Genomic DNA, 55,995 nt, shown 5'->3' with positions numbered 1-55,995 from the left:
CAGCCGGGCCAGCGTCGCGCCGTCCTGGCGCAGCGGCACGCCGTCGACCTCGCCGACCGGGACCACGCCGTGGGAGTTGCACAGGAACACCAGGTCGAAGCCCGGCAGGTCGGCGACCCGCAGCGGACGGCGCTCCTGGGGCACGTCGACACCCGCCAGCAGGCCCATGGCGGTTCCGCGCAGCATCGGCGCGTCCGGCCACAGCAGGCGCCCGCCGGACCAGCAGCCGACGTTCGTGATCGCGCCCTCGCTGATCAGGCCGTCGGCGGTGGTCAGCAGCGCCTCGTCGAAGCCCAGGGGCGCGACGGTCCGCCGCAGGTGCGCCTGGGCGAACCCGGCCGCCTTCTTGATGTGCGGCAGGTAACGCTGGAAGACGACCGCCGTGACGCGCTGCGGGCGGGTGGAGACCTCGGTGGGCGGGGCGGCGGTGGCCACGACGCGCGGGCGGCCGTCGTGCTCGACGACGTAGACCCGCACGCCCGCGTCGCGCAGGTCGTCGCCGAGCACGGCCCTGATCGAGCCGAGCACCGCCGCCGGATCGAGCCGGGCGCCGAACAGCTCCAGGTTGGCCGCCGCCAGCCGCTCCAGGTGCAGGGCCAGGCCGCGGGTGCGCCGGTCTCTGACCTGCATGGCGGTGAAGTGCCCGTAGCGGGCCTCCAGCGCGAAGCGCGCGTCGGCGTCCACCGGCCTGCCCTCGACCACCGCTCGTACGATCATGCGTCCAGCATGTCCCGTCCGCCCGCTCCCGCGCGCATGATCGTGAAGGGTGCCAGCTCGCCCAGCCCGCGCACCGACAGCCGGTCGACCGCGCGCAGCAGGAACGCCCGGTCGCCCTCCAGCTCCTCGGCCATCTCGGGGTCGGCCAGGATCGTTCCAGGCAGGGAGAGGGCGGTGAGCCGGCTGGCCAGGTTGACGGTGGTGCCGAACACGTCGCCCATGCGCCAGATCACCGGGCCGGCGGCCAGGCCCACCCGCAGCTCGGGCATGTCCCTGCCGCGGTGGGTCTCCACCAGGCGCAGCGCGATCTCGGCCGCCACGTGCGACTTGTCGGCCACGAACAGCACCGAGTCGCCGAGCGTCTTGACCACCCGCCCGCCCGAGGACGTCACGACGTCGGCCGACCGCCCCTCGAACCTGTCGACCAGCCGGGACAGCTCGGTCGCCGTGATCTGCCGGCTGAGCCGGGTGAAGGCCACCAGGTCGGCGAACCCCACCGCCATGCGCACGGCGCTCATGTCCTGGTCGGCCAGCCGGCCGGCGGCGGCGGCGAGCTGGCGCTGCCAGGCGTAGACCAGCAGCCGCGCCAGGTCGGGCACCACCCGCTCGGCCCGCCGCCGCCAGGCCCGCGGGCGTTCGGCCAGCGGCACGCCCGCCTGGTCGAGCGCCTCCGCGCCCAGCTCGGCCTGCGACTCGGCGAGCCGGGCCGTCGCCCGCCCGATCGAGCGGGCCATCAGCAGCATGTGCTCCTCGTCGTAGGCGCCGGAGCTGACCATCGCGAGCATGGTGCGCAGCGCCTCGACGTCGGCGTCGGTGAACTCGACCGCGTCGTCGGCCACGTTGGCGAACCCCAGCGCCCGCCACAACCGGCGCGCCCGGTAGACCGGGACCCCGGCCATGTGGGCCACCTGGTGGCTGGTGTAGCGGCGCGGCGTGCGCAGGAACGCCTCCGCCACCCCGTCCCCGTCCTCGCGTGACACGCGTGCAACATAACACCCCTGTGGCGGGCGTCACTCCAGGAGGGCGCGCAGGGCGGGCCGCTCGGCGTCGGGCAGGTGGACGGCGTAGTAGTCGTACATGGACCGGCGCAGCAGGCGTGCGGCCGCGGCCCCGTCGCCGGCGCGCACGGCGGCCAGCACCTCCTCGTGGTGCCGGATGCTGCGCCGCATCAGCGACCCGCGGTCGGGCGCGTCGGCGATCTTCCCGGCGATCAGCCCCAGCACGACCGAGCGGACCACGTCGGTGCAGACCTGGATCAGCGTGTTGCCGCTGGCCGCCACGACGACGTCGTGGAAGGCCACGTCGGCCGCGCTGAAGGCGTCGTGGCCGGAGGCGTCGTGGCCGGAGGCCGCGGCGTCGCGCATGGCGGCGCGCATGCCGGCGATGGCCGCCTCCATCTCGGCGAGCTGCTCCTCGGTGCGCAGCCGCGCGGCCAGCAGCACGGCCGAGGAGTCGAGCACCATCCTGAACTGCACCAGCTCGGCCAGCGACAGCTCGGCCACCCGCGCCAGCGTGGTCATCGACTTGTGTAAGGCGGCGGGGGAGAACGGCAGCACCTCCGCGCCGTTGGGATCGCCCGGCCGGGACCGCACCAGGCCGCGCGCCTGGAGCACGCGCAGCGCCTCCCGCACCGTGGAGCGCCCCACCGAGAACTGCACCATCAGCTCGCGCTCGCTGGGCAGCCGCGCCCCCGGGCCGAGGGCCCCGCTCTCGATGGCCTCCTCGACCTGTTCCACGACCCGCTCGTAGGCGCGTACGGCCCGCACCGGCTCGAACCGTGCACCCATGGGAAGCCCCCTTGACCCGAGCCGTCACGGACTGGCAATGTGCGTAGCCTACTGGTCAGACCAGTGCACTAGCCAGGAGGCTGTAAGACATGAGGCGAATCGGAATCTGGATCGCCGTGGGCGGTCTCCTGCTGGTCACAGCCGCCTGTGGCGGCGGTTCCGGCTCGGGCGGTTCCGGCACCGGAGGCACCCCCAAGGCCCAGTCCCTGTCCGTCGGGTTCGTGGCCGAGCCGGCCAACCTCGACTTCACCGCCACCGAGGGCGCGGCCATCCCGCAGGCGTTGCTGGTCAACGTCTACGAGGGCCTGGTCAAGCTCGACCAGGACGGCTCGATCAAGCCGCTGCTGGCCGAGAAGTGGTCGGTCTCCGACGACCGGAAGACCTACACCTTCACCCTGCGCAAGGGCGTCACGTTCAGCAGCGGGGCGCCGTTCACGGCCGACGACGTGGTGTTCTCGCTCGACCGGGTCAGGAGCGACTGGAAGCTCAAGATCAAGGCCCAGCTCGACGTCATCGACAAGGTGGCCAAGACCGACGACGCCACCGCGGTCGTCACCCTCAAGCGGCCGAGCAACGGCTTCCTCTACGCCCTGGCCACCCGGCTCGGCGCCATGTTCAGCCGCACCGGCGTGGCCGACCTGGCCAACAAGCCCGTCGGCACCGGGCCGTACACGCTGGGGGCGTGGAAGCGCGGTGAGTCGATCCAGCTCGCCGCCAACCCCTCCTACTGGGGCACCAGGCCGGCGCTGTCGGCGATCACCCTGAAGTACTTCAAGGACGCCACGGCGATGAACAACGCGCTGCTGACCGGCGGCATCGACGTCATCTCCGCCGTGCAGGCGCCCGAGTCGCTGCAGCAGTTCGCCGATCCGGGCCGGTTCCAGACGGTCGAGGGCACCACCAACGGCGAGGTCGTGTTGTCGATGAACAACGCCCGGCCGCCGTTCGACGACGTCAAGGCCCGCCAGGCCGTCCGGTACGCGATCGACCACAAGGCGCTGCTGGACACCGCGTGGGCCGGGCGCGGCCAGCTCATCGGCTCGATGGTGCCGCCCACCGACCCCTGGTACGAGGACCGCACCGGCGACTACCCCTACGACCCGGCCAAGGCCAAGGAACTGCTGGGCGGCAAGACGCTGACGGTCAAGATGCGCATACCCAACCTGCCGTACGCGGTGGCGAGCGCGCAGGTCGTGAAGTCGCAGCTGGCCCAGGTGGGCATCACGGCCGACATCGAGCCGCTGGAGTTCCCGGCCCGCTGGCTGGACGTGGTGTTCAAGCAGGGCGACTACGACCTGTCCATCATCAACCACGTCGAGCCGCGCGACATGGGGATTTTTGCCGATAAATCGTATTACTTCCACTATGACAACCCCGAGTTCGGCAAACTCCTCGCCTCCGCCGACGCCGGCACCGAGCAGCAGCAGACCGACGACCTGAAGAAGGCCGCCAAGCTGCTCTCGGACGACGCCGCCGCCGACTGGCTGTTCCTGTTCCCCAACCTGATCGTGGCGAAGAAGGGCGTCACCGGGCTGCCGAAGAACGCCATCGCGGAGTCCTTCGACTTCACCGGTCTCGCCAAGCAGTGACGCTCTACCTGCTCAAACGGCTGGCGGTGCTGATCATGAGCGCCGCCGTCGCCGCCGTCGCGGTGTTCGCGTTCATGGCGCTGCTGCCCGGCGACCCGGCCGAGATCGCGCTCGGCGTCAACGCCACCCCCGACGCGGTCGCCGCGCTGCGCCGCCAGTTCGGCACCGACCGCCCGCCGGTCGTGCAGTTCCTCGACTGGATCGGCGGGCTGGCCCACGGCGACTTCGGCGTCTCCTACGTCACCAGCTCGCCCATCGGCCCGCAGATCGGCGAGCGGCTCGGCGTGACGGCCGTGCTGGTGCTGGGCGGCATGGTGCTGGCGCTGGCCGTCGCGGTGCCGCTCGGCACGTTCGCCGCCGTGCACCACCGCAACCCGCTCGGCGCGGCGATCAGCGCGGCCAGCCAGCTCGGCATCGCCGTCCCCGCCTTCCTCGCCGGCATCCTGCTGGTGTTCGTGTTCGCGGTGAAGGCGCAGGCGCTGCCCTCCGGCGGGTACGTCCCGATCGCCGACAGCCCGCAGGAGTGGCTGCGCTCGCTGCTGCTGCCGTGGTTGTCGCTGGGGCTCGTCCAGGGCGCCGTGCTCACCCGTTACGTGCGCAGCGCCGTCCTCGACGTCATGCGCGAGGACTACCTGCGCACCGCGCGCGCCAAGGGCCGCGGCAGCACCGGCGCGCTGTGGCGGCACGGCCTGCGCAACGCCTCGATCCCCGTGATCACCGTGCTCGGCCTGCAACTGGCCACCCTGCTGGTCGGGGCGGTCGTGGTCGAGCGCGTCTTCGTCCTGCCCGGGCTCGGCGACCTGCTGCTCAACGGGGTCGCCGGGCGCGACCTGCTGCTGGTCCAGGGTGTGGTGATGGTGCTGGTGGCCGCGGTCCTTCTGATCAACTTCGTGGTGGACGTCGCCTACCGCCTGCTCGACCCGAGGCTGCGATGAGGGGCCGGGCGAACGCCGCGCTGCTGACCGGCGGCGCCCTGGTCGGGCTGGTGACGCTGGCCGCGCTGGTCTCCTTCGTCTGGACGCCGCACGACCCCACCCTCGTCGACGCCGCCCGCAAGCTGCGCGACCCCGGCGGCGGCTACCTGCTGGGGGCCGACAAGTTCGGCCGCGACACCCTCAGCCAGCTCATGGTCGGCGCGCGCACCACCCTCTACGTCGGCGTGGTGGCCGTCGGCATCGCCGCCGTCCTGGGCGTGCCGCTCGGCGTGGTCGCCGGGATGACGCCGCGCGGCTGGCTGTCGGAGCTGATCATGCGGGTCAACGACCTGGTGTTCGCCTTCCCCGCGCTGCTGCTGGCCGTCATGCTGGGCGCGGTCTACGGGGCCGGCACGCTCACCGCGATGATCGCGATCGGGGTGGCGGCCGTGCCCGCGTTCGCGCGGGTGGCCCGCGCCGCCACGCTCCAGGTCATGGTGACCGACTACATCCTGGCCGCGCGCGCCGCGGGCCGCCGCCGGGGCGCGATCGCCGTGCGGCACGTGCTGCCGAACATCGGGTCCGTGCTGATCGTGCAGGCGTCGGTGTCGTTCGCGATCGCGATCCTGGCCGAGGCGGCGCTTTCGTTCCTCGGGTTCGGCACCCGGCCGCCGACCCCGTCCTGGGGGCGGATGTTGCAGGAGTCGCAGGAGCTGCTGTTCTCCACCCCGCGTCTGGCGCTGTGGCCGGGCCTGGCGATCGCGCTCGCCGTTCTCGGGTTCAACCTGCTCGGCGACGGCCTGCGCGACCACCTCGATCCGAAGCTCAGGAGGGTCCGTGCTGACGGTTGAGGGGCTTTCCGTACGGGCCGGCGGGGTGGGGCTCGTGCACGACGTGTCGTTCGCGATCGGGCCCGGCGAGCGGGTCGGGCTGATCGGCGAGTCCGGGTCCGGCAAGTCGCTGACCGCGCTGTCGCTCATGGGCCTGCTGCCCGAGGGCGTCACCGCCGCCGGCACGGCCAGGCTCGGGGAGCGCGACCTGGTCGGCGTGCCCGAGAAGCGGCTGAAGGACCTGCGCGGGCGCGAGCTGGCGATGGTCTTCCAGGAGCCGATGACCGCGCTCAACCCGCTCATGCGCGTCGGCGCGCAGGTCGCCGAGGCCATGACCCTGCACGGCGTCCCCCGCGCCGAGGCCGGGCGGCGCGCGCTCGCCCTGCTGGACCGCGTCCGGCTCCCCGAACCAGGACAGATCGCCCGCGCCTACCCCCACCAGCTCTCCGGCGGCCAGCGGCAGCGCGTCATGCTCGCCATCGCCCTGGCCAACGAGCCGGGGCTGCTGGTCTGCGACGAGCCGACCACCGCGCTCGACGTCACCGTGCAGAAGCAGATGCTGGAGCTGATCGCCGAGGTCGCCCCCGCGCTGCTGTTCATCACCCACGACCTGGCGGTGGTGGCCTCCGTCTGCGAGCGGGTGATCGTCATGTACGGCGGCCGCGTCGTCGAGACCGGGCCCATCCGCGAGGTCTTCACCCGCCCCCGCCACCGTTACACCGAGGGCCTGCTGGCCGCCTCCCGGCTCACGCCGCGCGGCACCAGGCTCCCGACCATCAAGGGCAGCGTGCCGCCCGCGGGCGCCTTCCCCGAGGGCTGCGTGTTCCGCAACCGCTGCCCGCACGCCACCCCGCGGTGCGAGACCCCGCCGGCGCTGACAGGAGACGGCCATGCCTACGCATGCTGGCACCCCGCGGAATGAGCCCACGGGCGACGTGCTGATCGAGGCCCGTCGTCTCAGCCGCGTCTACCACCGCCCGCGCACCTCGCTCACCAGGCCGGGCGCGCCCGTCCACGCGCTGCGGGAGGTGTCGCTGACCGTCCGCCGCGGGGAGCGGTTCGGCATCGTCGGTGAGTCCGGCTCCGGCAAGTCCACGCTGCTGCGCCTGCTGTGCGGCCTCGACCGGCCCACCGGCGGGTCCGTCGTCTTCGACGGGCGGGAGATCACCGGCCTGCCGGAGCGGCGGCTGCGCTTCCTGCGGGAGAACCTGCAGATCGTCTTCCAGGACCCGATGAGCTCGCTCGACCCGCGCATGCGCGTGCGAGACCTGGTGGCCGAGCCGCTGGTCGCGCTCGGCCTGCCGGTCGGCGGGCGGGTGCCCGAGCTGCTGGAGGAGGTCGGCCTGCCGGCCTCGGCCGCCGACCGCTACCCCCACCAGTTCTCCGGCGGACAGCGGCAGCGCATCGCCATCGCCCGCGCGCTCGCGCCCCGGCCGAAGGTGCTGGTCGCCGACGAGCCCGTCAGCGCCCTCGACGTGTCCGTCCGCGGCCAGATCCTCAACCTGCTCGCCGACCTGGTGGACGAGCTGGGCCTCACGCTCGTGTTCGTCTCGCACGACCTGTCGGTGGTCCGGCACGTGTGCGAGACCGTGGCCGTCATGAGCGGCGGCGAGATCGTCGAGACCGGCCCGGTGGACGACGTCTGGGCCGCGCCGCGCCACCCCTACACGCGTGACCTGCTGCAGGCCGTACCGACCCTGGAGGGATTGTTGTGATCGAGGTCGACGAGCGGGGCGTCGTGGAGTTCACGCAGGCCCTGGTGCGCATCCCCAGCACCAACGACCCCGCGCGCGGGCGCACCGAGCGGCCGGCCGCCGAGCTGGTCGCGGCCAGGATGCGCGAGTGGGGCTGGGACCCGGTCGTGAGCGAGGCCGCCGCCGGGCGGCCCAACGTCGTCGCGGTGGTCGAGGGCGGCGGCGGCGACGGGCCGACGCTGATGTTCGAGGGCCACACCGACGTCGTGACCGAGGGCGACCTGTCCACCTGGACCGTCGACCCGTTCGGCGGCGAGATCCGCGACGGGCGGTTGTGGGGCCGGGGCAGCGCCGACATGAAGTCCGGCCTGGCCGCCACCCTCTACGCCACCCGCGCGCTCCAGCTCGCCGGCCCGTTCCCCGGCCGGATCAAGGTGTGCGCGCTGGCCGACGAGGAGGGCCTGATGATCGGCGCCCACCACTTCGTCGCCTCCGGGCTGGCCGACGGCGTGGACGGCGCGATCGTCGCCGAGCCCGAGGCCGGGGAGATCTGCGCGGTGGCCAAGGGCGCGTTGCGGCTGCGCGTCGACCTCACCGGCAAGATGGCCCACGGCGCGATGCCGCAGCACGGCCGCAACCCCGTCCAGGCGGCCGGCACGCTGCTGGTCGCCCTGCGCTCCCTCCAGCGGGAGCTCCAGGAACGGCATCCGGCCCACGAGCACCTCGGCGAGGTGTACGTCACCCCGACCGTGGTCCGGGCGGGCAGCGAGGAGCAGGTCAACGTCATCCCCGCCACCGCGTCCGTCTTCGTCGACGTGCGCACGGTCCCCGGGCTGGAGCACAAGGTCGTGGCCGACCGGGTGACCGCCCTCGCCGCCGCCGAGGACGGGATCGAGGCGTCGGTGTCGGTCCTGGTGGACCGGCCGCCGGTGGACGTGCCGGTGACCGACCCGGTGGTGGCCGCGCTGGCGGCGGCCCACCGTACGGTGACGGGGGAGGAGCCGGTCTACGGCGGCGTGCCGGGCTCGACGGACGGGACCGTGCTCACCCACTGGGGCGGCGTCCCCTCGGTCGTGTACGGCCCCGGCGGCAAGTGGATCGCCCACCAGGCGGACGAGTACGTCGAGGTCGCCGAGATCGTCCGGTGCACCCGGGTGTTCGCCGAGGCGGCGCGGCGCTTCCTGCACCGGGACTTCTGATGCTCGCCGAACCCGGGCCCGGGATGCGTCCCGGGCCGACGAACTCGCTGGTGGACGTCGCCGGGTTGCGCGTCGGGCACGCGCACCGCGTGGGCGGCGGCTACCGCACGGGCACGACCGTGGTGCTGGCGCCCCCGGAGGGCGTGGTGGCCGGCGTCGACGTGCGCGGCGCCGCTCCCGGCACCCGCGAGACCGAGTTGCTGGATCCGCGCAACCTGGTCGAGCGCGTGCACGCCGTCGTGCTGTCGGGCGGCAGCGCGTACGGGCTGAGCGCGGCGTGCGGGGTGATGGACGCGCTGGCCGACGCGGGCATCGGCTTCCCGGTGGCGGGCGGCGTGGTGCCCATCGTCCCGGCGGCCGTCATCTACGACCTCGGGCGCGGCGGCGACTTCCGCGCCACCCCTGACGCCCGCCTCGGCGCCGCCGCCTGCGCCGCCGCCCGCACTCCGGCGCACCTACCGCCCTTCCCCGCGCCCCTGCCCCGCCCCGGAGACAGCGCGGGGGCCGCCCTCGCTCCCTCCTCCCCGGGGACGGCGGCCCGGTACGCCACCGCGCCCCCCACGGCCAGCGGGTCCATCGGGGCCGGCGCCGGGGCGATGGCGGGCGGCCTGGCCGGCGGCGTCGGGACGGCCAGCGCCGTCCTGCCCGGCGGCGTCACCGTGGCCGCCCTGGCCGTCGTCAACGCCGCCGGATCCGTCCTCGACCCCGCGGGCGCCACCCTCGCCGGCGTGCGCTACGGCCTGCCGGGCGAGTTCGGCCACCTGCGCCGCCCGGACCCCGCCGAGGCCGGGGCGTGGCAGCCGGACAAGGTCACCTCGTTCAACACCACCATCGGCGTGGTGGCCACCGACCTCACCCTCACCAAGGCCCAGTGCGGCAAGCTGGCCGGTGTGGCCCACGACGGCCTGGCCAGAGCCATCCGGCCGGCCCACACCATGGTCGACGGCGACACCGTCTTCGGCCTGGCCGCCTGCGCCCGCCCGGCCCCCGGCCCCGACGGGCTCCAGGACGTCCTGGCCGCCGCGGCCGACGTGTTCAGCCGGGCGGTGGCCCACGCCATGCTCGCCGCCACCGGCCGCGAGGGCGCGCCCGCGTACCTCGACGTGTTCCCGAGCGTCCTAGGGGGAGACAGATGACCTGGCCGGACGGCCTGCCCATCGGAGCCGGATGGGCCGCCACCGAGGACACCACCGAGGTGATCTTCCCCTACGACGGCTCGGTGGTGGCCCGCGCCCCGCTGGGCACCCCCGCCCACGCGGCCCGCGCCCTGGAGGAGGCGCTGGCCGTCGCGCCCGCCATGGCCGCGCTGCCCTCGCACGCCCGCCGCGCCGCGCTCATGGCCGCGCACGACGCGCTCGCCGCCCGCCGCGAGGAGTTCGAGCGGCTGCTCGTCCTGGAGACCGGCAAGCCGCTGGTCGACTGCCGGGTCGAGGTGGCCAGGACGCTGCTCACCCTCGCCACGGCCGCCGAGGAGGTCGCCCGGCTGCACGGCGAGACCGTCCCGCTGGACCTGCTGCCGTCGGGGGAGGGGCTGATCGGGTTCTGGACGCGGCGGCCGATCGGCGTCGTCGTCGGGATCACCGGCTACAACTACCCGCTGCTCCTGGCCGCCCACAAGATCGCCCCGGCGGTCGCGGCCGGCTGCCCGGTGATCGTCAAGCCCGCCCCGGCGACGCCCCTGGCCACGCTCCGGCTGGTGCACCTGCTCCGCGAGGGCGGCCTGCCGCCCGCCGGGGTCCAGCTCGTCACCGGGGACGTCGAGGTCGGCCGCACGCTGGTCGAGGACCGGCGGATCGGCGCGGTCTCCTTCACCGGCTCGGCCGCCGCCGGGCACGCCATCGCCCGCGCCGCCGCCCCCACCAAGGTGCTGCTCGAACTCGGCTCCAACGCCGCCCTCGTGGTCGCCGCCGACGCCGACCTGGCGGCCGCCGCCGACGCCGTCGTGCGCGGCGGTTACTACGCCTCCGGGCAGGCGTGCATCGCGGTGCAGCGGGTGCTGGTGGAGGAGCCCGTACGGGAGGAGTTCCTGGCGCTGCTGGCCGCCCGCGTCAAGGACGTCGCCGTCGGCGACCCGCGCCTGCCCGGGACCCGCGTGGCCCCGCTGATCGACCCCGCCGCCACGGACCGCGTCCTTGAGTGGATCGGCGACTCGGGCGCCGAGGTGGTCGCCGGCGGGATGCGCGAGGGCCGGGCGATCGCGCCGACCGTGCTGTCCGGCGTGCCCGACGGCGCCGCCGCGTGGGACGAGGAGATCTTCGGCCCGGTGGTGTGCGTACGCGGGGTGCCGGACCTCGACGCCGCCTTCGAGGCCGTCAACCGCTCCCGGTACGGCCTGCACGCCTCCGTCTACACCCGCTCGCTGGCCACCGCATTCACCGCGATCGAACGCATCCAGACCGGCGGCGTGGTGGTGAACGAGGTGCCCGGCTTCCGCGCCGACAACATGCCGTACGGCGGCGTCAAGGACTCGGGCAGCGGCCGCGAGGGCCCGAGGTTCGCCATGGAGGAAATGACGGTGACCAGAATGGCGATCATCCGCCCCTGACGGCCGCTGTAGGGTGGCGCCGAAACGGCGAGGAGGCGCGTGCCTTGGCTATTCAGACGGACGAGCCGGCGGTTGTTCCGCGAGCGCGCGGCGGCAGGGCCCTGCCGGTGCTCGCCGTCCTCCTGGCCGTCGCCCTGGCGTGCGCCGGCACGGCCTGGTGGCGGGAGCACGGGCAGGCGCGGGACCGGGAGCGCGTCGCACTGGCCCACGGGCTCGCGCTGCACGCCGCCGAGTTGCGGGGGGACGATCCGGTCAAGGCTCGCGACCTCGGCCTGGCCGCTCTGGGCCTGCACGCCGACGACCAGACCCGCGCCGGGCTGACCGACACCCTCCTGCTGGGGCGCAGGGACGACCTCTGGCTCCGCGGCCCCGGCGGCGCCTGGCATGCCGAGCTGAGCGGCGACGGGCGCGTCGGCCTGGTCGCCGGGAACGGGAAGGCCGAGGTCTGGCAGCTCGGCTCCGGGAGAGCGGTCATCCTGGACGGCCCCGAGGGCGCGGTCGAGGCGCCGGCGCTCTCCCACGACGGCCGCACTGCTCTGACCGGCGGCGACGACGGCGCCACGACCGTGTGGGACCTCACCGATCCCGCCCACCCGGCCCGGCGGGCGACGTTGCCGGGCGTGGCGGCGAAGGGGCCGCTCGACGACGTCCAGGCGGTGGCGGTGAGCCGGGACGGCCGGGTCGCCGCGGTCGCCGACTTCGCCGGGAACCTGCTGGTGTGGGACCTGACCGTACGCGACCACCCGGCCCGGCGCTCGGTCACCGCCGTCCACGACTCCCCGACGGCGGACCTCGACCTCAGCGGCGACGGCAGGACGGCGGTCACCACGGCCGACGATGGCCCGGTGACGATCTGGAACCTGGCGGACCCGGCGCACCCGGTGAAGGCGGCCGAGCTGACCCCGGCCATCCACACCGGCACGGCCGCCGCCCTGAGCGGCGACGGACGCGTCCTCGTCGTCGCGCGGCGCGACCCGGGGGCCGACTGGCGGAGCCAGGCGGAGGTCTGGACGCTCGGCGACCCGGCCCGTCCGGCCCGCCCGGTCCGGACCGCCGTCATCGTGATGCCTCCGGCGGACATGCTCGACGTGGCCCTCACACCCGACGGCGGGACCGCTCTCCTGGCGGGCTCCAACGGCAACGGATCGCTCTGGGACCTGTCCGTCCCTTCCCGGCCCGTCCGGCTGGCCGGGCTGCGCGGGTACCCGTCGGAGGTGCGGGGGGTGGCGTTGAGCGACGGCGCCCGCAGCGCCCTGCTGGCCGCCCCCGAGAGCACCACCTTCTCCCTGTGGGACCTCCACGACCTGCGGCAGGTGGTCGCCGACCCCGGGCAGGTCCTGTGCGACGGCGGCTCCCGGATGTTGAGCAGGGCGGACTGGGACCGCTACACGGGCGGCGCGGACCCTTCGGACCACGGCGGCGGCGACGGGGACGTGAGCCTCTGCTCGCTCCGATGAGGGTAACGGTTTGACCAGATGTCTTTACCTTGCCGCAGCGGTCGCGTTGGATGGCGCGCATGGTGGAGATCACGCGCAGAACGGTGTTCAAGGCGGGTGCGGCAAGCGCTTTCCTTGTGGGTGGCGGCCCGGGGACGGCGGCACTGGCGGCGGCCGGACCGGCGGCCGGACCGGCCGCGGAGGGGCTGGAGCAGCGGGCCATGGCGATGGACCCGCCGGTGTTCCTGCTGGAGAGCGCGGTCCCGCCGCACTTCGCGGCCGGGCCGGGCTCCACGTTGTCGATCAGCGACCGGGTCGCCGTGTGCGGGACGAGGTCGCTGCGCTGGGAGCACGCGAGCCGCGACGTGATCACCGTGCGGGCGCCGCTGCGGTGGGCGCCCGACCCCTACCGGCTCGGCGACGACCAGGCGTGGCAGGGGCTGGTGGACGCGTTCTGTGTGTGGGTGCACAACGCCGAGCCGGTGGACGACGTGCTCAGGTTCGAGTTCGGCCGGGGTGAGCGCACCGACCTGTGGTTCGAGTTCCGGCTCGGGTTCAGCGGGTGGCGTACGGCGTGGGTGCGGTACGCCTACGACATGCACGGCAGGCCCCACCCCGACATGGACACCCTGCGCATCGTCGCCCCGCGCAGGGCCGGGACCCTGCACCTCGACCAGCTCATGCTCAACGTGCCGCTGCGCCCCGACGCCCCCTGCCGCGACCACCAGCTCCCCGACATCGCCCCCGAGGGCGACGAGTACGACAACCAGCACTGGCAGGCCCTCCACCGCTTCGACCGGCTGCTGGCCACCGTCGAGCCCGACCTGTCGCCGCCGTCCGCCGGCGAGCTGGCCTCGCTGCGCGCCCTGCACACCCGCTACCACGACGAGTACCTGACCGCCCAGGTCAAGCCGGACGTGCCAGGGCTGACGGCGCAGGTCGCCGCCCTGGAGGGCCGCCCCACGCACGCCTACCAGTCGCAGATCTACCCGGCCGCGATCGCCGCCGAGCTCAAGGCGTTCGTGAACCCGGTCACGCTGCGCGCCTGCACCGATCTGATGAAGACGATCGCCCAGGCCCACCAGGCCGCCCCCGCCGAACGTCCCGCGCTGGCCGCGCTCTACCTGCGCATGGTCGCCCACCTGCGGGAACAGGGCTGGACGAAGGGCAGCTGCCAGGGCACCATCCACCACCTCGGCTACGATGTCCGCGGCCTGTACGACTCCGTCTACCTCATGCGGGACGCCCTGCGCGAGGCCGGGGAGTTCGAGCGGGTACGAGCGGACCTGGAATGGCTGAGCGGACTCGGCCGGATCTTCCGCGGTTTCGGCTTCCGGATGGCCCGGGGCAGCATGATGGACCTGTACAACACCACGGTCCGCGGCATGCTGGCGGCCGTGCTGCTGCGCGACGGCGAGGCGCAGCAGGTGGCCTACCTGCGGGCGCTGCGCGACTGGCTGAACGCCACCCTGCTGCCCACCGACGGCATCCAGGACGGCATCAAGGTGGACGGCACCGCCTTCCACCACGTCGGCTTCTTCCCCGACTACGTCCGTGACGGCTTCGCCGGGCTGGCGCCGCTGGTCTACGTCCTGCACGGCGGCTCGTTCGCGATCTCGCCCGAGGCGTCCGGCTGGCTGCGCAAGGCGCTGCTCACGCAGCGCGTCTACGCCAACAAGAACCACTGGCCGATCTCGATCAGCGGCCGCAACCCCAGCGGCGCCACGGCGTTGTCGATCGTCCCGTTCGAGTGGCTGGCCCCGATCGACGACGAGATCGCCGCCGCCTTCCTGCGCCTGCTGCCCGGCAACCCGACGCAGCGGCAGAAGGAGCTCGCGGCCCGGCTCGCCGCGCGCGGCATCGCCCCGGAACCGGCTCCGACCGGCGCCTGGGCGCTCAACTACGCCGCGCTCGCGGTGCACCGCCGCGACGAATGGCAGATCACCGTACGCGGCCACAACCGCTACCTGTGGAGCACCGAGATCTACGTCGGCGCCAACTGGTACGGCCGCTACAACACCTACGGCCAGATCCAGGTCCTGCACCGCGGCGACCCCGTCACCAACCAGGACAGCGGCTACGCCCAGCCCGGCTGGGACTGGAACCGCCGCCCCGGCACCACGGTCATCCACAAACCGCTCGACCGGCTCAAGGGTGACCTGACCGGGGCCATCGAGGAGATGCTCCTCACCGACTCCCGTTTCGCCGGAGCCTGCACCATCGACGGACGCAACGCCCTGTTCGCCATGGACCTGCACGGACACCCCAAGTACGACGGCACGCACCGGGCCCGCAAGTCGGTGTTCCTGTTCGACGACCGCGTCGTGGCCCTGGGCACCGGCATCACCAACGACGACGCCGCGGACGAGACGGAGACCACCCTCTTCCAGACCCGGCTGCCGGCCAGGAACGCGCCCACCGTGGTGGACGGCGCCGCGGTCACGGCCTTCCCGCACCAGGCGCTCGACGGCGGCCCGCGCTGGCTGCTCGACGACAAGGGCATCGGCTACTACCTGGCACCCGGGCAGAAAGTGGCCCTGACCCGCTCGGCCCAGACCTCTCGCAACAACGCCACGGAAGAGCCCACCAGCGGAGACTTCGCCACGGCCTGGATCAGGCACGGCACCGCCCCTCGGAACGGGACGTACGAGTACGCGATGGTGGTCAACGCCACGGCCGAGCGCATGGCCGGCTTCGCCGCCGCGATGGAGGACGCGGCGCGCGCCCCTTACCAGGTGCTGCGCGCCGACACGGCGGCCCACGTCGTACGGGATCGCGGCACCGGCATCACGGGGTACGCGGTGTTCGAGCGCACCCGTCTGGAAGGTCTGGTCCGCGAGGTCGACACGCCTTCGATGCTGCTCGTCCGTACGGAGGGGGAGACGCTGGTGATCGCGGTATGCGATCCCGACCTGCGCCTGTACGGCGGGATCGACCACGACCAGTACGAGAAGGGTCGCTACGTCGGGCACTACAGCCCGTGGTCGCGGCCCTGGCTGGCCAGCCCCAGCCACCCGCACCGCATGAAAGTGACCCTGGACGGGCGGTGGCGGGCGGACGCCGGCCAACCCTGCCGGGCCAGGATCACCGGGCCGTGCACGGTCCTGGAGTTCGAGACCGTGCACGGACGGCCGGTGCAGGTGCGGCTGAGTCCCGCGACCTGACCCGGGCGGGGGCGGGGGCGCCCCCGCCCGGGGATCACGCCCGTGACCGCGACGGCCACCGTCCCGATCAGACGGTTCACGTCCCCAGTCGGACGGTTGCCGTCCTGGCCGGACGGTTCACGTCCGCAGTCGGATGGGTGCCGTCCTGGCCGGAGGGTTCACGTCTCCAGGCGGACGGTTCGCGTCCCGGTCAGACGGTTCGCGTCCCGGTCACGGGGCGGGACGGTGCACGCCCGGTCAGCGGGTGTGCCGGTCGAGCTCTGCGCGGACCTCGCGCAGGTGGTGCCGGACCGCGGGGGCGCCGTCGCGCGCCAGGTCCCGCACCCAGCCGGAGTGACCGTCCCGCAGCTCGCGCCTGATCAGCGTGAGCGTCCGCTCGTGCGCCCCGGCCTCCAGGCGCAGCCACGCCCGGTCGAACCGGTGACCGGACCGGCGGGCGAGCACCGCGTCCAGGTCGTCGCGCTGGGCGGCGCTCGGCGCGTCAGGAAGGCTGACGCGCAGCCGGTGCGCGACCTCGCGCAGCCGGGCGTCGAGCTTGCGGTGGTCACGGATCAGCCGCCAGGCGATCTCGCGCACGTCCTTGTCGTGCGACCTGCGGAGCGCGGCCTTCCCGGCCGCGATCTCGGCGAGATTGCCGCGGTGCGCCTGCCGCAGGTACGCCCGGTCCTGGGCCGAGGCGTGGAACGCCTGGACGGACTGGGCGGCTGCGGCGCCGGGCGCGGCCACCGGCTGGACGGTGGTGGCGGCCTGGGCCGCGGCGGGTGCAGTGGCGGACACGGTCAACGCCAGCACGGCCGCGATTCCCGCGGGTGCTAAGTGGCTCCGTGCTGTTCTCATGAGTCCCTCCCTTCAATGGGACCCGTGCCTGCTGCCCCATCCGGTCGGGAGTATTCGCGTTAATTGGGTGGATCGAAACGGCCGTCCACGGCGGTCCAGCCGCCGTCCACGTACAACACCGAGCCCGTCACGAAGCTCGCCGCGTCGCCGGCCAGGTAGACCACCGCACCCGCCATCTCGGGCGCGGTGGCCCACCGGCCGAGGGCGCTCTTGGCGGCGTACGCGGCGTACCAGTCGGGGTTGTCCTTGATCTGTCTGGTCAGCGGGGTCTCCACGACGCCGGGCGCGATCGCGTTGACGCGCACGCCGTGCGGGCCGAACTCGGCCGCCGCCGTGCGCAGCAACTGCACCAGCCCCGCCTTCGTGGCCGAGTAGACGCCCTGCCCCGGCTCGGTCACCGACGCCCGGATCGACGCGAACCCGATGATCGACCCGCGCCCCCGCCGCACCATCCCGGCGCCGAACGCCCGCACCACGTCGAACGAGGCCCGCAGGTTCAGCCCCACCACCCGGTCGAACTCCTCGCCGGAGTAGTCGAGCAGCCGCTTGCGCACGTTCGTCGCCGCCGTGAACACCAGCACGTCGGCCGGCTCCTCGGCGGCGGCCGCCCGGACGGCGTCGGCGTCCAGCACGTCGAGCAGCCGGGCCGTGCCCCCGCACCCGGCGGCGGTCTCCTGCGCGGCGGCCAGGTCCCGGTCCGCGCACACCACGGACGCCCCGTGCGCGGCCAGGGCGAACGCCGACTCCCTGCCGATCCCGCTGCCGGCCCCGATCACCACGGCCCGCCGCCCGTCGAGGCGGAACAGCGCGTCATATCCCGTCATGCTGAGAAACACTAGCGACTGGTCAGACCAGTACACCAGGTTCTCCCGATCGCGACCGCCCACCTCGCGCCTGGGGGCGTTCGGCCGCAGGCGCGAAACTGTCGGGGCCGCCTGCCAGGATGCGAGTCATGACGACCATCGCAGGCTTCTGGGACGCCGCCGCCGACTCCTTCGACGACGAGGCCGACCACGGGCTCCGCGACCCCGAGGTCAGGGCCGCCTGGGCGGCGCGGCTGGCCGAGTGGGTGCCCGCCGGGCCGCTCGACGTGCTCGACCTGGGCTGCGGCACGGGCTCGTTGTCGTTGCTGCTGGCCGTCCAGGGCCATCGGCTGACCGCCGTCGACCTGGCCCCGCGGATGGTCGAACGCGCCCGCGCCAAGCTGGCCGCCACCGGCGCCACGGTGCTGACGGGAGACGCGGCCGCCCCGCCCGTCGGCGACCGCCGCTTCGACGTCGTGCTCGCCCGCCACCTGCTGTGGACCATCCCCGATCCGGAGGCGGCGCTGGCCCGCTGGGTGTCGCTGCTGCGCCCCGGCGGCCGACTGGTGCTGGTCGAGGGCCGCTGGCAGACCTCCGGCGGGCAGTCCGACTACGTGCCGGGTGAGCATTTCCCGTGGATGGGCGGCGTCACTGCAGACAACCTGATCACGGCCCTCCATCCCCTGGTCGGCGACCTCCGGGTGCATCCCCTGCCCGACCCGGCGTTGTGGGGCAAGGAGATCACCGACGAGCGCTACGCGGTGGTGGCCACACTCTGAGCACACTTGGAGCGCCGGATGCCTGGCCCAGGCTCCCGGCCGGGGCCTGTCCCACGTCACGAGCTGTGTGCCGAGCCGGCTTCACTGCTGAGAGCAACAGAATGAGGGCCGGTTCGGGACGAGGAGGGTTGCACCTAGCGGCTGCGGTTGGCGGGGGCTTCAAAGATGAGTCCGCGACCGTCCTCTTCATCCCAGTCTTCTCCGACCTCGACGAAGCCGAAGCCCGCGATCGTGGCCAGTGACGCCACATTGTCGGGACTGATCGTCGCCCGTACGGTCTTGACCGCCGGTTCGGCGGCGGCCCGACGCAGCAACTCGATCAGAATGGCCCGGCCATAGCCCTGGCGACGGAAGTCGGGAGCAACCGCGTAGCCGATCTCCACCATGCCCGCCTCGTCGGGCGGTCCGTGAAAGCCGGCATGACCGACGACGACATCTTCCGGCCCGATCACCGCCTGCCGCACCATCCACCGTGCGTGGTCGGGATCGGCGGCCATCTGGTCGATGCGAACCCGCCACAACCACCGTGCTCTGTCCGTCACGAAGTACTCGGTCAGAGCGACCCCAGCCGTTCTGCCGGCCGTGGCCAGATCCCCATCGAGCAGGGCGGACATCGCGGTGCTCGACAACGCGACAAAGCGCACATGCTTCGGACCGGTGGGGAACGACGTCCGGCGATCGGCTTCATCTGTCACCGTGCGATGGTCGCAAAGCGTCCGGCAGACGTCCACGAAATTTGGGGTGGTCGACCAGCCGGCTCCCCGGGCGCAGAGGCTGGGACCGGCCCTGCAGTCACGCATGGAAAAGCGCACGCGGAGTCCGCCTCGATCGGTTCCGTCGGCCCAGGGCAAGCTGGTGGCCCGGCCAGGCTGCCCTTCGCGCCGCTGCCATTTGATCTGCCTCGCCAACGGTGTCCCCATCAGGGGGTACGGCGGTCCCGGCGGTGAGGCCGCCGTACGATGGGCGCTTTCATCAGGGGAAAGGCGGGCGCGGTGGTGGGCAGGACGTTCGAGATCGCCGGTGAGCTGCGGGTGCGACGCCTCGGCTACGGCACCGCCCAGCTCACGGGCCCCGGCTACTGGGGCCCGCGCCTGACGCCGGGCGATGCGGTCGCGCTCCTGCGCCTGGCCGTCGACCGCGGCGTCACGCTCATCGACACCGCCGACAACTACGGCCCGGACATCGCCGAGGAGCTGATCGCCCAGGCCCTTCATCCGTACCCCGGCGACCTGGTGCTGGCCACCAAGGGCGGTGTGATCCGTACCGGGCCGGACAGGTGGCACCCCGCCGGACGGCCCGAGGATCTGCGTGCCATGTGCGAGGCGAGCCTGCGCCGCCTGCGCACCGACACCATCGACCTGTACCAGCTCCACCGCATCGACCCCGCGGTGCCGCTCGCCGACCAGCTCGGCACGCTGGCCGAACTGCGCGAAGAGGGCAAGATCCGGCACATCGGGCTCGACACCGTCACCCTGGACCAGCTCGACGAGGCGCTGACCGTCCTGCGGCCGGCGTCGGTGCAGAACCGGTTCAACGTGCTGGACCGGGAGTCGGAGCCGGTGCTGGCGCGGTGCGCGGAACTGGGCATCGCGTTCCTGCCGTGGTTCCCCCTGGGGAACGGCTCCCTCGCCGCGGGCGCCGGGACGGGGGCGGCGATCGAGCGGGTGGCCGCCCGGCACGGCGCGACGTCCGGGCAGGTGGCGCTGGCGTGGCTGCTGCACCGCTCCCCGGTCCTCCTGCCGACGCCAGGCACCGGCTCGGCCGTCCACCTGGAGGAGAACCTGGCCGCCGCCGACCTCGCCCTGACCGACGAGGACACGCACGCCCTGGACGCCCTCGCGGCCTGATCCGCCGCGACGACGAACTCCAGCCCGACCCTGACCAGGACCCTCCACCGCTACGAGCGTGCGACCCGGCTGCGGGGGCCCGCCCTGAACGCGTTCAAAAGACGGGAGTAGGGTCGGCAAGGTGAAGACGGTGATTCCCGGAGGAACCGGGCAGGTCGGCGAGCTTCTCCGCCGGGCGCTGACCGCCGCCGGCCACGAGGTCGTGGTGCTGACCCGCAGGCCGTCCCGCAAGGGCGAGGTCGCCTGGGACGGCGAGACCCTGGGCGCGTGGGCGCGGGAGATCGACGGCAGCGACCTCGTGGTCAACCTGGCCGGGCGGAGCGTGAACTGCCGTTACACCCCCGCCAACCTGCGGGCCATGATGGACTCGCGGGTGCGCTCCACCCGGGTCGTGGGACGGGCGATCGCCGCCGCCGCACGTCCTCCCCGGGTCTGGCTGCAGATGAGCACCGCCACCGTCTACGCCCACCGCTTCGACGCGCCCAACGACGAGGCGACCGGCCTGATCGGCGGTGCGGAGCCCGGCGTCCCGGGCTACTGGCGCTACAGCGTCGAGATCGCCAAGGCGTGGGAGCGGGAGCAGGAGCGGGCCGGGACCCCGCACACGCGCAAGGTCGCCCTGCGCACCGCCATGGTGATGAGCCCCGACCGTGGCGGCGTCTTCGACGTGCTGCTGCGCATGACCCGGCTCGGCCTCGGCGGGCCGCTGGCGGGCGGCGCCCAGTACGTGTCCTGGATCCACGACCGCGACCTCGTCCGCGCGGTCGAGTTCCTGGCGGGGCGGGACGACCTCGCCGGACCGGTCAACCTGGCCGCGCCCGGTCCGCTGCCGCAGGCCGCGTTCATGCGCACGCTGAGGTCCGCCTGGGGCGTGCCGGTGGGCCTGCCCGCGACGCGGTGGATGGCCGAGCTCGGCGCGTACGCGCTGCGGTCCGACACCGAGCTGCTGCTCAAGAGCCGCCGGGTCGTCCCGGGCCGGCTGCTGGAGGCGGGTTTCGACTTCGAGTACCCGCAGTGGCGGCAGGCCGCCGAGGACCTCGTCCGGAGGGTGCGTCGCGGGAGGTGAGCGCGCCGCACGCGGCGGCGGGCGAGAATCCTTGCGCGAATATCGTAAGGTGCCTTACGGTTTTCTCATGATCAATTACAGCGAGATGGAGGACAGGCTGGGCGTGCCCATCGGGGTCGAGGAGGCACGGTCCCGCTGGGGGGCGCTGGTGGGCGCGGCGGGCGAGGGGCAGATCACGCTGATCACGCGGGAGCGCTGGGAGTGGGCCGCTCTGGTGCCGCTGTCCAAGGTTCCGGGGATGCTGACCGGGTTGCCCGTGGTGTCGTTGTCCACGGCCAAGGCCAAGCTGGGGGAGCTCGTCCGGCAGGTCTCGGAGCCGTACGACGACAGCCCCGTGCTGCTCGCCCGGCACCGGACGCCGGTCGCCGCGCTGATCGCGGCCACCCGCCTGCTCGGGCCCGGGTCCGGTGAGCGGGCCGCGCCGCCGGGGACGCCCGACGTGGAGACGCTGCTGCGTGACGGCTGCACGGTCACCCTGAGCCGCCATCCGACCGGGTCCGGCGTGATCGCCGTGGCGCGTGACGGCGAGGGCGGCGAGGTGGCCGTCGGCATCGGCGACACCGCGGAACAGGCCCTACGCACACTGGGCTGAACATCCCCCACCCCGGGCGCCGACTCCGATCCCCACCCTCGGGGTCGGCGGCGGGCTGTTCATCACGGCCGACACCACCGCGATCACGATGGACGCGCCGCAGGACCGGCTCGGTGTGGTCGACGGTGTACGGCTCATGCTGGTCAACGTCTCGACCGTGATCAGCACCGCCATGTCGCCGGCCATCGTCGCCGCGTCCGTCCCGGCCGCCGAGCGGCACCTGGTGTACGCCGCCGGCCCCGCCCGGCTGTCCGGCGTGGCCGGTGTGCTGGGGGACGGTTGCGAACGCGTCGGCGGGGGCGACGTGGCGGGGGGCGAGGGGGGCGGAAACTGGAGTTCCATGTTGCGCCGCGTTTGACGATTAGTGAGGAAATATGGTCATCTCGTGACCATTGTTTCTGATGGGATGAGTTAGACGGGTTCGGGGGAACGCTTCATGCCGCACGCCCTTCTGCGCGTGCTCGCTTCGACGTCCATCGCAGCCACCGCACTGGTAGGTCCGCCCGTCGCCGCCTCCGGTCACGCCGCGACTGCGCGAGTCGTCCAGGCGTCGACGGGCGGTCAGGTGACGGCGAAGGCGGTGCCCGCGGTTCCGGAGCCGCCGCCTGCCGTGGTGCGGGTCCCGTCGGGGCCGTCGCCCGCCGTACGGCCGATGGGGAAGGGGCCGGTGGGGCCGGAACGGCCGGAGATCACCACGCCCGCCGGGACGGGCCTCGCCGACGCCATCGCCGCCCAGGCCGCTCGGCGGCAGGAACGGCAGGGGCTCGGGCGGCGGGCCCCCGACCCCGCCGCCCTCCTCCCCGACACGACCGGCGCCGCCCCGCTGACCCTCCTGCCCCCGCCCCGGGCGGTCACCAGGGCCCTGGACGCCCTTCGCCCGGACATCCACCCCCCGATCCGCCCCCAGGGAGGCCGCGCGGCCGTTTCGCCGAGAGGGCCGGTGGGTGATGCGGCCGGTGGGGCTCTGCCGAGGAGGCGAGGGGTGATGTACCGGTTGTGCGTGGTGGGGGTGGAGCGGGCGGTGGCGTGTTCGGCGCGCAGGCCCGTCGCCGTGCCGGTCGCCGCGGACGTCACCGGCGACGGTCTCCCCGACCTGGCGGCCGACCTGGTGCCCGCCGCGAACCCCGGGAACGGGGGCATCGGGCTCGGGTTCGCCGTCAGGAGCCTGTCCGGGAAGAGGGTCAGGGCACTGGTCTGGGCCGAGTACGACGGCAGGGTGACCGTCGGGTTCGACGGCCTGCGCGGCGGCGCGTCGCTGTCGGTGCTCGACCGCGGGACGTTCACCATCGACCCGGACGGCCGGACGGTCAGGGCGAGCGTCACCCGCAAGGACCCGGGACCGTCCGCCGTCACCCTGGCGGGGCTGACCGGACGCACGGCGGTGAGCCTGCGCCAGACCCCCGCCACCGAACGGCTCACCGTCGAGGCCACCCTCGGCTCACCCACCCCGGCCGCCATCACCTCCCCGGCGGTCGAGCTGGACGTCACCGCCTCCCGGTCCGCCAGGCTGGACGCGGTCGCCGTCTCCCCGGGCCGCTACACGCAGGCCGTACTGGACCGCATGCCCACCCGCGCCCAGGTGCGCCTGGCGGGCGGACGGATGCGCTTCACCGCCCCCGCCCCGATCGCCCGCGCCGAGCTGCACAGCCACCTCTACCGCGACGGCCGCCTGGCCACGGCGGCGAGCGCCGAGCTGCGCGAGGTGCCCCGCTCCTTCACCGCCGCCCACGTCTCGTCCGGCGGCAGGCAGAGCCTGACCGTCGAGTCGTCCGGGCCCGCGCGGACGGGCTCGGCCAAGGTGCTCTACTACGACCGGGCCGCGTCCAGGACCGTGCTGCGGGCCGAGCTGAGCGGTCTGCCGGCCCGGGTCCGGATGGAGAACGACCCGGCCGCGCACCGCGTCACGCAGACGGCCAGTTCGCCGATCGGCCGGTTCGCCGCGGTCCTGCAACGCGGCGGCGGCGCGATCTCCAGCCCCGCCGGCGGCCACGTCACCCTGATCAGGAACGGCGCCGCCACCGGCGTCTCGGCGCTGCTGTCCGGCGTGTCGAAAGTCGACGTCACGTACGGGAGCGCGCCGCACGCTCACCTGGAGGCCAGAGCGAGCGGCAGGTCCTTCGTGGCCGCGGCCGGCCTCGACGGGAGGCGCCTGGCACGCCTGGAGATCTCCAACACGCCCGCCGAGGCCGACCTCACCCTCGACCCCGCCGCCGGGACGGCCGTCTACCGGGCCGGCGGCGTGATCGACCGGGTCCGGGCGGCCTACGCCGACGTCCGGAGCGGGCCGACGATCGACGGCACGGTCCGCGGGGTGCGCGGGGACGTCAGGACCGCCTGGACGCTGGGCGCGCGCTCGTCGGTCGCGGCCACCACGTCCGGCCGGCTCCGCGGCCTGCGCCTCTACGCGGCCAGGTCGTACGTCACCACCCTCGACGGCGCCCCAGCCGGGGACGACGTGCGGGTGGCGGTGGACGGGGTGCCGAAACGGGCCGAACTGGCCGCCGACACCGCGGCCGGGACCCTCGCCTGGACCGCGAGCGCCCCCGTGGCCAAGGTGTCGGCGCTGGCCCGGATCAGGACGGCCGGCCGGGTGCTCAGGGCCGCCGCCGACGTGACCGGCGTCCCGGCCCGCTTCGAGGCCGCCTGGAAGGGCGGCGGCTACCGCTTCCGCGGGCTGTCCGGCCCGGTGGGGTCGGCGGCCCTGGCCGTCGCCAACCACGACGGCGCCACGTCCCCCGACGGCCCGCACCTGGCCGCCCACTACGACCGGGCCGGCGGCGACATGGACGCCAGCGTGCTGGTCAGGGGCCTGTCGCGGGTCGAGCTCAGCCCGTCCGGCCAGGGCTTCCTGGCCCGGTTCCGCGCCGCCCGGCAGCGGCTGGCCGTGGACGCCGACATCGTCCTGGGGGACGTGCGCTTCGGCGTCCTCGGCAGGGTGGGGCCGGTGCCGGGCGACCTGAGCGTCGCCGCCACGCCCGAGGGCAGGCTCACCTACTCCGGCTCCCGGCTCGGCGTGACCGCCCGCGCCTGGCTCGGCAGGACCGCCGCGCTGGCCCGCATGCGTCCCGCGCCCGTCGTCGAGGGCGGCCTCTCGCTGGTGGACGGCGGCTGCCCGGCCGGGGGCTGCGGGCAGGGCCCGTTCTGCACGGCACGACGCGGCTGCTACGGCCTGCAGGGCTACCTCGACGTCACCGGCCTGCCCAGCCAGGTGACGATCGACCCGGCGGGCGGCACGTTCGCCTTCTCCGGGTTCGCGCCCAGGCGCCGGACCCTCGCCCTCCACCTGGCCAGCAGCGTGCTCGCGCCGGTCCCGGTCAAGGCGCGGGCCACGCTGACCCGGCTGCCGCCGAGGATCACCCGGATGTCACTGGGCCCGCTGGACGCCGGGCACGTCGCCTACCGCGTCGAGCCGCCGGCCACGCTGGGCGCGCTCGACGTGCGGGCCGAGGCGGGCGGGCTGCGCGGCCACGTCGCCCTCGACCCGGTGCCCGCCGCCGTGGACGTGCGGGGCACGTACGGGGCCAGGACCCGCATCCGGGTACGGAACTCCGCGCCGATCGAACGCCTGACCGCCGAGGTCACCCTGCCCGGCCGGGGCAGCGGCGGGCTGCGCCTGACCGACGTCCCGGCGGTGCTCGGCATGGACGCCGACGCCTCGGCCGCCGGGCTGAGCGTCCCCACGCTCACCTACCGGGGCGGCGCGAGCACCCTGGACGGCCGGCTGGCCGTGGACGGCCGCCTGGTGGACCCGTCCGGGCGGCTCGGCGGCGTCTCGCTCGCGGTCGAGGACCTGGCCGCCGACACGACGATCCGGCTCAACCCCGACCAGTCGCTCGACCTGGTCTCGAAACCGGGGCCGACGGGCCGGATCGCGGTGGGCGCCGGGTTGCGCGTGGGCCCGGTCCAGCGGCAGCGAATCGCGGTGTCCAAGGAGGTCCCGTACACCTCGGGGTTCCTCACCTATCAGGTCGGCGGGGACTTCGCGCTCGGCGCGAGCGCCGTGCGGGAGGTGTCGCTGGCGGTCCGGCGCGTGTCCTGGTTGCGGGTACGGCCGGGGCGGATCCCGTTCGGGCTCAAGGCCCCGCCCGCGGCCGGGTTCCTCGCGCCCGGCTTCGAGGGCGCCTACGACCGCCTCCATCTGGCCGCCAAGGGCGTGGACCTGCGGCCGGACGTCTCCCTGCGGGTCGGCTTGAGCAGGAGGATCGGCGCGGACGCCTTCACCGGCTCCCTGCGGCTCACCCGGGCCACCTCGCTGGCCCTGCGCCGCTACGACCAGCGCATGCGCCGCATCGGCGCCCGCCAGGAGATCGCCGCCGCCGGGATCGGGCTCGCCTGCCTCACCGTGGACGCCAAACCCGGCTTCGCCTCCGGCGGAAGGGGCGGCTCGATCACCCTGCGCGGCTCCGACGGCCCGCAGATGGTGTCCTTCCTCGACCCCGGCGGGCAGGCCCCCGACTACGCGGTGGACCTGCTGACCCACTTCATGTCGCCGTTCCCGGACGCGGGCTGGAAGGTGGCGGCGGCCACGGCCGGCCCCTGCGCCCGCCCCGGCCGCCCGGAGCCCCGGACACAGGACCGCTGATCCGGGGTCACCACGGTCCCCGGTAGCCGGGCGGCGGGGTGGCGCCCTCGTACGGGGGCACCGCCCGGCCCGCCAGGAACGCCCGCAGCGTCGCCAGGTACGCCCCCCGCCCCTCGGCGTAGACGAGCCCGGCACCGGGGATCGCCTTCCGGACATCGGTGGCCGCCGACCAGCTCTCCCCGTCGCACGGCCCCTTGACCACCAGCACGGGCGCCGCCACCCGGGCCAGCCCCTCCCGCATCCCAGGCGGCGACGGCCGATCCACCAGCCCCGCATACCCACCCGAACCCTCCAACTGGGTCAGGGGCGGCTTCTCGGCGGGACGGCCCTTCGCGCACACGGCGGCGCCGACGGCTCGGGCGTCGAGTTCGGCGTCGCCGGCGAAGGCGTGCGCCGCCGTCGGTTCGACCCGCAGCAGCGTGTGGACCGCCAGCATCCTGGGGCTGGGCGGGCCGTCGTCCAGGAGCGTCGCGGCACGGGCGCGGTCGAGATCGGCGGGGGAGGCGAGCACCGCCCTGGCCACCCCGTCCGGATGGGCGGACAGGTAGGCCGCCGCGAGCCGGGCGCCCTCGCCGCGCGCGACCAGGTTCAGGCGGCGGGCGCCGATCGCCTGGCGCACCTGCTCCAGGTCCGCCACGTCGCGCCCCAGCCCGTACGCGGCCGGGTCCGGCAGCCGCGCCGAACGTCCCGCGCCCACCCGGTCGTAGACGTACACCTCGTGCCCGTCGGCGGCCAGCCGCCGGTAGAACGCCGGATCGCCGGCCAGGTCCGCCAGGCCGGCCCCGCCGGACAGGAACACCACCGGCTCCGTACGGGTCACCCGCTTCGGCGCGACCCGTACGTACGCCAGCCGCGAGCCCGTCGGCAGCCGCCACTCGCGCTGCCCGGCCACCGGCGACGAGGCCGCGGCCGGCACCGGCGGCGGGGTCAGCGTCGCGTCCGCGACCCGCCAGACCACCGCCACCTCCACGGCCAGGATCAGCGCCGCCCGTAACCACCGCCCCCACGTCGCGCCCGGCCGCGGCACGCACAGCAGCAGCCCGAGATAGAGCACCGAGGCGAACACCGCGAGCCCGGCCACCGTGAACACCCCGGGCCGCGCGCCCACCATCGCCGTCCCGGCCAGCGCGGCCAGCCCGGCCACGGGCGACAGCGCGAGCACCGCGGCGCCCGCCACCATCCCGGCGAAATACCTCACAAAGGGGACGCTAGCCCCCGACGGGGGAGGGAAGCGAGCGGCCCAGGCGGATGCGCAGGCGGTCGCCGGTGCGCAGCGTCTCGCGCACGGTCCACACCCGCTCGTCGATGACGGTGCCGTTCGTGGTCATGTATCCGCCGACCCTGAGCACCGGACGTCCCGAGGCGTCGCCGAGGAGCTGGGCCCGCGACTCGGAGTCGTCGGCGAACAGCACGAGGAAGTCCGCGGCGTGCGCGGGGGCCTCCAGCACCAGGCCGGGATAGAGATGGGAGGAGGGAACCTCGATCACGTATTCGGTCACGCGATCACCACTACCCCGCACGCACGCTTTCAGCTTCCGCCGACGGAGGATAGCGCTTACCTGGGCTGATGAGGTGAAATATCAGGGTTGCCTACAGCTTGGAGCCCCCGCATGTCCTTGTTCGACCTCCCGATCGAGCAACTGCGCGCCTACCTCCCCGACCGCGACGAGCCCGCCGACTTCGACGACTTCTGGTCCCGTACGCTGGCCGAGGCCGAGGCGTTCGACCCGGCCGCCGAGTTCGTGCCCTACGACCTGCCGCTGAGCGGCGTCGACGTCTACGACGTGTCGTTCGCCGGGTGGGGCGGCCACCGGATCCGCGGCTGGTTCATCCTGCCGCGCGGCGTGCGGGAGCCGGTGCCGTGTGTGATGCACTACATCGGTTACGGCGGCGGGCGCGGGTTCCCGAAGGACCACCTGTTGTGGCCCGCGGCCGGGTACGCGGTGTTCGTGATGGAGACCCGGGGGCACGGCGGCGCGAGCCCCACCAGCCCCGGCGCGACCGGCGACCCGCACGGCAGCGCCGACGTCCAGGCGCCCGGCATGATGACGCGCGGCATCCTCGATCCCGAGGACTACTACTACCGGCGGGTGTTCACCGACGCGGCCAGGGCGGTCGACGTGGCCGCGGCCCACCCGGCGGTGGACGCCGAGCGCATCGTGGTCTCGGGCGGCAGCCAGGGCGGCGCGATCGCGCAGGCCACGGCGGCGTTGCGCCCGTCGGTGCGGGCCGCGCTGGTGGACGTGCCGTTCCTGACGCACTTCCGGCGGGCGGTGGAGATCACCGACAGGGACCCGTACCAGGAGCTGGTGCGCTTCCTGGCCTCCCGCCGGGAAGGCGCCGACCAGGTGTTCCGCACGCTGTCGTACTTCGACGGCGTCAACTTCGCCGCCCGCGGCCGGGTCCCCGTGCTGTACTCGGTCGCGCTCATGGACTACGTCTGCCCGCCCTCCACGGTCTTCGCCGCCTACAACCACTGGCAGGGGCCGAAGGAGATCACCGTCTGGCCCTGGAACGGGCACGAGGGCGGGTCGGGCTACCAGGCCGAGGAGCAGATCCGCTACCTGCACAAGCTCCTGGCCGGCTGACCCGGGTGCGGGGCCGCCGTACCGGCGTGATCACCGGTACGGCGGCTGCCCGTCACACCGCCTGCGGGGTCACCATGAACGACACGCTCCCCTGCGCGTCGGCCCCGGCGTCGAGGGACTTGTCGTCCAGCACGGTCGCGGCCACGGGATCGAGGTAGACCCGCGCGCCCTCGGTCTCGACCACCTCGTCGGCCGGCTCAGGGGCCGTGGCCAGGGAGAGGGTGAGCGAGTTCGCGCCCTCGCCCTGCGACGAGATGCGGATCCCGCCCTGGGCGGGTTCCGGCGCGGACGCGGTCAGGTCGCGGATGGCCTGGGCTGCGTTGGCTGTCAGGGTGAGCACTACGGCTCCTCCAAACGGTCGACGTACAGAAGTTGCCTGCCATTCCCCCCAAGCCGGAGCCCAACCCTTCTCGGCGTTTTCTTTACCGGGAATTCCCGGCCGGTGGACGATCACGACATGGACGCCGTCCGGGGTCGGGTCAGACGGTCCACTTCCCGTCGAGCATGAGGTCGCGCCCCGCGAGTTCGTTCACCTCGCGCCACGCCTGCACCAGCACCGGCGTGACCCAGAAGTACGTGTACGGCCCACGCGACACCCGCGGGTCGAACCCGGTCTTCACCGCGAACGCGTCGCCGATGTCGTCCGGGATCGTGGTGGCCGGCTGCGCGGTCACGGTGCCGTGGATGAGGACGACGTCCCTGGTCAGGCCCAGGCCGAGCCGCACGGTGCCGCTGTCGAGCAGGTTGCGGGCGGTGGGCGTGGCGTCGGCGGTGGAGAGCAGGAGCCGGTGCCCGTCCCACAGGAACGACAGCGGCGTCATGTACGGGCCGCCGTCGCCCGCCGTGGCCACCCAGGCGTCTACGTCGTGTTCGAGCCGGTCGAGCGTGTCCTGCTTGCGCTGCTCCGGTGATCGGGCCGGTGGCGTCATCCTTCTCCTCGCGCTCTCGGCGGTCACGTCGACCGCGTCACGTCCGTCAACATGATGACGGACCCCGGCGGCGGCCCGCGACACCCGGCCAGGGGTGCGACGCGGCGCGCCTGAGGAGGAAGTCGCGAGCGCGTGGTTACTCTCTGTGTCGGAGAAGTGTCACCATGTCATAGGAAACCTCATGCGTACTCGTCTGACCATGCTGCTGGCCGCCGCGGCCGTCGTCGCCCTGTCGGGGTGCGGCGACAACGCCACCACCAACACCGCGGGGCTGGCGCCGCGGACCGACGCTCAGCCGTCCGAGCAGGACAGGGCCTGGATGGCCACCATCCACCAGGGGAACCTGGCCGAGATCGAGGCGGGCCGCCTGGCCGAGAAGAAGGGCGCCACCGACCAGGTCAAGTCGATCGGCCGGATGCTCGTCGACGACCACTCCCAGTTCGACAAGAAGGTGACCGAGACCGCGAGCCGGCTCGCCATCCAGCTTCCCGCCGCGCCGACCTCCGCGCAGACCGCCATGGCCAAGCGCCTCCAGGACGCCAAGGGCAAGGAGTTCGACAAGGAGTTCGTCGTCGGCATGGTCAAGGCCCACAAGACGGCGATCGAGGCCACCAAGGAGGAGATCTCCAAGGGCTCCTCGCCGGCGGTGGTGGCTCTGGCCAAGTCCGCGTCCCCGACGCTGCAGGAGCACCTCAAGGCGCTGAAGAAGGCGCAGGAAGACTACTGACGAGGGCGTCCGCGATGCCCGACCGCGCGGGCGTGCCGGCCGCGCTCGCCTCCTTCGCCCGCGCCGCGGCGCGCGCGCTGGCCGGGCTCCGGCACGGCCGCGCGCTGCACCGGCGCGGCCTGCTCCTGGCGGGCACGCTGACGGTCGAGGCGGCGCCGCTGGGGGAGCCGGGCGAGCACGAGGTGCGGGCCCGGCTGTCCAAGGGGCTGTCCCTGCCTGGACGGCTGCCCGACGTGCTGGGGCTGGCCGTGCGTCTGCCCAACGGGGTCGACCTGCTGCTGTCCACCGGCGTGGGCGCCCTGCCGGTGCCGCGCCGCACCTTCACGTCGGGGCCGTACTCCAGCCTCACGGCGTACGTGTACGGAACGGGTCTGTACCGGCTGGTCGCCCGGCCCGAGGGGGAGCGCGTGCCCGCCGATCCCGCGCTGCTGCCCGGCGCGCTGGCCCGCGGTCCGCTGCTGTTCCACCTGTGGGCGGGCGGTCGCTACCTGGCCCGCCTGCGCCTGCACACCGCGCTGCCCGGCGAGGACCTGACCTTCGACCCCGTGCTCAACAGCGCCCCCTGCCTGCGTCCGGCCGGATGGACGACGCGGCTGCGGCGGGCCGCCTACGAGGGCTCCCGGGAGGGCCGCGGCGTGCCTCCGCCGTAGGCCGGTTATGGCAAAGACTGGCCGACCCGTGTGTGCAAATGCGACTCTCTGGGGTATTTGTCCTTTTTGAACCAGGACGAACAATCGGGGGGATCGTCGTGGCTATGCAAACAGAGATCCGGAGCCTGCTCGAGTGCCATGTGATCGGGTCGGACGGACAGTCGATCGGCAAGGTGGGCCAGGTCTACCTCAGTGACCGCACCGGCGAGCCGGAGTGGGTGACCGTGCGCACGGGGTTCTTCGGCATGAAGCAGACCTTCGTGCCGCTGGCCAACGCCCGCCGTTCCGGGGACGAGATCAGGGTCCCCTTCGACAAGGAGATGATCAAGGGCGCGCCCAACATCGACGTGGACGGCCGCCTGTCGCTGGAGGAGGAGGCCGAGCTCTACCGGTACTACGGGATGCAGCCGTCCACCATCCCGTCCCAGCGCTCGCCCGCCGCGGGGGAGCGGCAGGCCCAGCGGGCCGCCGGAGAGCCGCGGACGGCCGAGGAACGCGGCAGGCGCCCGGGCATGACCGGCCAGCCGCCGACCGGCCAGCCGGGTGCGATGGGCCAGCCGGGGCAGCCGGGCCGGATGCGCGGCAGGGACGTGGGCGACCGCGACATCGACATGACCACGTCCGAGGAGCAGCTGCGCATCGGCAAGGAGAGCCGCGAGAGCGGCCACGTCCGGCTGCGCAAGTACGTCGAGACCGAGAACGTCCAGGAGAGGGTGCCGCTCGCGCACGAGGAGGTCGTGATCGAGCGCGAGCCCATCAGGGACGGCGAGCCCGGCACGTACGAGATCGGCGAGGACGAGCAGCAGATCACCCTGCACGAGGAGCGGCCGGTGATCGGCAAGGAGACCAGGCCGGTCGAGCACATCCGCGTGCACAAGGAGCGCGTCGAGCACGAGGAGACCGTCGAGGGCCAGGTCAGGAGGGAACGCCTGGAGGTCGACGAGGACGGCGACGCGCGCGAGCACACCCGCAACCGCAACCGCGGGGACGACCTCCCGCCGAAGCGGTAGGAGGCCGCGCCCGGTCCCGCGCGGGGGCGCCCACGCGCCCCCGCCTCACCACACCCACCTCCAGGACGCGACAGCGGTCAGGGCGCGCCCTCGGCCTGCCCGGCGTTCAGTGGAACCGACTGCTGACCGGCGTTCGAGGGAACAGGCCCCTGGCCGGTGTCCGGGGGGACCGACCAGCTGGGGCGGGCGTTCAGGGTGGCCGGCTCGAAGCCCGCGAGCTGCTTGTAGTGCAGCGCGATCTTCTCCAGCGTGTCCCGGGGGATGACCTCCTCGATGTCGGCGAACCCGTCAGGGGCGCGTTCGTGCGCCAGCCGCAGGACGACCTCGGGCCCGTCCTCCCGGTTGGCCAGCACGATCCGGTTCGTGACCGGCCGCCGCCGGCTCTCGTAGAACTCCAGGCCCTGGCCGGTGGCCAGCGCGTGGGCCAGCACGCGGGCGTCGACGACGGCCTGCGTGCCGCCGTTGGACCCGGTCGGGTACATCGGGTGCGCGGCGTCGCCCATCAGCGTCACCGTCCCCGACGACCAGTACGGCAGCGGGTCCCGGTCCACCAGCGGGTACTCGTACGCCTTGTCGGCCGAGGCGATGAGGCCGGGGATGTCGAGGGCGTCGGAGCGCACGTCGGCCACGTGGTGCAGGAACTTGCCGACCTCCACCTCCCGGTTCCAGTCGCCCCGGGGGACGGTCTCGGGGGCCCGGTGCTGGATGGCCCAGTTGACGAGCTGCGTGCCGTCGGGGTCCGGCGGCGCGATCGGATAGATGACGATCTTCTGGGCGCCGTCGCCCGCCATGATCATGGATCGGCCGGTCAGGAACGGCCGGGCGCGCGACGTGCCGCGCCACAGCACGTGACCGCCCCACAGCGGCTCTCCCTCCTCGGGGAACAGCGCGGCCCTGACGCCGGAGCGGATGCCGTCGGCGCCGACGAGCAGGTCGGCGTCGTGGTCGAGCCCGGTGACGGGGGAGCCGGTCACCACGGCGTCCGGGCCGAGCCGCTCGCGTACCGCGTCGAGGAGCATGACCTGCAGCCGGCCGCGGTGGATCGAGTACTGGGGCCAGGCGTGGCCCGCGGCCCGGCCGCGCGGCTCGGTCCAGATGTGCTGCCCGCGCCGGGTGACGAAGGTCAGGTCGGCCGTCTCGACGCCGATGCGGGCCAGGCGGTCGCCCGGGCCGAGCTCGATGAGCTCGCGCACGGCGTGCGGCAGCAGGTTGATGCCCACGCCGAGCGGCCGGATGTCCTTGACGGCCTCGCGCACGGTCACGTCCGTGATGCCGGCCGCGTGCAGGCTGAGGGCGGCGGTGAGCCCGGCGATGCCCGCCCCGGCGATGACCACACGCCGCGGGCGTCGTCCCGCGAGGCCCGTCATGAGGAGCCGCCGGGAAGGAGCAGGGTGGAGACGTCGAACGGCGCCTCCAGGTAGCCGTTGCCCTTGAACTCCAGCATGAGGTCGGCCACGCGCTGCAACCTGGCCTCGTCGACGCTGGTGGAGTAGCCGCCCAGCGCCATCAGGTCGGCGGTCGCCTTGTCGATCTTCGTGTACTTGAGCAGCGCGGCCTTGGCCTGGGCCGGGTCGGCGATCGCCAGGTCCACCGCCTTGCGCAGGCCGCGCTGGAAGGCGGCCACCGTGCGCGGATTGTCGGCCGCGAAGCGCTCGGTGGTCAGGTAGCCCGCCATCGGGAAGTCGGCGGTCGCGCCGGTGAACAGGTCCGACAGGCTGCGGGCGCCGCTGGTGGCGGCCGCGGTCTGCCAGAACGGCTCGGGCAGCACGGCGGCGTCCACGTCGCCGTTGGCCAGGGCGCCGGCCATCTGCGGGAAGGGCCGTTCGACGAAGGTGATGTCGGCGGGCGCCACGCCGGCGGGCTTGAGCAGCGCGCTCACGGCCAGGGTGGCGACGTTGCCGAGGGTGTTGACGCCGACCTTCCTGCCCTTGAGGTCGGCCAGCTTCGTGACGGGCGAGTCCTTCCGCGTCATGAGGACGAAGTTGCCGGGCTTGGCCGCGTAGGCGTCGCCCACGACCTTCAACCGGCCCACGCCACGCGAGGCGGCCAGCATCGCCGAGACGTAGTTGCTGTGCAGGACGTCGAGCTTGCCGCTGATCAGGTCGGGCATCGCGGCGGCCCCGCCCTGGATCACGACGGGCTTGACGGTCAGCCCCTCCGCCGCGAAGAAGCCCTTGTCGATGCCGATCTGGACGGGGGCGACCTCGGGAAGGGCCAGCATGCCGAGGTTCAGCACGGCCTTCTCCGGCCCGCCGGACGACGGCCGTGGATCCGCCCCGCCGCACCCGGTCACCGCCAGGGCGAGGGCGACCGCCGCGAGTAACAGACGCATGAACGCTCCCAAAAAGTTGAGTTCGTGAACAAAGCGTGCCGGGGAAAAGGAACAGCCGTCCGGCAATCTTCTTCATTCCCGGGCGGCTTTATTCGGTCGCGCCATAATGCGCCACCGCCCGGCGTTCCAGAATCAGGAAAACCTGATTGAGCAGATAACCGAGGACGCCGAGCACGGTGACGGCCGCCCACATGCCCGGCAGGTCGAAGGAACGCTGGGCGGCGCGCAATCGGAAACCGACGCCGTCGGTGGCGAAGAATTCGGCGATCACCATGAGGATCAGCGCGAGCGACAGGCTGAGCCGCAGCCCGGCGAGGATCTTCGGGGCCGCCGAGGGCAGCACGACCCGCAGCAGGCGCTGCCCGGCCGACAGCCTGAAGACCCGCGCGGTGTCCAGGTGGAGCCGGTCGACGTTGCGGGCGCCGTCGGCGGCGTTGACCAGCACCGGCCAGACGATGCCGCACGCGATGGTCGCGACCTGCATGAGCGTGCCGGTCGAGAACAGCGCCAGGAACACCGGCAGCAGCGCGGGCGGCGGCAGCGCCCGGCAGAACTGCACGGCCGGGTCCACGAACCTCGACAGCAGCGGCGAGCGGCCCATGGCGACCCCGGCCGCCACGCCCGCGACGCCGGCCAGCACCCACCCGGTCAGCAGCCGGCCCAGGCTGTGGGAGAGGTCGTCCAGGGCCGTCCGGCTGATCCACAACTCGCGCAGGCGCAGCGCGATCGTGGACGGCGGCGGGAAGTAGGGGTTGCCCGCCGCCCTGGTGGCCAGCTCCCAGACGGCCACGACGACGGGCACGGCCCACAGCCGCGCCACGGACCTGATCATCGTGCCGCTCCCGTCAGCGCCGTGTGCCAGCGCAACAGCCGCCGGAAGGCATGGGCGAGCAGGGCGTTGGTGAGCAGGCCGAGCGCGCCGGCCCACAGGGTGGCGGCGATGGTCAGCCGCAGGCCGTCCGGGCTGCTCTCGGCCACGATGATGAAGTGGCCGATGCCGCTGGCGCCGGCCAGCAGCTCGGTGCTGACGGCCAGGATCAGGGCGATGGCCGCGGCCACCCGCACGCCGGTCGCCACGAAGGGGGCCGCGCTCGGCAGGCTGACCCGCCACAGGACGGCCGGCGGGCCGAAGCCGAAGGCCCGCATCGTCTCCTTGGCCAGCGGGTCGACCTCACGCAGTCCGTACATCGTGTTGAGCAGGACGGGCCAGGTCGCGGCGTACACGATCATCGCGACCTCCGTCTCCAGCCGGCCGGTGAAGACGAACGCGGCCAGGGGGATGAGCGCCACCGAGGGGATGGGCCGCAGGAACTCCAGCACGGGACGCAGGGCCCGCTCGACCGGTGGCAGGCTGCCCAGCAGCAGCCCGGCGGGCACGGCCACCGCCACGGCGGTCAGCAGCCCGAGCGCCCACGCGCCGCAGGTGGCCAGCACGTCGGCCAGGAAGGCGGGGTCGGCGGCGAGCCCGGCGGCGGTGGCCAGGACCGCCGAGGCGAGCGGCAGCTCCAGCTGGGAGACGAGCCCGAGGCGGCCGGCCGCCTCGGCGGCGCACAGCAGCGCGACGGTGCCCGTCACGCCGCACACGGCGGCGCTGTCGAAGGGGCGGGAGGGGATCAGGCGCACGGCGACGCCTCGGCGCCGGGGGAGCAGGGGGAGTAGGGCGGCAATTTATCGGCTCTCCGGAACATCGGTCCGGCCATTCGTCACCGCGGCAGGCCGGAAGGCGGGCAGAGAGGAACGGAAGTCACAGTAACCGAGCCGTGCGTTTCCGCCCGGCCGGAAAAACTCCGCTCACCTGAAGCCGCCGAGTCCGGCGTCACATTCTGTTGAGGTCACGCCATTTCGGCCCGCCGGTTAATACGCATATTCCGGCCGGGTTCAGCGTCCGTAGAGTTCGAGTTCGTTGAGCATGCTGCAGGAGTCGCCGATCTCGGCGTCGCAGTCGTCCGTCGGCTCGGTGACGATCATGACGTGCGCGCCGGTGCGGGCCACCGTGTGGTAGCGCATGGCGTAGTCGGTCCGGTCCTCGACGGTGACGACGGGCTCGCCCCAGGAGCGGCCGTCGGCGGAGACGTACACGCGGGCGCCGGCCGCGTGCCCGGGGCGCAGGCTGAGGCCGATCCGGTTGATCGCGTACGGGCGGTCGAGGTGCAGGACGTACCGGCCGGGGCCGGCGGCGACGGCGCTGGACCAGTAGTCGGTGCTGCCGTCGAAGGCGCCCGCCGGGCCGGAGCGCGGCCGGCCGGGGCGGGTCCACCGCATGTCGGTCTCGACCGTGAGCGCGCCGCGGCGGTACAGGGCGGCCAGGTCGAGCAGGTCGGGGCCGGGGGCGGTGACGGTGAACAGCCGGCGCTTGATCGCGTACCAGCCGCCGTTCTCGAACTTGCCGTGGGCCGGGCAGGCCGTCTCGTTGAGCAGCCCGTCGGGGCGCACGCCGGGCAGCTTGCAGTTGTCGAACACCTGGATCAGCCGGTGCGGGCCGACCGCGGCCACGGCGGTGTAGCCCGAGGAGCCGTGCACGTCCCGCACGCCGTCGCTGTTGCGGTACGTCACCGTCTGGTGCCGCCACTCCTCGCCGATCCCGTCGGGGGCGATCGCCAGCCAGTTGTACGGACGCCCGGCGCTGAGCACGAGCACGCCGTCCGGCATCAGCAGCAGCCGTGGCGCCACGCCGCGCACCAGGCAGTCCTGGCCGTCGATGCGCAGCGGCCGGACCGGCGACCAGGTGCGGCCGCCGTCGGACGAGCGGCTCTGGTGCAGCGTGGAGGGCGGCTCGCCGTCCCTGCGGAGCACCGCCAGCAGGGAGCCGTCGAGCGTCTGGGCGAGCGCGGCCTCGTTGTAGACGAACGGCCCTTGGGGCGGCGCGATCACGCCGCGCCTGGCGAACGTGCGGCCGCCGTCGTCGCTGGCGAACACCTCCGGCTGGTACGTCTCGCTGTCGCCCTGGCGGATGTAGGCCGTGAACAGGATCGTGCCGTCGGCGAGCTGGATCGGCAGGCCGTGCGCGGCCCCGCCGGAGGCGCCGGCGTCCGGCGAGGAGACCGTGGCCTCCCGGCGCACCCAGCTCTCGTCGTGGGCGGAGGCGGAGGACAGCACGCCCAGCTTGGCGGTGCCCGGCCCGGAGCGCCGCAGGTAGTACTCCAGGGCCAGCAGCCGGCCGTCGCGCAGCTCGATCGGCGCCTCCCGCAGCGGCGTGCGGTTGGTCGGGCCGAACGTGACGCCGCCGTCCTCGGAGGTCGCCGACTCGCTGGAGAGGGTGACGACCTTGTCCACGTTGGTGGCGTAGGTGACCAGGAGCTTCCTGACCGGAGCGCCGTCGCGGCCCACCGTGTCGAGCGCCGCCACGCTCGGGAACCCGGCGAAGTCGAGCCGCTGCTCCGACGACGGCTCGCGCTCGGCCGGCGTCGGGTACGGGTAAATCCACCGCGGTGAGACATCAGTGTCGATCAGGTAAGGCCCGTCGGGAACCGACTTGCCGGTGAACTCCGGGAGACGGCAGAACGTCTCGCCGGCGTGCGTGACCCCATGGGCCGCGGGCAGGCCGGCGGCCAGGAACACCGCCGCCAGCGCGGCTCTGGGCATCGCCACCGGGCACTCCTTCCTCTCGTGGCCGCCCGCGGGCGGCCGCCTCGCGACGGGCGAGGCCATGCCTTCTCTCTTCCCCCTCCGGCCCCTTGGTTCACCTGCGTCCCAGGGTTGCCAACAGTGGATCCGATAGGTATTCGTTAAGTGTCAGTTGACAGCAGCGGGCCGCGACCCGAGGATCGGAGCTGCAGGATTAAGTGTCAATTTACGCAGGAGGGACCTTCGGGTCTGGAGGTGGCCTCAGATGAGCATCGAGCCCAGGGCGCGAGTCGCCCCCGAGCGCGTGCCGCCGGTCTGGGCGGCGGACCCGGTGCCGGTGGCGCCGGAGACGGCGGCGCAGCAGAAGGTCGTCCAGCGCATCTGCGCCAGGGTGGCCCCCGAAGGGGTCGAGGTCGGCGTCGGCGAGCTGCCTCCCGGCGGCCTGCAGGTGTGGATCGACGCCCCCGTCCACATCGACCCGCGCGAGTCGTGGGTGCTCCACCACCGCATGGCCCGCGAGGTCAGCCTCGTCGGCTGGCACTGCGAGGCCGACAGCGACCGGCTGCTGGTGCTCGGCTGGAGCGCCGCCTGCCTGCACAACCGCATCAGGCTGCTGCAGAGCGGGCTGAAGCGGCTGTCCGACTTCGAGCACACCGCGCAGCGGGCCGTGCAACTGGAGGGCGAGGACCCGCGGGGCCGCACCGCGGCCGACGTCGCCGCGGCGACCCGCGCCGCCGTCGAGCGGCGGCTGCGCTGGCCGGCCCGGCTGGCCGAGCTCGACGGGTTCGACCGCAGCTCCGGCCTGGCCCACCTGCAACTGCTCCTGGCCCAGGTGGTCGGGCTGGAGTCGAAGGTGGCCGCGGCCTGCGAAGAGCACCTGATCATGGCCCGCGCGCTCGCGTGGTCCGTCTGTGAGCACTACGCCGCCCACGGCGACCTGCCCAGGGCGCAGCGCGAGGTGCTGGCCGAGACCCGCCGGTGGGTGCACGCCAGCTCGATCATCCGCGGCACGGCCACCGTACGGCCGGCCGGCGCGCCCCGTCCGCACATGGGGCTGGCCGAGCGCCGGATCGCCGCCAGCGTCATCAATCACGGCGTGCCGAGGGCGACCCCCACGGCCGTCATCCCCCGCTCCGGCCATCAGGAGGGCACCTGACGACCCGGGTGCCGCTCCACGGGCGGCAGCACGCACAACCCGTACGAACCCTGTAGGAGAGCTCCCGTCATGCGAACCCCACCGCATCTGCCCGCGCTCGTCCGGCACGAGTCGTCCGACACCGAACGCACCCGCGCCCGCCGCCACCCCTACGGCCCGCACGACGTGCCCGTACAGGCCGCGCCGCGCGGCTCACTCGACTTCCCCGCCCCCGCCGCCGTCCCGGCCGCGCCCTACGAGGCGTTCACCGAGCAGCGGCTGCGTGAGATCAGGGAGATGTCCACCCAGGCCATCGGCTCCATCGACGACCTCCTCCAGCACACCGCCTGACGTGATTTCGCATCCCCCGAGGAGAGCCATGCAGGGACTATCGCGAGTGGATCTGCGGCCGCGTGACGTGGGCGCCCACCGACCGCGTTCGCTGGCGGGCACCGAGACCCCGCACACCCTGGACGAGGTCCGCGCCCTCGTCCGCCGGGCCACGGTGAGCAAGAGCCGCCTCTACCCGGTCAGCACCGGCAGGAACTGGGGCATGGGCTCCGCGCTGCCGGTCACCGAGGACAACGTCGTCGTCGACCTCAGCCAGATGAACCGCATCCGCGGCCTCGACCTGGAGGCCGGCTACGCCGTCATCGAGCCCGGCGTGACCCAGGCCCAGCTCGCCGAGGCGCTGCGGGACACGCCGTGGATGCTCAACGTCACCGCCTCCTGCGCCGACACCTCCGTCATCGGCAACGCCCTCGAACGCGGCGACGGCTGCTTCCGCTCCCGGGTCCACGACGTGGCCGGCATCGAGGCCGTGCTCGCCGACGGCAGCGTGATCACCACCGGCGGGCTCGACCCCACCGGCGTCTACCACGGCCGGGTCGCCGGGCCCGACCTGACGGCCGCGTTCGTCCAGCACAACCTGGGCGTCGTCACCGCCATGGCCGTCTCCCTGGTGCCGCGCCCGGAGCGGATCGGGCTCGTGCACGCGCGCATCCGGCGCGACCAGGTCGGCGCCGCGATCGGCGCGATGACCGGGTTCCTGCGCCGCGGCAACCCCGCCGGCGGGCTCATGCGGCTCCGCGAGCTCGCCCTCGCGCCCGCCCGCGACGCCGGCTGGCTGCTGCCGGCGGGCGCGGACACCGGCAAGTTCACCGTCCTCGGGCCGCTGCTGGGCACCGGCGCCACCGTCGAGCTGGCCGAGGAGATGCTGCGCAAGGCGCTCATCGAGGTCGAGGGCGGCGAGACGCTGCGCGTGCTCGACGCCGCCGCGGTCGGCCCCGACGACCCGCTCTACACCAGGGCGCTCACCGCCCAGGGCATCCCGACCTGCAAGGGCGTGCGCAACGCGCTCGGCGTCACCTCCTGCGAGCAGATCGACGCCGGCGGCATGGGCTTCCTCGTGCTGCTGCCGCTGATGCCGCTGCACGCCAGGAAGACCGAGCGCATCCTCGACGCCCTGCAGACCGCCGTGGACACCCACGGCATCGCCCTGATGGTGGAGTGGAACCTGGTCAGCCCGCACATGGCCAACGCCGTCATCCAGATCTTCTTCGACCGGGCCGACGCCGACGCCGCCCACCGCGCCCACCAGCTGCGCAACGACGCGAGCTGCCTGCTGCGCGGCAACGGCTGCGCCATCTACCGCTCCGACATCGACCACGCCGCCGCCGACGTCTGGTCCGAGACCAGCACCGCCAGCCTCGGCATGCTCCACCGGCTCAAGACCGCTCTCGACCCGGACGGCCTGCTCTCTCCCGGCCGTTACGGCGCCTGACCCCCGAACCACCCCGCGCCGGTCGCACCCACCGCAGTGTGCCGGCCGGCGGGGAACCTGAGGCTTTCTTGCGAGGAGGACCGAGTGCGTGAGACACCAGTGGCCGTCAGAGCAACCGGCGTGACCCGCCGTCACGCCGTGATGCTGCGGCTGGTCGGCGCGGGCGTGATGCTGACCGTGATGGCCGACACCACGGCCACCACCCTGGCCGTCGGCGTGCTGCGTTACACCCCCGCGGGCGCCGGCATGCCGCTGGGCGACCTGGTCTGGCTGACCAGCGCCGCCTTCATCCCGATCGCGGCGCTGCTGGCCACGGCCGGCCGCTGGGCCGACCTGTTCGGCCGCCGCCGGGTGCTGGCGTTCGGGCTGGTGGTCTTCGTGGCCGGCGGGGTCGCCACCGTGGCGGCGTCGTCCTGGTCGTTCGTGCTGGCCGCGCGGGCGGTGCAGGGCGCGGGCGCGGCGGCGATGATCCCGGCCAGCCTCGGGCTGCTGCTCGGCGAGCTGCCCGAGTCGCAACGCCGGGGCGCGATCGCGCTGTGGAGCTCGGCCTCCGGGCTCGGCTGCCTGCTCATGCAGGCCGGCGGCGGCTGGCTGGCCGCCACCGTCGACTGGCGCGCCCTGTTCGTGCCCGACGTCGTCATCGGCGTCGCGCTGCTGATCGCCTGCGCCGCGCTCCCGTCAGGCAGGCGTACCGCGGCCAAGGGCGTGCCGGACGTGCTCGGCGCCTGGCTGCTGGCCGCCGGGATCGCGGTGATCGTGCTGGCCATCTCCAAGGCCATGGCCTGGGGCATGGACGTCGTGTGGCTGGCCGTCGCGGCCCTGGCGCTGCTCGGCGGCGCGCTGGCCCAGGCCAGGCACCACCGCCTGCCCGCCATCGACCTGGCGTTGTGGCGACAGCGCAAGTTCGTCTGGGGCTGGCTGGCCACCTGGTTCTTCGGCGCCCTGTCCTACGGGCTGCTCACCGTGCAGCCGCTGTACCTGCTCCACCTCGGCTACCCCATGCTGGAGGTGGCCATGTGGCTGACGCCCACCTCCGTGGCCGTCGTCGTCACCAGCTACCTGGCCGGCAAGCTGCTCAAGCACATCGGCGCGTACGGCCTCATCTACGCCGGCTCCCTGCTCTGCGGCGGCGCGTGCGTGCTCGTGCTGACCCAGTCCGGGCCGACGGTTTGGGGCCTGATCGCCAGCGTCGTGGTCGGCATGGGCGTCGGCGCGCTGGCGCCCGGCACCTCCGTGGCCACCACCCTGGCCGCCCGCCCCAGCCAGTACGCCTCCGCCGTCGGCGCGGCCACCATGGCGCGCATGGTCGGCGGGGCCGTCGGCATCGCCGTGGTGTCCCTCGTCATCGACCACCCGTTCATCCTGACCGGCCCGCTGGCCGGGCTGGCCGGCGCGCTCGCCATGTGCGTGGCCATCTCGGTGTTCATCGGGGCCATCGCACTCACCAAGATCACCCGGCTGCGGACCGACCCGGGCGACGACATGATCAAAGTGCCGCGCCGGCTGCTGCTGGAGCTGCGCATGACCCTCGCCACCGTCGCGGCGGAGGCCGACGCGCTGCTGCCTGTCGAGACCCGCACGACCCCCAGGGATCACATCCCGAGGCCCCGGGCGGCAGAGAGCTCGGAGACCTACGGAACCACGCACGTCTAGTTCAACCTCAAGAAGGGCTCTCGTCATGGCAACCACCTCGTGCGACGTGGCCATCGTCGGCGCCGGGCTCGGCGGCTGTTTCCTCGCACTGCTGCTGCGCCGCCGCGGGCAGCGCGTCGTCGTCATCGAACAGGGACCTTCGATCCCGAGCGCGGGCGCCGACTTCCTCAAGCCCCCCGGCCTGCGGGTGCTGGCCCGCCACGGGCTGGCCGAGCTCGTCGAGCGCCACGGCCTGCGGCGCGACCTCATCCGCTACTACCACGACGGCGAGCCGATCAGGGAGTGCCGCTTCCCCGACGGCGGCTTCCTCATCCGCCCCTACCGCGAGCTGGTCGAGCTCATCTACGCCTGCTGCGCGATGGAGGGCGTCGAGTTCTGCTTCGACGCCGCCATCGAGCACGTCGAGCGCGACGGCGACCGCATCGAGCTGCTGACGCTCTCCGACGGCAGCCGGCTGCGCGCCGACGTGGTCGTGGGCGCCGACGGCACGAAGTCGGCCGTCCGCCGGGCGCTCGACATCGACCAGGTCACCATGCCCTACGACCGGCTGCTGATGCGGGTGGCCACCGTGCCGCTGAGCGCCAGCGTCGCCCGGCTCAACCGGCTCTACTTCAGCTCCGGCGGCTGGCTCGCCTACCTCTACCCGCTCGACAAGGACCAGGCCAGGGTGTTCGTCGGCCTGCCCCCCGAGCAGGACGACGAGGTCTTCGGCCGGGGCGCCACCAGCCTGCCCGACATGCTGAAGGGCTTCGTCACCGACAGCACCGACGCCTTCGCCTCCCTGCACGCCGCCGCCTGGCAGCCGATCAGGGTCTCGTCGCTGCGGGTGGGGGCGTACCACAGGGGCAACGCCGCGCTGCTCGGCTCGGCCGCCTTCGCCTGCCACCCCATGACCGGCATGGGCATGAGCTACACCCTGTACGACGCCGAGATCCTGGCCGACGTCATCTCCGCGGCCGACGGCGACCTGCCGCTGCTCGACAAGCTGCTCCAGGCCCGCTACGAGCCGCGCCGACAGGCACACCGGCAGCTCATCGACTACGGCGACGCCCTGGCCGCCACGTTCCACGACCGGCGGGCGTACCTGCGGGCCTTCCGTGCCGACCTGCACATCTACGGCGACGAGGCCGCGCCCCGCACCGCGCCCGCGCTGCAGCCGATCTGACCCCGCCGCCCTCCGGGAGGCCCCGGCGCGCCCGCCTCAGAGCCGTGCGGGCGGGGCGGCCGGGCCCCGGTAGGGCAGGGTCTGGCTGTAGACGATGTTGGTCGTGGTGCTGCCGAACCGGGCCAGCTCGTCGATGACGCGTTCGAGGTGGGGCATCGAGCCGGCCGCGACCTTCAGCGTGTAGCAGTCCTCGCCGGTGGTGCGCAGGCATTCGAGGATCTCCGGGCGCTCGCCGAGCAGGCGGCGCAGCGGCTCGTGCCGGCTGCCCGGATACTTCAGGCGCACGACGGCCAGCACGCCGAACCCGACCTTGCCCAGATCGACCTCCGCCCGGTAGCCGGCGATGACGCCCAGCGCCTCCAGCCGCCGGACCCGCTCGGTCGTCGCCGACGCGCTCAGGTTGACCCGGCGGCCCAGCTCGGTCAGCGGCAGGCGGCCCTCCCGCTGCAGCTCCGCCAGGATCGCCCAGTCGGTCTCGTCGAGATCCTCGGCCATCCGGCGAATATACCGGCAGATCCACGGCGATCCCGGCCGTACACCGTGAGCGGGCCCTTCAGTCCGGCGGGACGGCCTGGATAGCCTTCGGTGTCATGAGAATCGGCGTGAACGTACCGAACTTCGGGCCCGGCACCGACCCGGCCACGCTGCGGCGATGGGCGCAGACCGTCGAGGGCCTCGGCTACGACCTGCTGATGATCTCCGACCACGTCGCGATCACGCCCGACGTCGCCGAGCAGTACCCGGGGCCCTTCTACGAGCCGTTCACCACGCTCGCCTGGCTGGCCGGGATCACCACGCGGGTCAGGCTCGGCACCTCGGTGCTCATCGTGCCGTACCGGCATCCGCTGGTGATGGCCCGGATGGCGGCCAACCTCGACCGGTTCAGCGGCGGGCGGCTGGTGCTCGGCGTGGGCATCGGCTGGGCGCGGCAGGAGTTCGACGCGCTCGGGGTGCCGTTCGAGCGGCGCGGACGGCTGACCGACGACCACCTGCTGGCCATGCGCGCCGCCTGGTCCGCCGCGGACGACTACCGCGCCGGGCCCATCCCCTTCTGGGTCGGCGGCAACGGCGAGGCGGGCCTGCGCCGCGCCGTACGGCTCGGCCAGGCGTGGCACCCCCTGCGCAACACCCTGCCCTGGCTGCGCGAGGCCGCCGGTCGGCTGGCGGACGTCGCCGCCGAGCTCGGCCGCCCCGTGCCCGCGTTCGCGCCCCGCATCCTGCTGCGGCTGACCGCCGAACCGGTCACCGATCCCCGCCGCCACGCCGGGGAGGGCACCCTCGACCAGGTCCTGGCCGACCTCGACGCGCTGCGGCTGCTGGGCGCCGACACCGTCGTGCTCGACCCGTTCGCCGGCGACCCCGCCGAGACGCTGCACCCCCAGACGGCCTGGCACGCGCTCGCGGCCGTGGCCGCCCACTGGGACCTCGAATCCCGCGACCCGTCCAAGGAGGACGACGATGACCCCCGATGACGAGACCCTGCTGCGCCGGGCCATCGAGCTGGCCGCCCGCGCCCGCGCGAACGGCGAGGCCCCCTTCGGCTCGCTGCTGGCCGGCCCCGGCGGCGAGGTGCTGGCCGAGGAGCACAACACGGTCCTCGGCGACCGCGACATCTCCGCCCACCCGGAGCTGAAGCTCGCCCGCTGGGCCGCCCGCGAGCTGACCCCGGAGGCCGCGGCCGCCACCACCATGTACACCAGCTGCCAGCCGTGCGGCATGTGCGCGGGCGCCATCGAACGCTCCGGCCTCGGCCGCGTGGTGTACGCCCTGTCGAACGAGCAGCTCGCCGGCCTCAAGACCGGCCCCGGCTGGCCGCACGTCCCGCAGGAGGGCCCGGCCCTGTACGCCGAGGCCAGCGCGCCGCTGGAGGGCTACTACCGCTGACCCGCCCCGGCCCGGCCGGGGGCCGCCGATGGTAGGGCCTGCCCCACCATCAGGACGGGTGACAGCGGGGGTCCGCCGGAACGCCGCCGCCGCGATGCTGAGGAGTGATCACGCCCGCCTCACCAGCATCGGAGAGAACCTTGACCGTGGTGGAAACCCCTCGCGCCGCGCCCCGGGGGAGCGACTTCGCGCGGCTGTCGCGCCGCATCGCCCAGGCGGGGCTGATGGAGCGGCGGCCCGCCTACTACGTGATCAGGATCGGCCTGGTGGCCGCCCTGTTCGCCGGAGGGTGGACTCTGTTCGCCGCGGTCGGCGACTCCTGGTGGCAGCTCGGCGTCGCGGCGCTGCTGGCCGTCGCCTTCGCCCAGGTCACGCTGCTGGCCCATGACCTGGCGCACGGCCAGGTGTTCCGGTCGCGGCGCCGCAGCAGGATCGCCGGGCTGGTGGTCGGCAACCTGACCGTGGGGCTCAGCTACGGCTGGTGGACGGACAAGCACACCCGCCACCACGCCAACCCCAACCACGAGGACCACGACCCCGACGTCGCGCCCGACATCCTCATCTGGTCGCGGCGGCAGGCCGAGGCCAGCCGCGGGCTGCCCCGCTTCATCGGCCGGTGGCAGGCGTTCCTGTTCTTCCCGCTGCTCACCCTCGAGGGCCTGAACCTGAAGGTGGCCGGCTTCCGCGCCCTGCCCAGGGTGAAGGGCGGACGCACCGAGGGGCTGCTGCTCGTCGCGCACAACCTGGCCTACCTGGCGGGGGTGTTCGCGGTACTGCCGCCCGGCAAGGCGCTCGCCTTCCTCGCCGTGCACCAGGCCTGCTACGGCGTGTACCTGGGCTGCACGTTCGCCCCCAACCACAAGGGCATGCCGGTGCTCACCGCCGAGGACTCCCTGGACTTCCTCCGCCGCCAGGTGCTGACCTCCAGGAACGTGCGCGGCGGCCGGCTGATGAACGTCGCGCTCGGCGGGCTCAACTACCAGATCGAGCACCACCTGTTCCCCGGCATGCCCTCGGCCAACCTGCGCCGCGCCCGGCCCCTCGTGCGCGAGTACTGCCGCGAGCTCGGCGTCGCGTACGTGGAGTGCGGGCTCGTCGAGTCGTGGGCCCAGGCCATGCGGCACCTGCACGACGTCGGGGCGCCGCTGCGCGCCCCTCAGGAGGTGACCACCAGCTCCAGGCCCTCCTGATCCTCCAGGATCTGATGGCCCGCGCGGGCCAGGACCGTCCGCAGCGCGAGCAGCACCGCGGTGCGGATGGTCGCGTACTTCACCAGGTGAGCGGCGGTGTCCGTGCCGGCCGGACCCCAGACGATCACCACCCCGCGGGACGGGTCGTGCCAGACGCTCAGGCCGCCGTCGACCGGCAGCAGGGACGGTTCGATGTTGAAACCCGCGTCGGTCAACTCCTGCCGGACCACCAGTTCCAGATCCGGCCCATCGCCTCGGGCGAAGTCCATCAGGGTCCGCTGCCCCCGCACGGACACGGCGAACGCGCCGCCTGGCAAGTGTGGCGGTTGTGTAAGGATGGCGGCTGTGACCGCCGCGTCAGTCTGGCTGCGCCTGTCGCGGGCCGTCGTGTTCGCGACGGTCTGCGGCTTCGTGTCCGCGGCGGGGCACCTGCTGGCCGGTGGCGGGGCCGTCCCGCTCTGGGGCTGCGCGCTCGGGGTGCTGGCCGCCCTCGCCGCCGCTGTCACGATCAACGGCCGCGAGCGCGGCCCCGCGGCGATCCTGGCCGCCACCACGCTCACCCAGCTCCTGCTGCACCAGCTCTTCGAACGCCTCGGGCCCGCCACGGGCGCCGCCGCCGGGCACGGCCATCCCGCGCCCGCCATGGCGCTGGTCCACCTCACCGTCGCCGCGCTGACGGCGTGGTGGCTGCACCGCGGCGAGAGCGCGCTGTGGCTCATGCTCCGCCTGTCCGCCGGGCCGCCCCCGGTCCTCGGCCCGCTGCTGCTCGCGCCGGTCGAGGTGCCGATCCCGCCGCGCCGCCCCGACGGGCGCCGCCCGGCGCGCGCCGACGTCCCTCCTCCGATGGGCAGGACGGCCTGCCGCACGGTCACCCGGCGAGGACCACCCCGGCGGCTCCGCCTCCGCTGAAGTCCCGCGCCCGCTGAGGGCGCGTCCTCGTCCGTCTGTGCTCGTCCGTGCTCGTCCGTGCCCGGACCCGCGCCCCGGCGCCGGTCCGGCCGTCCGCATCCGGAGTTCCCATGAAGCCCTCCTGGCCCTTCCGCCTGGCCTCGCTCGCCTGCGCGGCCCTCCTGGCGCTGCTGCCGTCCACCGCGGCGCTCGCCCACGACACGCTCAAGAGCAGCTCACCGGCCAAGAACGCGCAGCTGTCCGCGATCGAGCGGATCGAGCTGGAGTTCAACGCCCACGTCCAGTTCCCCTTCGTCGTGCTGCACGACGCGGCGGGCAAGGCCGTCGAGCTCGGCAAGCCCCGCCTCGACGGGCCCAAGGTGTTCGCCGACGTGCCCCGGCAGCCCGCGCCCGGTTCGTACGTGATCGCCTGGCGTGTCGTGTCCTCGGACGGACATCCGATCGAGGGCGAAATCCCGTTCGTCATGAAAGGATCTATTTCTCAACCGGCAGCGGCGCCCTCGCCCGTCGAGGAACGGCCCGCCGCGACGGGCGTCCCCGTCTGGATCTGGGGCGGGCTGGCGGTGCTCGTCGTGCTGGGCGCGTTCCTCCTGATCAGGGGCGCGCGCCGCGGCCCTGACCGGGAGGACGTGGATGCTGGTTGAGCGGGCCAGGCAGCTCGCGCGGCAGTGGGTGCTCGACGAGGGCGCCGGCCTGCCGGGGTTCGAGGGGGCGTTCCTGACCGGGTCCGCGCTGTGGGCGGCCCCGGGCACGGAGCTGGGCCCCACGTCCGACGTGGACGTGATGGTGCTGGCCGACCCGCCGCCCGCGATCGGCAAGTTCCGCTACGAAGGCGTCCTGCTGGAGGTCTCCGGCATCGCCCGCATCGGCTCCACCCACGAGGTGCTGAGCGACTACCACCTGGCCGGCAGCTTCCACCTGCCCAGCGTGCTGGCCGACCCGACCGGGCGGCTCGGCGAGATCCAGCGCCTGGTGGCCCGCGACTTCGCCGAGCGGCCCTGGATCATCGCCCGCTGCACGCAGGCGATGGACCGGGTGCGCGGCTGGATCAACTCCATGGACGAGAACGCGCCCGTCCCCGAGCAGGTGGCGGCCTGGCTGTTCGGCACCGGCGTGACCACGCACGTCCTGCTGGTCGCCGGGCTGCGCAACCCGACCGTGCGCCGCCGGTACGCCGCCGTGCGCGAGCTGCTGGCCGGGCACGGCCGGCTCGACTGGCACGAGCACCTGCTCGAACTGCTGGGCTGCGCGCGGATGACCCCCCAGCGGGTGGAGCGGCACCTGGCGGCCCTGGAGGCGGTCTTCGACGCGACGGCCGGGCTGGAGGCGCCCTCCTACCGCTTCGCCTCCGACATCACGCCGCAGGCGCGTCCGGTGGCCATCGACGGCAGCCGCGAGCTCGTCGCCGCCGGGCTCCACCGGGAGGCGGTGTTCTGGCTGGTCGCCACGTACGCGCGCTGCCTGGACAAACGCGCCGCCGCCGGTGCGCCCGCCGGGTACGAGGAGGGCTTCCAGGAGCTGCTGGCCGACCTCGGCGCCGAGACGTTCGCCGACCGGCGCCGCCGCGGCGACCACGTGCTGGCCGCCCTGCCCAGCCTGTGGCAGACGGCCATGGCCCTGTGCTGACTGCGGTGGGGCACTCCCCGGCCTCCGGGCAGGCCGGCCGCGTGCCTCAGGTCCGGCGCAGCGAGCGGGTCAGACCGGCGGCGATCGTCGTGGCCAGCACCCAGCCGGCCATGATCAGCCCCCAGGCCAGCCACTGCGCGCCGCCCTGCGGGCTGTAGGCCTTCTCCTGCCCGAGATCGATGATCGGCAGCAGCAGGTCGAGGGTGTAGACCAGCGCGTGGAACGGCGGCGCCTCACCCGGCTTCAGCGGCGGCGGCACCTCGAGCCCGAACACGACCGTGCCCGCGGCCAGCAGCGCGGCCAGCCAGGCCGCCGCGCGCAGGGGGCGGAAGCCGTAGCCGACGGTGGCGTCCTGGAGGTGGCCCCAGGATCGGGCGTACCAGGGAAGCGCGGCGCGGCGTTGCCGCTGGCCGGCCAGCAGCGTCTCGCGGGCGTCGGCGTCGCCGCCGAGCCGCCGGTACATCGCGGCCAGCTGCTCGTAGGCGCCCGGCAGATAGCCGTCGGGGTCGGTGCGCAGCCAGCGCAGCCGCCGCGCGGCCGGCAGCATGGGGTCGAGCACCTCGTACGACAGCCCGTCCATGCGCATCGCCCGCGGCCACCCGGCGGGGTCGTCACGCAGGACGCCGATCCGCGCGTACCGTAACTCCACCACCCCCTCCACCGGCGCGGCCGTGCGCAGCGCCAGCTCGCGGGCCTCCAGCCGCCAGCACTTCAGCGCCACCTCGCCGGGCGCCGCCAGGGTGGCGCCGTCGAGGCACAGGCGGCTGCCGACCTGGGCGCTGGTCAGCCTGATCCGGCCGCGGGCGGAGAAGCCGTCGCAGAGGTTGAGCACCTTGCCCACCGACAGTCCGTTGGCCGACAGCGCCGCCCCGCCGGGGTTGACCAGGGTCGCGCCCTCGAAGTGCGCCGGGCCGGTGACCGTGGCGTCGAGCAGGCTGAACTCGCCCTCGGTGCGCAGCCCCCGCCAGGCCAGCAGCGAGCCGTTCACGGTGAGGCCGTCGGCGGCGACCACCACGCCGCCCGGGGCGCTCAGCCGGGCGCCCTCCAGGCCGAGGGTGCCGCCGATGACCGAGCGGTTGAGGCGCACCTGCCCCTCGGCCGTCAGCCCGGCCAGGAAGAGGCCCGCCTCGGCGTTGAGCCCGGTGGCGCGCAGCGCGAGCCCGCCCGGGCGCCGGATGCGCGAGCCGCGTAACGTGAGCGGGCCGGACACGCGGGCGAACCGCACGCTGACCTCGCCGTCGGCCTCCATGTCCCGCGCGAACAGCCCGACCTGGACGATCACGTTGGACGCCTCCAGGGCCGTGCCGCCCGGCGCGTTCAGGCGGGCGCCGTCCAGCTCGACCGCGCCGCCGATCCGGGCGGAGGCCAGGACGAGCGTGCCGTCGCAGGTGAAGCCGTCCTGGGCGCGCAGGTGGCCGGCCACGTCGAGGTGCTCGCCGTTGAGCGCCGTGCCCCCCGGATGGCTCAGGCGGGCGCAGTTGAGCACGAGGTTGCCGCTGATCCGGCCGCCGGGCAGCCGCAGCTCGCCGGTGACCTGGCTGCCCGCCAGCCGCAGGTTGCCCTCGACCTGGACGTTCGAGGCGGTCAGGCCGGGCAGCAGCGAGCCGCTGAAACTGAGGAAACGGGTGCGGGCGTGGTAGAGGTCGGGGGCGGCGTCGAAGGCGCAGCCCTGGAAGGTGACGGGGAAGGGCAGCTCGGCGAAGGCCAGGTTGAGCGGGCCCGTGATCCTCGCCCCCGCCAGGATCAGCCGCGGTTTGGCGGCGGGCTCGTCGAACCCGGCGAGCAGCAGCCCGGCCAGCACCTCGCCGCGGACCGTGCGCCCCGCGCCCCAGGACGCGGCCGCGGCCGGGTCGTCGGCGGCGGGGTCGCCGGTGCGCAGGTCGACGGCGCGGCCGTGGGCGAGCGCGGCGGCCACGGCCCGCTCGGCGTCGTTGAGATCGGCGATCGGCACACCGCCATCATCGCCGACCCCGCCGCTGGAACGGATCTCGAGGGCCGGCGCTCTAGGCGCGGACCTCGAGGCCCAGCGCCTCGGCGATGACCGTGGCCTGGAGGGGGTCGATGACCGCCTTCTTGAGGGTGACCGTGTGCGGGTCGAGGGTGCTCAGGTCGCTGCCGCGCAGGTCGCAGCCGGTGAGGTCGGCGCCGTGCAGCCAGGCCCCCGACAGGTCGGCCCGGCGCAGCTCGGCCCCGGCCAGGCGGGCCCCGGTCAGGTCGGCCTCCCGCAGCCGGACGCCGTGGAAGGTGCTGCCGCGCAGGTCGGCGCCGGGCAGCCCGGTGTAGGACCAGTCGCCGCCGTCGACCTTCAGCAGCCCGTAGGTGCAGCCGTCGAACATGCTGCCGGTCAGCTTGCACCCCCTGAACGTGGCGTCGAACAGGGAGCACCGGCTGAACAGGCAGTTGAGGAAGCGCGCGTCCTCGTGGGTGGAGACGTTGAGCCGCACGTTCCTGAACGTGCACTCCTCGAACGACGCCCCCTGGTCGACCAGCTCGGTCAGGTCGACGCCCTGGAACAGGACCCGGTGAAAGGTCTCACCGGCGATCTCCGTCCGGTCCCAGTCGTCGGCGTGGATCGTCGTCTCGATCGGGGGCGCGGGCACCCCGTGCTTGCGGTCGGCCATGCGAACAAACTAGCGGATCACGCCTTGTTCGCGATGGCCGTGATGAGCGGCTGGACGAGCTTGGCCGCCAGCGGCCCGAACGCCGCCAGGATCAGCACGTACGCCGCCGCCAGGGCCCCGAGGTCGGGATGGGCCCCGGCGCCCACCGCCAGGCCCGCGATGACGATGTTGAACTCACCGCGCGGGATGAGGGCGATGCCCGCCCGTGCCTGACCGGCCTTGCCGATGCCCGCCCGTCTGGCCGCGTACGCGCCCGTCAGGAGCTTGGTCACCATGCTCACCAGCGCCAGCAGCGCGGCCAGCCCGGCCACCGGCAGGATCTTCGCCGGGTCGGTCTGGAAGCCGAAGAACACGAAGAACACCGCCGCGAACAGGTCGCGCAGCGGCGCGAGCAGCGCCTGCGCGTCGTGCGCGAGCTGCCCCGACAGCGCGATGCCGACCAGGAACGCGCCGACCGCCGCCGAGACCTGCAGCTGCTGGGCCAGCCCGGCCACCAGCAGCGCCAGCCCGACCACCTTCAGCAGCAGCACCTCGGAGTTGGGGCTCGACACGAACGCCTCGATGAAGCGCCCGAAGCGCAGCGCCACGACGAGCACGACGCTCACCGTGCCGAGCGCGATGCCGACCGAGATCGCCCCGCTGACCAGGCTCAGGCCCGCCAGCAACGTGGTGAGGACCGGCAGGTAGACCGCCATGGTCAGGTCCTCGAACACCAGCAGGGACAGCACCGTCGGCGTCTCCCTGTTACCGATCCACCCCAGATCGGACAGCACCTTGGCGGTGATGCCGGAGGAGGTGGCGTAGGTGACGCCGGCCATGGCCACCGCCGCGACCGGCCCCCAGCCCAGCAACAACGCGCAGATCGCGCCGGGGGCGGCGTTCAGCACGAGGTCGACGATGCCGGCCCGCGCGTTGCTCGTGAGGCTGGTGACCAGTTCGTCGGCGTTGTACTCCAGACCGAGCGTCAGCAGCAGCAGGACGACGCCCAGCTCCGCGCCGACCGAGATGAACTCCTCGCTGGTCGCCAGCGGCAGCACGCCGCCCGTGCCGAACGCCAGACCGGCGATCAGGTAGAGCGGGATCGGGGAGATGCCGACGCGCAGCGCGAGCGCGCCCAGAACCCCCAGACCCAGAAGAACAGCACCGAACTCGAGAAAGATGACCGCGGTTTCGTGCACCCGCGGTTACCCGTCAGCCAGGATGCCGGCGACTTCCGCGGTGCTGTCCGCGCTGCCCACCACGACCACGACGTCGCCCTCGCCGAAGACGAAGTCGGGGCCGGGGCTGGCGAACACCTGGCCGCCGCGGACCACGGCGACGATGGAGGCGCTGGTACGGGTCCTGACCCGGGCCTCGCCCATGGCACGCCCGGCGTAGGGGGAGCCGGACGGGATGGGGAGCTGGACGCTGACCAGGCCCTCGACCTGCTGGTGCAGCTGGTTGAGCCGCTGCACGATGCGGGGGGCGCCGAGGAGCTCGGCCAGGGCGTCGGCCTCCTCGTCGTTCAGCTTGACCGTCTGACAGGCGCGGTCGGGGTCGTCCTTGTCGTAGATCACCAGGTCGCGACGGCCGGTGCGGTGCGAGACGATGCCTACCCGCCGGCCGGCGCGGGTGGTGAAATCGTGCCGAAGCCCGATCCCCGGCAACGCTGTCTGCTCAACCTCCACCTATCCCACCCATCCAAAAAAATACGCATATTTCTGGACAACACTACCAACGGTCTCCGCCCGCTTGACCTCCTCGTATCCCGCCCTCCCACACGGTCCGGTGCTCGCCGGCCGCGCGCCGCGTGCCCCGTCCGGCCTGCGCGGGAACGGGAGGCGGAGGCGGGACACGGGTGGGAGGATGCCGGGGACGTTGCCGCGGGAGAGGCGAGACGAAGCGATGCCGACCACTTCCCCCATCCGGCTGCTGCTCGTGGAGGACCACGCGATGGTGGCCGAGGCCATCGGCCTGGCGCTCGGCCGGGCGCCGGGCATCGAGGTCGTGGCGCAGGCGGGCACGGTCGCCGCCGCCCTGGCCGAGGCCGCCCGCCACCGGCCCGACGTCGTGGTGCTCGACCGGCGGCTGCCCGACGGCGACGGCGTCGAGGCGATCGGCCGGTTCGCGGCGGTCGCGCCCGCGGCCCGGGTGCTGGTGCTGACCGGGGAGGCCACCGCCTCGGTCGCCGCCCGGGTGGTGGAGGCCGGCGGGGCGGGCCTGCTGGTGAAGTCGTCCCGGCTGGAGGAGCTGGAGTCGGCGGTGCGCGAGGTGGCCGCCGGCGGCGTGGTGTTCGCGCCCGGCCTGCTGCCCGGGGTGCTCGACCGGCTGACCGGCCGGGTGCGGAGCCCGGGTGCGGCGCTGACCGCGCGCGAGCGCGAGACGCTGCGGCTGCTGGCCGAAGGGGCGAGCACGGTCGAGATCGGCGCGCGGCTCGGCGTGGCCCGCAACACCGCGCGCAACCACGTCCAGCACGTCCTGGAGAAGCTCGGGGCCCGGTCCAAGCTGGAGGCCGTGGCCGTGGCGCGCAGGGAAGGGCTGCTCGACTGACGCAGATGCACCAGACGGCGTCCCTCATCCGCACCGGAAGAGGTGGTTCCACTGCGTCTCGTGATCAGTCCTGTACTGCCCGACAGTAGGAGGATGGGCAGTTTCGCTGCGCCGTACCAGGTGGACACCCAGCTGCCGGAAGAGATGGGCAGCATCACCGCGGCCCGTCAGAGAGCACGTGAGGTGCTGGCCGCGTGCGGCTACCGCGGGCGCCGCGAGGACGTCCTGCTCGTGGTCTCCGAGCTGGTGACCAACGCGCTCGTCCACGGCGACGGCCCGCCCGCCTTACGCATCCGCTGCACCCCCGTCCACGTGCGGATCGAGGTGCGCGACTCGGGATCCCGCCTGCCCGAGCCGCGCGAGCCGGGGCCGGACAACGGCTGGGGCCTGCGCGTCATCGAGCTGCTGTCCACCGGCTGGGGCGTCTCCCGCGCCGAGGGGGGCGACGAAGGCGGCAAGGTGGTGTGGTGCGAGCTGGCGCCCCACGTCATCGCGCCCGCCCAGGAGCGCTCCAGGGCGTGATCGGGTTTCGGTCTTCCGCCGGACCGTGCGAAGCTGCAGTATGCCCGGTCAAGACAGGCAGTCAGAGGACATCCAGCTGCTCGTCCGCAGCGTCGTCGACTACTCGATCTGTCTCCTCGACCCCGCAGGCCATGTGACCAGCTGGAACGCCGGTGCCGAGCGCATCAAGGGCTACCGGGCCGAGGAGATCATCGGCCGCCATTTCTCGGTGTTCTACCCGCCCGAGGCCGTCGCGGCCGGCCGTCCCGAACAACTGCTGGGCCGCGCGGCGGCGGCCGGCCGGGTGGCCGACGAGGGCTGGCGCGTGCGCAAGGACGGCGCCCGGTTCTGGGCGCGCGTGGTCATCACCGCCCTCCGCGACGAGCGGGGCCTGCTACGCGGGTTCGGCAAGGTCACCGGCGACCTGACCGAGCGCCGCCTGGCCGAGCAGGCGATGCGCGACAGCGAGGAGCGCTTCCGCCTGCTGGTCCAGAACGTCGTCGACTACGCCATCTTCATGCTCGACGCCCAGGGCCGGATCGTGAGCTGGAACGCCGGCGCCGAGCGCATCAAGGGCTACCGGGCCGAGGAGATCATCGGCCGCCATTTCTCGGTCTTCTACCCGCCCGAGGACGTCGCGGCCGGCAAACCCGCCATGGAGCTGGAGGTCGCCGTCGCCGACGGCCGGTGGGAGGAGGAGGGCTGGCGCGTCCGCAAGGACGGCACCAGGTTCTGGGCCAGCGTGGTCATCACCGCCCTCCACGACGACCGCGGCGAGCTGCGCGGGTTCGGCAAGGTCACCCGCGACCTGACCGAGC

Annotated in this window: 55 protein-coding genes (2 of these 55 only partly in view); 34 read left to right on the top strand and 21 right to left on the bottom strand. The window is 73.8% G+C overall.

Annotated features, from left to right (window positions below; genetic code table 11):
* The 3 genes in view from ACNF49_RS34280 to ACNF49_RS34270 are tightly spaced (at most 30 nt apart) and all read right to left on the bottom strand, a layout consistent with a single transcriptional unit that may run on beyond the window.
* A protein-coding gene (locus ACNF49_RS34280) for an aminotransferase class IV (RefSeq protein ID WP_482940150.1) crosses the window boundary here: on the bottom strand, positions 1-717 show its 5' portion. 42 nt of this gene lie to the left of the window's left edge; the window shows 717 of its 759 coding nt (coding positions 1-717); its start codon is at positions 715-717; its stop codon lies off the left edge, out of view.
* The gene (locus ACNF49_RS34275; protein WP_482940149.1) at positions 714-1,697 is read right to left on the bottom strand and encodes an adenylate/guanylate cyclase domain-containing protein; all 984 of its coding nucleotides are present in this window, start codon (positions 1,695-1,697) and stop codon (positions 714-716) included. The genes ACNF49_RS34280 and ACNF49_RS34275 overlap by 4 nt, the downstream gene beginning before the upstream one ends.
* 30 nt (positions 1,698-1,727) lie before the next feature.
* Positions 1,728-2,504: a FadR/GntR family transcriptional regulator gene (locus tag ACNF49_RS34270; protein ID WP_482940148.1), complete on the bottom strand. Its 777-nt coding sequence runs from the start codon at positions 2,502-2,504 to the stop codon at positions 1,728-1,730.
* Between the two features lie 89 nt (positions 2,505-2,593).
* On the opposite strand from ACNF49_RS34270, the gene ACNF49_RS34265 reads away from it, so the two are divergent.
* The 10 genes from ACNF49_RS34265 to ACNF49_RS34220 are packed head-to-tail and all read left to right on the top strand — an operon-like array spanning position 2,594 to position 15,875.
* Positions 2,594-4,093 (top strand): ABC transporter substrate-binding protein, encoded by a 1,500-nt coding sequence (locus tag ACNF49_RS34265; RefSeq protein ID WP_482940147.1) that lies wholly within the window; start codon positions 2,594-2,596, stop codon positions 4,091-4,093.
* A complete protein-coding gene (locus ACNF49_RS34260; protein ID WP_482940146.1) occupies positions 4,090-5,028 on the top strand; it encodes an ABC transporter permease in 939 nt (312 codons plus the stop codon). The genes ACNF49_RS34265 and ACNF49_RS34260 overlap by 4 nt, the downstream gene beginning before the upstream one ends.
* Entirely contained in the window at positions 5,025-5,858 is an 834-nt protein-coding gene (locus tag ACNF49_RS34255; protein ID WP_482940145.1) for an ABC transporter permease, read from the top strand. The genes ACNF49_RS34260 and ACNF49_RS34255 overlap by 4 nt, the downstream gene beginning before the upstream one ends.
* Positions 5,845-6,759, top strand: coding sequence for an ABC transporter ATP-binding protein (locus tag ACNF49_RS34250; RefSeq protein ID WP_482940144.1), 915 nt, complete (start codon positions 5,845-5,847; stop codon positions 6,757-6,759). The genes ACNF49_RS34255 and ACNF49_RS34250 overlap by 14 nt, the downstream gene beginning before the upstream one ends.
* A complete protein-coding gene (locus ACNF49_RS34245) occupies positions 6,728-7,552 on the top strand; it encodes an ATP-binding cassette domain-containing protein (protein ID WP_482940143.1) in 825 nt (274 codons plus the stop codon). Before ACNF49_RS34250 ends, ACNF49_RS34245 begins: the two co-directional genes overlap by 32 nt.
* Complete coding sequence (locus tag ACNF49_RS34240) at positions 7,549-8,730, top strand: M20 family metallopeptidase (RefSeq protein WP_482940142.1); 1,182 nt, start codon at positions 7,549-7,551, stop codon at positions 8,728-8,730. Before ACNF49_RS34245 ends, ACNF49_RS34240 begins: the two co-directional genes overlap by 4 nt.
* Positions 8,730-9,866, top strand: a complete 1,137-nt coding sequence (locus tag ACNF49_RS34235) for a P1 family peptidase (protein ID WP_482940141.1) — start codon at positions 8,730-8,732, stop codon at positions 9,864-9,866. The genes ACNF49_RS34240 and ACNF49_RS34235 overlap by 1 nt, the downstream gene beginning before the upstream one ends.
* Complete coding sequence (locus ACNF49_RS34230) at positions 9,863-11,275, top strand: aldehyde dehydrogenase family protein (protein WP_357976834.1); 1,413 nt, start codon at positions 9,863-9,865, stop codon at positions 11,273-11,275. Before ACNF49_RS34235 ends, ACNF49_RS34230 begins: the two co-directional genes overlap by 4 nt.
* Before the next feature lie 44 nt (positions 11,276-11,319).
* Positions 11,320-12,732: a WD40 repeat domain-containing protein gene (locus tag ACNF49_RS34225; RefSeq protein ID WP_482940140.1), complete on the top strand. Its 1,413-nt coding sequence runs from the start codon at positions 11,320-11,322 to the stop codon at positions 12,730-12,732.
* Between the two features lie 59 nt (positions 12,733-12,791).
* Positions 12,792-15,875, top strand: a complete 3,084-nt coding sequence (locus tag ACNF49_RS34220; protein WP_482940139.1) for a chondroitinase family polysaccharide lyase — start codon at positions 12,792-12,794, stop codon at positions 15,873-15,875.
* Between the two features lie 237 nt (positions 15,876-16,112).
* Here ACNF49_RS34220 and ACNF49_RS34215 read toward each other — a convergent pair whose 3' ends face one another.
* Both ACNF49_RS34215 and ACNF49_RS34210 read right to left on the bottom strand, forming a co-directional pair.
* A complete protein-coding gene (locus tag ACNF49_RS34215) occupies positions 16,113-16,667 on the bottom strand; it encodes a DUF4142 domain-containing protein (protein WP_482940138.1) in 555 nt (184 codons plus the stop codon).
* Between the two features lie 104 nt (positions 16,668-16,771).
* The gene (locus ACNF49_RS34210) at positions 16,772-17,536 is read right to left on the bottom strand and encodes an SDR family NAD(P)-dependent oxidoreductase (protein WP_364337607.1); all 765 of its coding nucleotides are present in this window, start codon (positions 17,534-17,536) and stop codon (positions 16,772-16,774) included.
* 128 nt (positions 17,537-17,664) lie between these two features.
* Between ACNF49_RS34210 and ACNF49_RS34205 the strand changes: the two genes are divergently transcribed.
* Entirely contained in the window at positions 17,665-18,294 is a 630-nt protein-coding gene (locus ACNF49_RS34205) for a class I SAM-dependent methyltransferase (protein WP_482940137.1), read from the top strand.
* 134 nt (positions 18,295-18,428) lie between these two features.
* On the opposite strand, the gene ACNF49_RS34200 is transcribed toward ACNF49_RS34205, so the two are convergent.
* Positions 18,429-18,989, bottom strand: coding sequence for a GNAT family N-acetyltransferase (locus ACNF49_RS34200; protein WP_357976817.1), 561 nt, complete (start codon positions 18,987-18,989; stop codon positions 18,429-18,431).
* 264 nt (positions 18,990-19,253) lie between these two features.
* Here ACNF49_RS34200 and ACNF49_RS34195 point away from each other — a divergent pair, with 264 nt between their 5' ends.
* The 5 genes from ACNF49_RS34195 (at position 19,254) to ACNF49_RS34175 (ending at position 26,381) form a co-directional block, all read left to right on the top strand.
* A complete protein-coding gene (locus tag ACNF49_RS34195; RefSeq protein ID WP_482940136.1) occupies positions 19,254-20,141 on the top strand; it encodes an aldo/keto reductase in 888 nt (295 codons plus the stop codon).
* A gap of 121 nt (positions 20,142-20,262) precedes the next feature.
* Complete coding sequence (locus ACNF49_RS34190) at positions 20,263-21,207, top strand: TIGR01777 family oxidoreductase (protein ID WP_482940135.1); 945 nt, start codon at positions 20,263-20,265, stop codon at positions 21,205-21,207.
* Positions 21,208-21,274: 67 nt separating this feature from the next.
* Complete coding sequence (locus ACNF49_RS34185; RefSeq protein WP_482940134.1) at positions 21,275-21,799, top strand: type II toxin-antitoxin system prevent-host-death family antitoxin; 525 nt, start codon at positions 21,275-21,277, stop codon at positions 21,797-21,799.
* A gap of 88 nt (positions 21,800-21,887) precedes the next feature.
* Positions 21,888-22,157, top strand: a complete 270-nt coding sequence (locus ACNF49_RS34180) for a hypothetical protein (RefSeq protein WP_482940133.1) — start codon at positions 21,888-21,890, stop codon at positions 22,155-22,157.
* Between the two features lie 78 nt (positions 22,158-22,235).
* Entirely contained in the window at positions 22,236-26,381 is a 4,146-nt protein-coding gene (locus ACNF49_RS34175; protein WP_482940132.1) for a hypothetical protein, read from the top strand.
* Positions 26,382-26,388: 7 nt separating this feature from the next.
* Here ACNF49_RS34175 and ACNF49_RS34170 read toward each other — a convergent pair whose 3' ends face one another.
* Together ACNF49_RS34170 and ACNF49_RS34165 are read right to left on the bottom strand one after the other, a co-directional pair.
* The gene (locus ACNF49_RS34170; protein WP_482940131.1) at positions 26,389-27,579 is read right to left on the bottom strand and encodes an alpha/beta hydrolase; all 1,191 of its coding nucleotides are present in this window, start codon (positions 27,577-27,579) and stop codon (positions 26,389-26,391) included.
* Between the two features lie 10 nt (positions 27,580-27,589).
* Complete coding sequence (locus tag ACNF49_RS34165) at positions 27,590-27,880, bottom strand: hypothetical protein (protein ID WP_357976799.1); 291 nt, start codon at positions 27,878-27,880, stop codon at positions 27,590-27,592.
* A 111-nt stretch (positions 27,881-27,991) separates the two neighbouring features.
* Between ACNF49_RS34165 and ACNF49_RS34160 the strand changes: the two genes are divergently transcribed.
* On the top strand, positions 27,992-28,969 hold the full coding sequence (locus ACNF49_RS34160; RefSeq protein WP_482940130.1) for an acetylxylan esterase: 978 nt from the start codon (positions 27,992-27,994) through the stop codon (positions 28,967-28,969).
* A 52-nt stretch (positions 28,970-29,021) separates the two neighbouring features.
* Here the strand turns inward: ACNF49_RS34160 and ACNF49_RS34155 are convergent, their stop codons facing one another.
* Both ACNF49_RS34155 and ACNF49_RS34150 read right to left on the bottom strand, forming a co-directional pair.
* Positions 29,022-29,309 (bottom strand): HesB/IscA family protein, encoded by a 288-nt coding sequence (locus ACNF49_RS34155; protein ID WP_352327979.1) that lies wholly within the window; start codon positions 29,307-29,309, stop codon positions 29,022-29,024.
* A 139-nt stretch (positions 29,310-29,448) separates the two neighbouring features.
* On the bottom strand, positions 29,449-29,898 hold the full coding sequence (locus tag ACNF49_RS34150; RefSeq protein ID WP_482940129.1) for a pyridoxamine 5'-phosphate oxidase family protein: 450 nt from the start codon (positions 29,896-29,898) through the stop codon (positions 29,449-29,451).
* Positions 29,899-30,079: 181 nt separating this feature from the next.
* Between ACNF49_RS34150 and ACNF49_RS34145 the strand changes: the two genes are divergently transcribed.
* The 3 genes from ACNF49_RS34145 to ACNF49_RS34135 all read left to right on the top strand — a co-directional run bounded on the left by ACNF49_RS34145 (position 30,080) and on the right by ACNF49_RS34135 (position 32,285).
* Positions 30,080-30,625, top strand: a complete 546-nt coding sequence (locus ACNF49_RS34145) for a DUF4142 domain-containing protein (RefSeq protein WP_482940128.1) — start codon at positions 30,080-30,082, stop codon at positions 30,623-30,625.
* A 14-nt stretch (positions 30,626-30,639) separates the two neighbouring features.
* Positions 30,640-31,275, top strand: a complete 636-nt coding sequence (locus ACNF49_RS34140) for a hypothetical protein (protein ID WP_482940127.1) — start codon at positions 30,640-30,642, stop codon at positions 31,273-31,275.
* A gap of 104 nt (positions 31,276-31,379) precedes the next feature.
* Positions 31,380-32,285: a DUF2382 domain-containing protein gene (locus tag ACNF49_RS34135; protein ID WP_357976783.1), complete on the top strand. Its 906-nt coding sequence runs from the start codon at positions 31,380-31,382 to the stop codon at positions 32,283-32,285.
* Positions 32,286-32,362: 77 nt separating this feature from the next.
* Here ACNF49_RS34135 and ACNF49_RS34130 read toward each other — a convergent pair whose 3' ends face one another.
* From ACNF49_RS34130 to ACNF49_RS34110, 5 genes are all read right to left on the bottom strand, one after another.
* The gene (locus tag ACNF49_RS34130) at positions 32,363-33,652 is read right to left on the bottom strand and encodes a flavin-dependent oxidoreductase (protein WP_482940126.1); all 1,290 of its coding nucleotides are present in this window, start codon (positions 33,650-33,652) and stop codon (positions 32,363-32,365) included.
* On the bottom strand, positions 33,649-34,617 hold the full coding sequence (locus ACNF49_RS34125) for an ABC transporter substrate-binding protein (protein WP_482940125.1): 969 nt from the start codon (positions 34,615-34,617) through the stop codon (positions 33,649-33,651). Before ACNF49_RS34125 ends, ACNF49_RS34130 begins: the two co-directional genes overlap by 4 nt.
* An 88-nt stretch (positions 34,618-34,705) precedes the next feature.
* Positions 34,706-35,449: an ABC transporter permease gene (locus ACNF49_RS34120; RefSeq protein ID WP_482940124.1), complete on the bottom strand. Its 744-nt coding sequence runs from the start codon at positions 35,447-35,449 to the stop codon at positions 34,706-34,708.
* A complete protein-coding gene (locus ACNF49_RS34115; RefSeq protein ID WP_482940123.1) occupies positions 35,446-36,240 on the bottom strand; it encodes an ABC transporter permease in 795 nt (264 codons plus the stop codon). Before ACNF49_RS34115 ends, ACNF49_RS34120 begins: the two co-directional genes overlap by 4 nt.
* Positions 36,241-36,495: 255 nt before the next feature.
* Positions 36,496-38,199, bottom strand: a complete 1,704-nt coding sequence (locus ACNF49_RS34110; protein ID WP_482945624.1) for an exo-alpha-sialidase — start codon at positions 38,197-38,199, stop codon at positions 36,496-36,498.
* Positions 38,200-38,446: 247 nt separating this feature from the next.
* Between ACNF49_RS34110 and ACNF49_RS34105 the strand changes: the two genes are divergently transcribed.
* The 5 genes from ACNF49_RS34105 (at position 38,447) to ACNF49_RS34085 (ending at position 43,917) form a co-directional block, all read left to right on the top strand.
* The gene (locus ACNF49_RS34105) at positions 38,447-39,337 is read left to right on the top strand and encodes a hypothetical protein (protein WP_482940122.1); all 891 of its coding nucleotides are present in this window, start codon (positions 38,447-38,449) and stop codon (positions 39,335-39,337) included.
* Positions 39,338-39,406: 69 nt separating this feature from the next.
* The gene (locus tag ACNF49_RS34100) at positions 39,407-39,667 is read left to right on the top strand and encodes a hypothetical protein (protein WP_358010480.1); all 261 of its coding nucleotides are present in this window, start codon (positions 39,407-39,409) and stop codon (positions 39,665-39,667) included.
* A gap of 46 nt (positions 39,668-39,713) precedes the next feature.
* Positions 39,714-41,099, top strand: a complete 1,386-nt coding sequence (locus ACNF49_RS34095) for an FAD-binding oxidoreductase (protein WP_357976763.1) — start codon at positions 39,714-39,716, stop codon at positions 41,097-41,099.
* 84 nt (positions 41,100-41,183) lie between these two features.
* Positions 41,184-42,752: an MFS transporter gene (locus tag ACNF49_RS34090; protein ID WP_357976760.1), complete on the top strand. Its 1,569-nt coding sequence runs from the start codon at positions 41,184-41,186 to the stop codon at positions 42,750-42,752.
* 25 nt (positions 42,753-42,777) lie between these two features.
* Positions 42,778-43,917 carry an FAD-dependent monooxygenase gene (locus ACNF49_RS34085; RefSeq protein ID WP_357976757.1) on the top strand — a complete coding sequence of 380 codons (1,140 nt, stop codon included), beginning with the start codon at positions 42,778-42,780 and terminating at the stop codon, positions 43,915-43,917.
* Positions 43,918-43,953: 36 nt separating this feature from the next.
* Here the strand turns inward: ACNF49_RS34085 and ACNF49_RS34080 are convergent, their stop codons facing one another.
* Positions 43,954-44,412: an Lrp/AsnC family transcriptional regulator gene (locus ACNF49_RS34080; RefSeq protein ID WP_357976755.1), complete on the bottom strand. Its 459-nt coding sequence runs from the start codon at positions 44,410-44,412 to the stop codon at positions 43,954-43,956.
* A 95-nt stretch (positions 44,413-44,507) separates the two neighbouring features.
* On the opposite strand from ACNF49_RS34080, the gene ACNF49_RS34075 reads away from it, so the two are divergent.
* The 3 genes from ACNF49_RS34075 (at position 44,508) to ACNF49_RS34065 (ending at position 46,991) form a co-directional block, all read left to right on the top strand.
* Complete coding sequence (locus ACNF49_RS34075) at positions 44,508-45,389, top strand: LLM class flavin-dependent oxidoreductase (RefSeq protein ID WP_482940121.1); 882 nt, start codon at positions 44,508-44,510, stop codon at positions 45,387-45,389.
* Positions 45,376-45,801 carry a nucleoside deaminase gene (locus ACNF49_RS34070; RefSeq protein WP_357976749.1) on the top strand — a complete coding sequence of 142 codons (426 nt, stop codon included), beginning with the start codon at positions 45,376-45,378 and terminating at the stop codon, positions 45,799-45,801. Before ACNF49_RS34075 ends, ACNF49_RS34070 begins: the two co-directional genes overlap by 14 nt.
* A gap of 224 nt (positions 45,802-46,025) precedes the next feature.
* Positions 46,026-46,991, top strand: a complete 966-nt coding sequence (locus tag ACNF49_RS34065; protein ID WP_482945623.1) for a fatty acid desaturase family protein — start codon at positions 46,026-46,028, stop codon at positions 46,989-46,991.
* Here the strand turns inward: ACNF49_RS34065 and ACNF49_RS34060 are convergent.
* Positions 46,958-47,260 carry a hypothetical protein gene (locus ACNF49_RS34060; protein WP_357976746.1) on the bottom strand — a complete coding sequence of 101 codons (303 nt, stop codon included), beginning with the start codon at positions 47,258-47,260 and terminating at the stop codon, positions 46,958-46,960. The genes ACNF49_RS34065 and ACNF49_RS34060 overlap by 34 nt on opposite strands.
* A 76-nt stretch (positions 47,261-47,336) precedes the next feature.
* Between ACNF49_RS34060 and ACNF49_RS34055 the strand changes: the two genes are divergently transcribed.
* The 3 genes from ACNF49_RS34055 to ACNF49_RS34045 all read left to right on the top strand — a co-directional run bounded on the left by ACNF49_RS34055 (position 47,337) and on the right by ACNF49_RS34045 (position 49,526).
* Entirely contained in the window at positions 47,337-47,900 is a 564-nt protein-coding gene (locus ACNF49_RS34055) for a hypothetical protein (protein ID WP_357976743.1), read from the top strand.
* Positions 47,901-48,010: 110 nt separating this feature from the next.
* The gene (locus ACNF49_RS34050; RefSeq protein WP_357976740.1) at positions 48,011-48,544 is read left to right on the top strand and encodes a copper resistance CopC family protein; all 534 of its coding nucleotides are present in this window, start codon (positions 48,011-48,013) and stop codon (positions 48,542-48,544) included.
* Positions 48,534-49,526 carry a hypothetical protein gene (locus tag ACNF49_RS34045; RefSeq protein WP_357976737.1) on the top strand — a complete coding sequence of 331 codons (993 nt, stop codon included), beginning with the start codon at positions 48,534-48,536 and terminating at the stop codon, positions 49,524-49,526. Before ACNF49_RS34050 ends, ACNF49_RS34045 begins: the two co-directional genes overlap by 11 nt.
* Positions 49,527-49,572: 46 nt before the next feature.
* Here ACNF49_RS34045 and ACNF49_RS34040 read toward each other — a convergent pair whose 3' ends face one another.
* From ACNF49_RS34040 to ACNF49_RS34025, 4 genes are read right to left on the bottom strand one after another with little or no spacing between them, the layout of a single operon-like run.
* A complete protein-coding gene (locus ACNF49_RS34040) occupies positions 49,573-51,477 on the bottom strand; it encodes a hypothetical protein (RefSeq protein ID WP_357976734.1) in 1,905 nt (634 codons plus the stop codon).
* A gap of 52 nt (positions 51,478-51,529) precedes the next feature.
* The gene (locus tag ACNF49_RS34035) at positions 51,530-52,147 is read right to left on the bottom strand and encodes a pentapeptide repeat-containing protein (protein ID WP_357976731.1); all 618 of its coding nucleotides are present in this window, start codon (positions 52,145-52,147) and stop codon (positions 51,530-51,532) included.
* Between the two features lie 17 nt (positions 52,148-52,164).
* Positions 52,165-53,325: a cation:proton antiporter gene (locus ACNF49_RS34030; protein WP_125637599.1), complete on the bottom strand. Its 1,161-nt coding sequence runs from the start codon at positions 53,323-53,325 to the stop codon at positions 52,165-52,167.
* Positions 53,326-53,331: 6 nt separating this feature from the next.
* The gene (locus ACNF49_RS34025; RefSeq protein ID WP_482940120.1) at positions 53,332-53,814 is read right to left on the bottom strand and encodes a cation:proton antiporter regulatory subunit; all 483 of its coding nucleotides are present in this window, start codon (positions 53,812-53,814) and stop codon (positions 53,332-53,334) included.
* Positions 53,815-54,031: 217 nt separating this feature from the next.
* Here ACNF49_RS34025 and ACNF49_RS34020 point away from each other — a divergent pair, with 217 nt between their 5' ends.
* From ACNF49_RS34020 to ACNF49_RS34010, 3 genes are all read left to right on the top strand, one after another.
* Positions 54,032-54,676, top strand: coding sequence for a response regulator (locus tag ACNF49_RS34020; RefSeq protein ID WP_357976725.1), 645 nt, complete (start codon positions 54,032-54,034; stop codon positions 54,674-54,676).
* Between the two features lie 93 nt (positions 54,677-54,769).
* Positions 54,770-55,198: an ATP-binding protein gene (locus tag ACNF49_RS34015; protein WP_357976722.1), complete on the top strand. Its 429-nt coding sequence runs from the start codon at positions 54,770-54,772 to the stop codon at positions 55,196-55,198.
* Between the two features lie 40 nt (positions 55,199-55,238).
* Positions 55,239-55,995 carry the 5' portion of a PAS domain-containing sensor histidine kinase gene (locus ACNF49_RS34010; protein WP_482940119.1) on the top strand. 668 nt of this gene lie beyond the right edge of the window, so the window shows 757 of its 1,425 coding nt (coding positions 1-757); it begins with the start codon at positions 55,239-55,241; its stop codon lies off the right edge, out of view.

Source organism: Actinomadura sp. ATCC 39365 (assembly GCF_054392275.1).
The sequence above is the reverse complement of the archived record's forward strand: the minus strand, read 5'-3'. Positions and strand labels throughout refer to the sequence as shown.

Bases quoted from the DNA above. Each gene is read 5' to 3' on its own strand.
- ACNF49_RS34270 (WP_482940148.1), bottom strand. From the start codon at position 2,504: ATGGGTGCACGGTTCGAGCCGGTGCGGGCCGTACGCGCCTACGAGCGG.
- ACNF49_RS34265 (WP_482940147.1), top strand. From the start codon at position 2,594: ATGAGGCGAATCGGAATCTGGATCGCCGTGGGCGGTCTCCTGCTGGTC.
- ACNF49_RS34255 (WP_482940145.1), top strand. From the start codon at position 5,025: ATGAGGGGCCGGGCGAACGCCGCGCTGCTGACCGGCGGCGCCCTGGTC.
- ACNF49_RS34245 (WP_482940143.1), top strand. From the start codon at position 6,728: ATGCCTACGCATGCTGGCACCCCGCGGAATGAGCCCACGGGCGACGTG.
- ACNF49_RS34235 (WP_482940141.1), top strand. From the start codon at position 8,730: ATGCTCGCCGAACCCGGGCCCGGGATGCGTCCCGGGCCGACGAACTCG.
- ACNF49_RS34230 (WP_357976834.1), top strand. From the start codon at position 9,863: ATGACCTGGCCGGACGGCCTGCCCATCGGAGCCGGATGGGCCGCCACC.
- ACNF49_RS34220 (WP_482940139.1), top strand. From the start codon at position 12,792: ATGGTGGAGATCACGCGCAGAACGGTGTTCAAGGCGGGTGCGGCAAGC.
- ACNF49_RS34210 (WP_364337607.1), bottom strand. From the start codon at position 17,536: ATGACGGGATATGACGCGCTGTTCCGCCTCGACGGGCGGCGGGCCGTG.
- ACNF49_RS34205 (WP_482940137.1), top strand. From the start codon at position 17,665: ATGACGACCATCGCAGGCTTCTGGGACGCCGCCGCCGACTCCTTCGAC.
- ACNF49_RS34195 (WP_482940136.1), top strand. From the start codon at position 19,254: ATGGGCGCTTTCATCAGGGGAAAGGCGGGCGCGGTGGTGGGCAGGACG.
- ACNF49_RS34185 (WP_482940134.1), top strand. From the start codon at position 21,275: ATGATCAATTACAGCGAGATGGAGGACAGGCTGGGCGTGCCCATCGGG.
- ACNF49_RS34180 (WP_482940133.1), top strand. From the start codon at position 21,888: ATGGACGCGCCGCAGGACCGGCTCGGTGTGGTCGACGGTGTACGGCTC.
- ACNF49_RS34175 (WP_482940132.1), top strand. From the start codon at position 22,236: ATGCCGCACGCCCTTCTGCGCGTGCTCGCTTCGACGTCCATCGCAGCC.
- ACNF49_RS34160 (WP_482940130.1), top strand. From the start codon at position 27,992: ATGTCCTTGTTCGACCTCCCGATCGAGCAACTGCGCGCCTACCTCCCC.
- ACNF49_RS34150 (WP_482940129.1), bottom strand. From the start codon at position 29,898: ATGACGCCACCGGCCCGATCACCGGAGCAGCGCAAGCAGGACACGCTC.
- ACNF49_RS34145 (WP_482940128.1), top strand. From the start codon at position 30,080: ATGCGTACTCGTCTGACCATGCTGCTGGCCGCCGCGGCCGTCGTCGCC.
- ACNF49_RS34140 (WP_482940127.1), top strand. From the start codon at position 30,640: ATGCCCGACCGCGCGGGCGTGCCGGCCGCGCTCGCCTCCTTCGCCCGC.
- ACNF49_RS34135 (WP_357976783.1), top strand. From the start codon at position 31,380: ATGCAAACAGAGATCCGGAGCCTGCTCGAGTGCCATGTGATCGGGTCG.
- ACNF49_RS34130 (WP_482940126.1), bottom strand. From the start codon at position 33,652: ATGACGGGCCTCGCGGGACGACGCCCGCGGCGTGTGGTCATCGCCGGG.
- ACNF49_RS34125 (WP_482940125.1), bottom strand. From the start codon at position 34,617: ATGCGTCTGTTACTCGCGGCGGTCGCCCTCGCCCTGGCGGTGACCGGG.
- ACNF49_RS34120 (WP_482940124.1), bottom strand. From the start codon at position 35,449: ATGATCAGGTCCGTGGCGCGGCTGTGGGCCGTGCCCGTCGTCGTGGCC.
- ACNF49_RS34110 (WP_482945624.1), bottom strand. From the start codon at position 38,199: ATGCCCAGAGCCGCGCTGGCGGCGGTGTTCCTGGCCGCCGGCCTGCCC.
- ACNF49_RS34105 (WP_482940122.1), top strand. From the start codon at position 38,447: ATGAGCATCGAGCCCAGGGCGCGAGTCGCCCCCGAGCGCGTGCCGCCG.
- ACNF49_RS34100 (WP_358010480.1), top strand. From the start codon at position 39,407: ATGCGAACCCCACCGCATCTGCCCGCGCTCGTCCGGCACGAGTCGTCC.
- ACNF49_RS34085 (WP_357976757.1), top strand. From the start codon at position 42,778: ATGGCAACCACCTCGTGCGACGTGGCCATCGTCGGCGCCGGGCTCGGC.
- ACNF49_RS34080 (WP_357976755.1), bottom strand. From the start codon at position 44,412: ATGGCCGAGGATCTCGACGAGACCGACTGGGCGATCCTGGCGGAGCTG.
- ACNF49_RS34075 (WP_482940121.1), top strand. From the start codon at position 44,508: ATGAGAATCGGCGTGAACGTACCGAACTTCGGGCCCGGCACCGACCCG.
- ACNF49_RS34070 (WP_357976749.1), top strand. From the start codon at position 45,376: ATGACCCCCGATGACGAGACCCTGCTGCGCCGGGCCATCGAGCTGGCC.
- ACNF49_RS34065 (WP_482945623.1), top strand. From the start codon at position 46,026: ATGGAGCGGCGGCCCGCCTACTACGTGATCAGGATCGGCCTGGTGGCC.
- ACNF49_RS34060 (WP_357976746.1), bottom strand. From the start codon at position 47,260: ATGGACTTCGCCCGAGGCGATGGGCCGGATCTGGAACTGGTGGTCCGG.
- ACNF49_RS34050 (WP_357976740.1), top strand. From the start codon at position 48,011: ATGAAGCCCTCCTGGCCCTTCCGCCTGGCCTCGCTCGCCTGCGCGGCC.
- ACNF49_RS34045 (WP_357976737.1), top strand. From the start codon at position 48,534: ATGCTGGTTGAGCGGGCCAGGCAGCTCGCGCGGCAGTGGGTGCTCGAC.
- ACNF49_RS34035 (WP_357976731.1), bottom strand. From the start codon at position 52,147: ATGGCCGACCGCAAGCACGGGGTGCCCGCGCCCCCGATCGAGACGACG.
- ACNF49_RS34020 (WP_357976725.1), top strand. From the start codon at position 54,032: ATGCCGACCACTTCCCCCATCCGGCTGCTGCTCGTGGAGGACCACGCG.
- ACNF49_RS34015 (WP_357976722.1), top strand. From the start codon at position 54,770: ATGGGCAGTTTCGCTGCGCCGTACCAGGTGGACACCCAGCTGCCGGAA.